Annotated in this window: 54 protein-coding genes, 1 tRNA gene and 1 pseudogene (1 of these 56 running past the window's edge); 20 read left to right on the top strand and 36 right to left on the bottom strand. The window is 42.7% G+C overall.

The window, feature by feature from the left end; all coding sequences use genetic code 11:
* The 4 genes from R7P36_RS19700 to R7P36_RS19715 all read left to right on the top strand — a co-directional run.
* Positions 1 to 150, top strand: a 150-nt coding sequence (locus R7P36_RS19700; RefSeq protein WP_318122290.1) for a YcgL domain-containing protein, incomplete at its 5' end; no start/stop codon positions are given.
* A gap of 48 nt (positions 151 to 198) precedes the next feature.
* Positions 199 to 1,170, top strand: coding sequence for a lytic transglycosylase domain-containing protein (locus tag R7P36_RS19705; protein ID WP_017634802.1), 972 nt, complete (start codon positions 199 to 201; stop codon positions 1,168 to 1,170).
* 88 nt (positions 1,171 to 1,258) lie between these two features.
* Positions 1,259 to 2,203 carry a LysR family transcriptional regulator gene (locus R7P36_RS19710; RefSeq protein WP_017634801.1) on the top strand — a complete coding sequence of 315 codons (945 nt, stop codon included), beginning with the start codon at positions 1,259 to 1,261 and terminating at the stop codon, positions 2,201 to 2,203.
* Between the two features lie 257 nt (positions 2,204 to 2,460).
* Entirely contained in the window at positions 2,461 to 3,660 is a 1,200-nt protein-coding gene (locus tag R7P36_RS19715) for a NupC/NupG family nucleoside CNT transporter (RefSeq protein ID WP_005382298.1), read from the top strand.
* 67 nt (positions 3,661 to 3,727) lie between these two features.
* Here the strand turns inward: R7P36_RS19715 and folD are convergent, their stop codons facing one another.
* Positions 3,728 to 4,588: a bifunctional methylenetetrahydrofolate dehydrogenase/methenyltetrahydrofolate cyclohydrolase FolD gene (folD, locus tag R7P36_RS19720; protein WP_005382297.1), complete on the bottom strand. Its 861-nt coding sequence runs from the start codon at positions 4,586 to 4,588 to the stop codon at positions 3,728 to 3,730.
* Between the two features lie 203 nt (positions 4,589 to 4,791).
* Here folD and R7P36_RS19725 point away from each other — a divergent pair.
* Positions 4,792 to 4,868, top strand: a tRNA-Arg gene (locus R7P36_RS19725).
* Between the two features lie 469 nt (positions 4,869 to 5,337).
* Here the strand turns inward: R7P36_RS19725 and R7P36_RS19730 are convergent.
* The 4 genes from R7P36_RS19730 to R7P36_RS19745 form a co-directional block, all read right to left on the bottom strand.
* A complete protein-coding gene (locus R7P36_RS19730; protein ID WP_017069162.1) occupies positions 5,338 to 5,529 on the bottom strand; it encodes a helix-turn-helix transcriptional regulator in 192 nt (63 codons plus the stop codon).
* 203 nt (positions 5,530 to 5,732) lie between these two features.
* Positions 5,733 to 8,048: a DEAD/DEAH box helicase family protein gene (locus R7P36_RS19735; protein ID WP_213964199.1), complete on the bottom strand. Its 2,316-nt coding sequence runs from the start codon at positions 8,046 to 8,048 to the stop codon at positions 5,733 to 5,735.
* A 1,166-nt stretch (positions 8,049 to 9,214) separates the two neighbouring features.
* A complete protein-coding gene (locus tag R7P36_RS19740; RefSeq protein ID WP_213964200.1) occupies positions 9,215 to 9,724 on the bottom strand; it encodes a hypothetical protein in 510 nt (169 codons plus the stop codon).
* The gene (locus R7P36_RS19745) at positions 9,721 to 13,569 is read right to left on the bottom strand and encodes a reverse transcriptase domain-containing protein (protein WP_262660481.1); all 3,849 of its coding nucleotides are present in this window, start codon (positions 13,567 to 13,569) and stop codon (positions 9,721 to 9,723) included. The genes R7P36_RS19740 and R7P36_RS19745 overlap by 4 nt, the downstream gene beginning before the upstream one ends.
* 438 nt (positions 13,570 to 14,007) lie before the next feature.
* Between R7P36_RS19745 and R7P36_RS19750 the strand changes: the two genes are divergently transcribed.
* The 3 genes from R7P36_RS19750 to R7P36_RS19760 all read left to right on the top strand — a co-directional run bounded on the left by R7P36_RS19750 (position 14,008) and on the right by R7P36_RS19760 (position 15,826).
* On the top strand, positions 14,008 to 14,580 hold the full coding sequence (locus tag R7P36_RS19750) for a hypothetical protein (protein WP_213964202.1): 573 nt from the start codon (positions 14,008 to 14,010) through the stop codon (positions 14,578 to 14,580).
* Positions 14,581 to 14,738: 158 nt separating this feature from the next.
* Entirely contained in the window at positions 14,739 to 15,329 is a 591-nt protein-coding gene (locus R7P36_RS19755) for a hypothetical protein (protein WP_213964203.1), read from the top strand.
* Between the two features lie 350 nt (positions 15,330 to 15,679).
* Positions 15,680 to 15,826 carry a hypothetical protein gene (locus tag R7P36_RS19760; protein WP_213964204.1) on the top strand — a complete coding sequence of 49 codons (147 nt, stop codon included), beginning with the start codon at positions 15,680 to 15,682 and terminating at the stop codon, positions 15,824 to 15,826.
* Positions 15,827 to 15,987: 161 nt separating this feature from the next.
* Here R7P36_RS19760 and R7P36_RS19765 read toward each other — a convergent pair whose 3' ends face one another.
* The 3 genes from R7P36_RS19765 to R7P36_RS19775 form a co-directional block, all read right to left on the bottom strand.
* Positions 15,988 to 16,488, bottom strand: a complete 501-nt coding sequence (locus R7P36_RS19765; protein WP_213964205.1) for a hypothetical protein — start codon at positions 16,486 to 16,488, stop codon at positions 15,988 to 15,990.
* Positions 16,489 to 17,060: 572 nt separating this feature from the next.
* On the bottom strand, positions 17,061 to 18,473 hold the full coding sequence (locus tag R7P36_RS19770) for a hypothetical protein (RefSeq protein WP_318122282.1): 1,413 nt from the start codon (positions 18,471 to 18,473) through the stop codon (positions 17,061 to 17,063).
* 160 nt (positions 18,474 to 18,633) lie between these two features.
* On the bottom strand, positions 18,634 to 18,900 hold the full coding sequence (locus R7P36_RS19775) for a hypothetical protein (RefSeq protein ID WP_318122284.1): 267 nt from the start codon (positions 18,898 to 18,900) through the stop codon (positions 18,634 to 18,636).
* A gap of 466 nt (positions 18,901 to 19,366) precedes the next feature.
* On the opposite strand from R7P36_RS19775, the gene xseA reads away from it, so the two are divergent.
* From xseA to R7P36_RS19805, 6 genes are all read left to right on the top strand, one after another.
* Complete coding sequence (xseA, locus tag R7P36_RS19780; RefSeq protein ID WP_213964207.1) at positions 19,367 to 21,112, top strand: exodeoxyribonuclease VII large subunit; 1,746 nt, start codon at positions 19,367 to 19,369, stop codon at positions 21,110 to 21,112.
* Entirely contained in the window at positions 21,096 to 21,305 is a 210-nt protein-coding gene (gene xseB / locus R7P36_RS19785) for an exodeoxyribonuclease VII small subunit (protein ID WP_213964208.1), read from the top strand. The genes xseA and xseB overlap by 17 nt, the downstream gene beginning before the upstream one ends.
* A 680-nt stretch (positions 21,306 to 21,985) precedes the next feature.
* A complete protein-coding gene (locus R7P36_RS19790) occupies positions 21,986 to 22,624 on the top strand; it encodes a hypothetical protein (RefSeq protein WP_318122285.1) in 639 nt (212 codons plus the stop codon).
* 87 nt (positions 22,625 to 22,711) lie between these two features.
* Positions 22,712 to 23,149: an AAA family ATPase gene (locus R7P36_RS19795; RefSeq protein WP_213964210.1), complete on the top strand. Its 438-nt coding sequence runs from the start codon at positions 22,712 to 22,714 to the stop codon at positions 23,147 to 23,149.
* Positions 23,150 to 23,157: 8 nt separating this feature from the next.
* A complete protein-coding gene (locus R7P36_RS19800; protein WP_213964211.1) occupies positions 23,158 to 23,427 on the top strand; it encodes a hypothetical protein in 270 nt (89 codons plus the stop codon).
* 288 nt (positions 23,428 to 23,715) lie between these two features.
* A complete protein-coding gene (locus tag R7P36_RS19805; protein WP_213964212.1) occupies positions 23,716 to 24,450 on the top strand; it encodes an NYN domain-containing protein in 735 nt (244 codons plus the stop codon).
* Between the two features lie 101 nt (positions 24,451 to 24,551).
* Here R7P36_RS19805 and R7P36_RS19810 read toward each other — a convergent pair whose 3' ends face one another.
* The 4 genes from R7P36_RS19810 to R7P36_RS19825 form a co-directional block, all read right to left on the bottom strand.
* Positions 24,552 to 25,574, bottom strand: a complete 1,023-nt coding sequence (locus tag R7P36_RS19810) for an AAA family ATPase (RefSeq protein ID WP_213964213.1) — start codon at positions 25,572 to 25,574, stop codon at positions 24,552 to 24,554.
* Entirely contained in the window at positions 25,559 to 27,124 is a 1,566-nt protein-coding gene (locus tag R7P36_RS19815; protein WP_213964214.1) for an ATP-dependent nuclease, read from the bottom strand. Before R7P36_RS19815 ends, R7P36_RS19810 begins: the two co-directional genes overlap by 16 nt.
* A gap of 232 nt (positions 27,125 to 27,356) precedes the next feature.
* Positions 27,357 to 28,613, bottom strand: coding sequence for a Y-family DNA polymerase (locus tag R7P36_RS19820; RefSeq protein WP_213964215.1), 1,257 nt, complete (start codon positions 28,611 to 28,613; stop codon positions 27,357 to 27,359).
* Positions 28,613 to 29,020, bottom strand: coding sequence for a LexA family protein (locus tag R7P36_RS19825; protein ID WP_213964216.1), 408 nt, complete (start codon positions 29,018 to 29,020; stop codon positions 28,613 to 28,615). The genes R7P36_RS19820 and R7P36_RS19825 overlap by 1 nt, the downstream gene beginning before the upstream one ends.
* Positions 29,021 to 29,207: 187 nt before the next feature.
* On the opposite strand from R7P36_RS19825, the gene R7P36_RS19830 reads away from it, so the two are divergent.
* A complete protein-coding gene (locus tag R7P36_RS19830) occupies positions 29,208 to 29,669 on the top strand; it encodes a hypothetical protein (protein ID WP_250155388.1) in 462 nt (153 codons plus the stop codon).
* A 55-nt stretch (positions 29,670 to 29,724) separates the two neighbouring features.
* On the opposite strand, the gene R7P36_RS19835 is transcribed toward R7P36_RS19830, so the two are convergent.
* Positions 29,725 to 30,852 carry a helix-turn-helix domain-containing protein gene (locus R7P36_RS19835; protein WP_167419340.1) on the bottom strand — a complete coding sequence of 376 codons (1,128 nt, stop codon included), beginning with the start codon at positions 30,850 to 30,852 and terminating at the stop codon, positions 29,725 to 29,727.
* 5 nt (positions 30,853 to 30,857) lie between these two features.
* Positions 30,858 to 31,469 (bottom strand): peroxidase, encoded by a 612-nt coding sequence (locus R7P36_RS19840; RefSeq protein ID WP_213964218.1) that lies wholly within the window; start codon positions 31,467 to 31,469, stop codon positions 30,858 to 30,860.
* A 230-nt stretch (positions 31,470 to 31,699) separates the two neighbouring features.
* Between R7P36_RS19840 and R7P36_RS19845 the strand changes: the two genes are divergently transcribed.
* The gene (locus tag R7P36_RS19845; RefSeq protein ID WP_213964219.1) at positions 31,700 to 31,912 is read left to right on the top strand and encodes a hypothetical protein; all 213 of its coding nucleotides are present in this window, start codon (positions 31,700 to 31,702) and stop codon (positions 31,910 to 31,912) included.
* 356 nt (positions 31,913 to 32,268) lie between these two features.
* Here the strand turns inward: R7P36_RS19845 and R7P36_RS19850 are convergent, their stop codons facing one another.
* Entirely contained in the window at positions 32,269 to 33,108 is an 840-nt protein-coding gene (locus R7P36_RS19850; RefSeq protein WP_213964220.1) for a hypothetical protein, read from the bottom strand.
* 311 nt (positions 33,109 to 33,419) lie between these two features.
* Here R7P36_RS19850 and R7P36_RS19855 point away from each other — a divergent pair, with 311 nt between their 5' ends.
* From R7P36_RS19855 to R7P36_RS19865, 3 genes and pseudogenes are all read left to right on the top strand, one after another.
* Positions 33,420 to 33,665: a transposase gene (locus R7P36_RS19855; RefSeq protein WP_250155391.1), complete on the top strand. Its 246-nt coding sequence runs from the start codon at positions 33,420 to 33,422 to the stop codon at positions 33,663 to 33,665.
* Positions 33,641 to 34,037 (top strand): annotated as a pseudogene (locus tag R7P36_RS19860) (DDE-type integrase/transposase/recombinase); the annotation flags it as partial. The gene R7P36_RS19855 and the pseudogene R7P36_RS19860, both read left to right, overlap by 25 nt.
* 157 nt (positions 34,038 to 34,194) lie before the next feature.
* A complete protein-coding gene (locus tag R7P36_RS19865) occupies positions 34,195 to 35,580 on the top strand; it encodes a hypothetical protein (RefSeq protein WP_213964223.1) in 1,386 nt (461 codons plus the stop codon).
* 144 nt (positions 35,581 to 35,724) lie between these two features.
* On the opposite strand, the gene R7P36_RS19870 is transcribed toward R7P36_RS19865, so the two are convergent.
* Together R7P36_RS19870 and R7P36_RS19875 are read right to left on the bottom strand one after the other, a co-directional pair.
* Positions 35,725 to 37,353: a relaxase/mobilization nuclease domain-containing protein gene (locus R7P36_RS19870; protein ID WP_213964224.1), complete on the bottom strand. Its 1,629-nt coding sequence runs from the start codon at positions 37,351 to 37,353 to the stop codon at positions 35,725 to 35,727.
* Positions 37,354 to 37,446: 93 nt separating this feature from the next.
* Positions 37,447 to 38,094 (bottom strand): hypothetical protein, encoded by a 648-nt coding sequence (locus tag R7P36_RS19875; protein ID WP_213964225.1) that lies wholly within the window; start codon positions 38,092 to 38,094, stop codon positions 37,447 to 37,449.
* Positions 38,095 to 38,746: 652 nt separating this feature from the next.
* On the opposite strand from R7P36_RS19875, the gene R7P36_RS19880 reads away from it, so the two are divergent.
* Positions 38,747 to 38,899 (top strand): hypothetical protein, encoded by a 153-nt coding sequence (locus tag R7P36_RS19880; RefSeq protein WP_213964226.1) that lies wholly within the window; start codon positions 38,747 to 38,749, stop codon positions 38,897 to 38,899.
* 50 nt (positions 38,900 to 38,949) lie between these two features.
* Here R7P36_RS19880 and R7P36_RS19885 read toward each other — a convergent pair whose 3' ends face one another.
* From R7P36_RS19885 to R7P36_RS19975, 19 genes are all read right to left on the bottom strand, one after another.
* Positions 38,950 to 40,830, bottom strand: a complete 1,881-nt coding sequence (locus R7P36_RS19885) for a hypothetical protein (RefSeq protein ID WP_213964227.1) — start codon at positions 40,828 to 40,830, stop codon at positions 38,950 to 38,952.
* A gap of 454 nt (positions 40,831 to 41,284) precedes the next feature.
* On the bottom strand, positions 41,285 to 42,565 hold the full coding sequence (locus R7P36_RS19890; protein WP_213964228.1) for a tyrosine-type recombinase/integrase: 1,281 nt from the start codon (positions 42,563 to 42,565) through the stop codon (positions 41,285 to 41,287).
* A gap of 426 nt (positions 42,566 to 42,991) precedes the next feature.
* Positions 42,992 to 44,215, bottom strand: coding sequence for a beta-ketoacyl-ACP synthase (locus tag R7P36_RS19895; protein WP_021452981.1), 1,224 nt, complete (start codon positions 44,213 to 44,215; stop codon positions 42,992 to 42,994).
* Entirely contained in the window at positions 44,212 to 44,937 is a 726-nt protein-coding gene (gene fabG, locus R7P36_RS19900) for a 3-oxoacyl-ACP reductase FabG (RefSeq protein ID WP_021453573.1), read from the bottom strand. Before fabG ends, R7P36_RS19895 begins: the two co-directional genes overlap by 4 nt.
* Positions 44,934 to 45,398: a hotdog family protein gene (locus R7P36_RS19905; RefSeq protein WP_213899486.1), complete on the bottom strand. Its 465-nt coding sequence runs from the start codon at positions 45,396 to 45,398 to the stop codon at positions 44,934 to 44,936. Before R7P36_RS19905 ends, fabG begins: the two co-directional genes overlap by 4 nt.
* Positions 45,391 to 46,578 carry a beta-ketoacyl-[acyl-carrier-protein] synthase family protein gene (locus R7P36_RS19910; protein WP_140374723.1) on the bottom strand — a complete coding sequence of 396 codons (1,188 nt, stop codon included), beginning with the start codon at positions 46,576 to 46,578 and terminating at the stop codon, positions 45,391 to 45,393. Before R7P36_RS19910 ends, R7P36_RS19905 begins: the two co-directional genes overlap by 8 nt.
* A gap of 20 nt (positions 46,579 to 46,598) precedes the next feature.
* Positions 46,599 to 47,210 (bottom strand): DUF3261 domain-containing protein, encoded by a 612-nt coding sequence (locus R7P36_RS19915; protein WP_025508279.1) that lies wholly within the window; start codon positions 47,208 to 47,210, stop codon positions 46,599 to 46,601.
* Positions 47,207 to 49,549 (bottom strand): MMPL family transporter, encoded by a 2,343-nt coding sequence (locus R7P36_RS19920; RefSeq protein WP_213899485.1) that lies wholly within the window; start codon positions 49,547 to 49,549, stop codon positions 47,207 to 47,209. The genes R7P36_RS19915 and R7P36_RS19920 overlap by 4 nt, the downstream gene beginning before the upstream one ends.
* Complete coding sequence (locus R7P36_RS19925; RefSeq protein ID WP_005382286.1) at positions 49,521 to 50,141, bottom strand: LolA family protein; 621 nt, start codon at positions 50,139 to 50,141, stop codon at positions 49,521 to 49,523. Before R7P36_RS19925 ends, R7P36_RS19920 begins: the two co-directional genes overlap by 29 nt.
* Entirely contained in the window at positions 50,141 to 50,587 is a 447-nt protein-coding gene (locus tag R7P36_RS19930) for an acyl-CoA thioesterase (protein ID WP_005388315.1), read from the bottom strand. The genes R7P36_RS19925 and R7P36_RS19930 overlap by 1 nt, the downstream gene beginning before the upstream one ends.
* Positions 50,587 to 52,140, bottom strand: coding sequence for a histidine ammonia-lyase (gene hutH, locus R7P36_RS19935; protein WP_213899484.1), 1,554 nt, complete (start codon positions 52,138 to 52,140; stop codon positions 50,587 to 50,589). The genes R7P36_RS19930 and hutH overlap by 1 nt, the downstream gene beginning before the upstream one ends.
* Positions 52,124 to 53,830 carry a glycosyltransferase family 2 protein gene (locus R7P36_RS19940; RefSeq protein ID WP_213899483.1) on the bottom strand — a complete coding sequence of 569 codons (1,707 nt, stop codon included), beginning with the start codon at positions 53,828 to 53,830 and terminating at the stop codon, positions 52,124 to 52,126. Before R7P36_RS19940 ends, hutH begins: the two co-directional genes overlap by 17 nt.
* Positions 53,823 to 54,191: a 3-hydroxyacyl-ACP dehydratase gene (locus R7P36_RS19945; RefSeq protein ID WP_005460551.1), complete on the bottom strand. Its 369-nt coding sequence runs from the start codon at positions 54,189 to 54,191 to the stop codon at positions 53,823 to 53,825. The genes R7P36_RS19940 and R7P36_RS19945 overlap by 8 nt, the downstream gene beginning before the upstream one ends.
* A 10-nt stretch (positions 54,192 to 54,201) precedes the next feature.
* Entirely contained in the window at positions 54,202 to 55,602 is a 1,401-nt protein-coding gene (locus R7P36_RS19950; RefSeq protein WP_064376291.1) for an AMP-binding protein, read from the bottom strand.
* 4 nt (positions 55,603 to 55,606) lie between these two features.
* Positions 55,607 to 56,167 carry a hypothetical protein gene (locus R7P36_RS19955; protein WP_064376290.1) on the bottom strand — a complete coding sequence of 187 codons (561 nt, stop codon included), beginning with the start codon at positions 56,165 to 56,167 and terminating at the stop codon, positions 55,607 to 55,609.
* Positions 56,167 to 56,424, bottom strand: a complete 258-nt coding sequence (locus R7P36_RS19960) for an acyl carrier protein (protein ID WP_005382279.1) — start codon at positions 56,422 to 56,424, stop codon at positions 56,167 to 56,169. Before R7P36_RS19960 ends, R7P36_RS19955 begins: the two co-directional genes overlap by 1 nt.
* A gap of 15 nt (positions 56,425 to 56,439) precedes the next feature.
* Positions 56,440 to 56,700: a phosphopantetheine-binding protein gene (locus R7P36_RS19965; protein ID WP_005382278.1), complete on the bottom strand. Its 261-nt coding sequence runs from the start codon at positions 56,698 to 56,700 to the stop codon at positions 56,440 to 56,442.
* A gap of 13 nt (positions 56,701 to 56,713) precedes the next feature.
* Entirely contained in the window at positions 56,714 to 57,481 is a 768-nt protein-coding gene (locus R7P36_RS19970; protein WP_005388305.1) for a lysophospholipid acyltransferase family protein, read from the bottom strand.
* On the bottom strand, positions 57,478 to 57,671 hold the final stretch of the coding sequence (locus R7P36_RS19975) for a beta-ketoacyl synthase chain length factor (protein WP_047102870.1). 535 nt of this gene lie beyond the right edge of the window; 194 of the gene's 729 nt are visible here — the last part of the coding sequence; its start codon lies off the right edge, out of view; the stop codon is at positions 57,478 to 57,480. Before R7P36_RS19975 ends, R7P36_RS19970 begins: the two co-directional genes overlap by 4 nt.

The raw sequence follows: 57,671 nt of genomic DNA on the forward strand, positions 1-57,671 counted from the left end.
AAACTTGATGGCCGTAAATTGGCACAAGTTGATATCGAAAAAGTGAAGGCTTCATTACAAAATGATGGCTTCTTTCTTCAGGTTCCACCGCCGCCGGAGAACCTATTAGAAAAGTACAAAGAACAAAAAGCCCAGCAGAAAGGCGAATAACGTCATCGTTTTTCATCTGGGATTTCTGCCTTGCTCAAGGAGGGCAATATGAAAAAGATACTGGCTACCATGCTTAGCGTTGGTATGTGTACCTCGGCTTTTGCAAGTAGCGAGGGTTTTGATGAATACTTGAATAAGCTGCGTGCTGAAGCTCGTGATAAAGGTATCTCAGAGCAGGTCATTAGTGCTGCTTTTGCTAATGTTGAGTACAAGCCCCGAGCAGTAAAAGCGGACCGAAACCAACCAGAAAAGAAACTGACATTGGATGAGTACATTCCTCGCGCGGTGCCTGAATGGAAGGTGAAGCAAGCCAGACAACTCTACAAAGAGCATTACACCGAGCTAAAGCGTATAGGCGATGAGTACGGTGTCCACCCGCGCTTTGTTGTGGCACTTTGGGGAGTTGAAAGTAACTTTGGTAAGTTTACCGGCAACTTTAAAGTGATTGATGCACTATCCACAATGGCATTTGAAGGCCGTCGTGAAGAGTTTTTCCGTAAAGAGACTATGTCGGCACTTCAGATCCTCGATCAAGGCCATATTGAGCTAGAGAACTTTAAAGGCTCATGGGCTGGTGCGATGGGTCAATGCCAGTTTATGCCAAGCTCTTTCCTTCGTTTTGCTGCTGACGGCAACGGTGATGGTAAAAAAGACATATGGCAATCTGAAGCGGACGTGTTTGCATCAACCGCTAACTATTTGAGCAAGTCTGGTTGGGATGATAAATATACTTGGGGTCGCCAAGTTAAGGTTCCTAAAAATATTGATCGCAGCCTAGAAGGGCGCACGGCTGAAAAAGGCAAATACCTTCAAGAGTGGAGCCAATTAGGTATCACAAAATATGACGGTAGCCCGTTGCCAAAACTGGATGAAGACATCAAAGCATGGTTGATCATGCCGGACGACGAGAATGGTCGTACGTATCTGGTTTACAATAACTACAACGTATTGATGAAGTGGAACCGCTCTTACTACTTCGCACTTGCTGTGAGTCACTTGGCTGACCGCATTAAATACTGATCTGCCATCAAACAATTTGGCATTCAGTCTTCAATACAAGGGCTCTTCGGAGCCCTTTGTTTTTTCTATAACCAAATCGAGGTAAAGCGTGTTATCTGAACGTGCCGCACAAATGGTGATTTTCTCCGCTCTTCTTAAACACAAAAGCTTCACAGCTGCTGCAAAGAGCTTAGGCGTGTCGGTGTCTCATGTGAGTAAACAGTTGAGTCAGTTAGAAGCGTCTCTTGGTATCAAGCTTGTTCAACGCACTACGCGAAGCTTTACGCCGACTGAGGCAGGGAAAACCTTTTTTCATCACTGTGAGCAAGTGGTACAAGCGGTGAGCAGCGCCACATTAGAGATGGAAACCCAGCGGGATGAAGTGGCAGGTTTGGTACGTCTTGGGTTGTCGCAATCATTTGGTACCTTACACATTATTCCAGCGATTCAAGAGTTACGCGAACTGTATCCTCAACTTCAAGTGGAAGTACATCTGTTTGACTATAAGGTCGATATGTTAGCCGAAGGGCTCGATTTATGGGTAACCAACAACGAGCATTTGCCTGAAGGTTACATTGCGCAGCGTTTGACGGATTGCCAGTTTGTTGTTGCGGCATCGCCAGATTACTTATTGAAACATGACACGCCAACAGAACCGGATGACCTATCTGCTCACAACTGCCTCATATACAGAAGCTGGGAGCGTGACTATACGGGGTGGGCGTTTACCAAAGATCAGCAAGAATTGAACGTAAAAGTCTCGGGTAACTATTCAGTAGATCTGGCAGAAGCCGTTCGGGATGCGGCTATTGCAGGTTGGGGTATTGCCTACCTTGCCACTTACTTGCTGGGTGATGAGTTCAGAACGGGTAAGTTAATACAGCTGTTACCTGATTGGAAAGCCAGCCAGTCGATGCCGTTTTATGCGGTATACCCAAGCCGCCAGCATATGCCAAAAAAAATATCCGCAGTGATTAACTTTATCAAACAGAAGATCGGCAACCCTTGTCATTGGGACCAACGTTTGGCGCCTTACATCTCTATTCCTAAATAACAGGATCAATGACGTTGTAGAACGACACATAAGGTGATTCACTTCACAAAAATTTTTCCTGAATCAGAAACATATTTTCCATATGGAAATAATTAAGATAAGCAAACGTTTATCTTCAATAAATTCAATTGGTTATTTTGTTGGTCAGTTATTGGTCTCTTAAACTTTTCACACTGTTAACATCCTCAACTTGCAGCATTTTGAGTCCGCTATACAATCCGGTGCCTTCCATATCCCCCTTCTGTCGGATTCATTTTATGAACTCAATTATTGGTATCGTAGCCATACTATTCCTAGCATGGCTACTTTCTACAAATAGAAAAAATATAAAGCTGAGAACGGTGTCGTTTGCGTTTGCTTTGCAGGTACTGTTTGCGTTGTTGGTTTTATATGTACCAGCAGGAAGAGATGCGCTGAATTCAGTGAGCAGTGTTGTGTCGAATTTGATCAACTATGGTCAAGAGGGCATTGCGTTTTTATTCGGTAATTTGGCGACAGGGGGCTTCACCTTTGCGATCAATGTTCTGGGTATCATCGTTTTCTTCTCCTCTCTTATCTCAGGTCTTTATCACATAGGTGTGATGCCAAAAATCATTAACTTTATCGGTGGTGGTATTCAAAAGCTGCTGGGTATCGGTCGTGCTGAGTCTTTGTCTGCTACGGCGAATATCTTTGTTGGCACTATTGAAGCACCATTGATGGTAAAGCCTTACCTAAAACACATGACTGACTCGCAGTTCTTTGCAGTTATGACAGGTGGTTTAGCGTCAGTTGCTGGCGGAACGTTGGTTGGTTACGCATCACTGGGTGTCGACCTCAACTATCTTATTGCTGCTGCATTTATGTCTGCACCTGCCGGCTTGTTGATGGCAAAAATTTTAATGCCAGAAGATACGGATAAAGCAGCAGATATCGACATTAGCCAAGTTGAAATTCCACGTGCAACCAACGTAGTAGAAGCATTAGCCGATGGTGCCATGGCGGGTGTACGCATTGCTGTATCGGTCGGTGGTACGTTACTGGCGTTTATTAGTGTCATTGCAATGCTAAACGGTATGTTAGGCTGGATAGGTGATCTGATTGGGACACCATTAAGTTTTGAGCTCATCCTAGGTTTTGTGTTTGCGCCAGTCGCTTGGTTGTTGGGTATACCATGGCAAGAAGCAACCACAGCAGGCTCGCTGATTGGTAACAAGATTGTGGTGAATGAGTTCGTCGCTTTCATCCAGCTTGCAGAAGTGAAGTCTCAACTTAGTGAACACTCACAAGCAATCGTGACGTTTGCTTTGTGTGGCTTTGCAAATATCTCAAGCATGGCGATGCTGATTGGTGGGTTGGGCTCTTTGGTACCAGAAAAGCGTGCATTTGTTTCTAAGCATGGTTTCCGTGCGATTATCGCTGGTGTCATGGCGAACTTAATGAGCGCTTCTATTGCGGGCGTGATTTTAAGTCTGTAATTGAAATAGATATCAACAATTAGCAAAAAGGCTCCTTGCGGAGCCTTTTTCGTATCTGAAATTTACGTTATTTGTCTGTGTGGAACTGTTCGCAAGCGAGCATCGTGTTCTCAATTAAACTTGCGACGGTCATTGGGCCAACGCCACCAGGAACAGGAGTAATAAAGCTCGCACTTTCACGTGCTTTGTCGTATTCCACGTCGCCAACTAGTTTGCCTGAATCAAGACGGTTAATACCGACATCGACCACCACTGCGCCTTTTTTAATCCACTCACCAGGGATGAAGTTAGGCTTACCAACCGCAACCACGACAACGTCAGCTTGACGCACATGACTCTCTAGGTCTTTGGTAAAACGGTGACATGTTGTTGTTGTGCAGCCCGCAAGCAGCAGCTCAAGTGTCATTGGACGACCAACAATGTTTGATGCGCCAACCACAACCGCATGTTTACCACGTAGCTCAATGTTGTAACGGTCGAGTAGGGTAATGATGCCCTTTGGCGTGCAAGAGCGAAGCTTTGGAATACGTTGCGCAAGACGGCCAACGTTATAAGGGTGGAAGCCATCCACGTCCTTCTCTGGGTGAATGCGCTCTAAAACATGTGTTGTGTCTATGCCCGCAGGAAGGGGTAATTGCACTAGAATGCCGTCAATTTCATCATCGTTGTTTAATTCATCAATCAGAGCTAGTAACTCTTCTTCTGAGCTAGACGCAGGAAGGTCAAAAGACTTAGAAACAAACCCAACTTCTTCACATGCACGGCGTTTGCTACCGACATAAACCTGAGAAGCAGGATCTTCACCAACTAGAACCACTGCTAAACCAGGAGCACGTAGCCCAGCTTCAACACGTGCTTTAACACGTGCAGCCACTTCGGATCGAACAGTTTGGGAAATGAGAGTTCCGTCTATATTTTGAGCAGTCATGACTTTCCTTATAAATTAAGAAGGCAGATTATCTGCGGCGCATTGTCGCAGAATTTCTTATCAACATCCATACGCAAACGTTTGCTTTGTGGTGTTTTTGAACATTAAGCGTTTTAATGGACTTTTTTTAGGCATTCAGATCAGAATGTTATGAAAACCCGTTGATTTACCCGTTTGAACTCGTATAATCCTGTCCCTGTAGCGCGCCCTTAGCTCAGCTGGATAGAGCACGTCCCTTCTAAGGATGTGGTCATTGGTTCGAATCCAATAGGGCGTGCCATTTATTTCGGGGGTTAGCAGGTTAGTACTTGCTAACCCCTTTTTCATTTCTGGAATTTCTAGTCAAGTTACTAGTCAAGTAAGCGTGTAGCTAAACGAAATCGGATGTAATCCTTTTTTGACAGACGGTCACTTAACTCACTGTAGTTTCTAATGCTTGTGTTTAGCCGCAACTCGTTTACGGAGTAACAACAAGTGGTGCAACTAAGAATGGGTAAGCGGGCAGTGAGTTTGATGGAACGTTTGAGAGAGGCGGGGTGGTTGGTTGCCCAGTTCATACTAGAGCTGTATTACTAGGCTTTGCAGATAATGTTGTGTAAGTGACATTTATGCCACATAACTTAGTTTATTGCATCTTGGAGGCTGTCCATGAATATGCTTTCATAGGCGAATTGAGTTGTTCGCCCCTTCCCACAGCTCTTCATGTTTGTACGTAAAGTCTGTGTTTTTATAGATCTCGGATTCAAGTGTTAGTACGGCATTGCGCCTGCACTTTCTTCGATCCAAGCTTCGATTGTTTCTCTTTTCCAACCTACGATTTTCGGGCTTATCGCGGTTGGTTTCGGTAGTTGCCCAGATTTTCTCCAGCGCCAGATTGTCACTTTACTGATACCAAGGTAGTCAGCTAGGTCATTAATTCGAATAAATTCTTTGTTTTTCATTTAGTCTCTCGTCGTTTAGTTATTGTCGTTATGGAGAGTCAGATATAGATGACTCCTTTTCGGCGGTTAGCCGAAGTTTTCTTAAGAATTCAAATGAGTTTTTGAACCCCTTGCTAGTGTTGTAATGATCCATGATTTCAATCAGTTACTCAATTCACCACAACTTATATTTGGTTGAACTTTAGCCATTTGATGTTATTTTTTTAACTTAGCTGAATCATTTCTTTGCAAGCTAGTGCCCTCGCGTCCAGTGAAATTTTCACTTTCTTAGGCTCACCTTGGAAATCACCTTCTGGCCACACATACCCTAATGACTTAATTAACGACTTGAAGAGCTTAGTAGCAGAATGCTGCGTACAATAATCTTTCCATTTGATGTCTGGTAGTAAGTGCTCATACGTCTTCTGATTCTCGTAGATTTCGATGGCGATAGACTTCACTTGAGGACGCGTTAATACGAGAGTTTCGTTTTCACCTTTGTACTTTGGATTCTGTAAAACTTGCGATTTAATGAATTTTGCTGGTTCTACGAGGTACTTGTTTAGGTTTGCGCCACTAGGATTCCAAATTTGTTTGAATAAAGCCTTGTTCCGAAAGACCTCATCAAAAAGAATATCTTCTTTAGTTATCTTCTCGAGTTGGTAGTCGCGCATAATCTCGAATTTCTTGAGCATTGCCAGTTCTTCAAACCCGACTTGGTTGCTCATGATTAGCCTGTCTGCCTCGGCTCTTGTTATGACGCGTGCGGCCAAAATAGCCTTAATTCGTGCTTTGAGATCCCTAGCCTTTAATAGGTTGAATTTAAATAGACCTTCTTCAAGTTCTTCTTTGCTCGATTGCTGTACTTGGACATTCAAACCAAGCCGCTTTAGATTCCACATCATGCTAAGGGGTTGATTTGCATTGAATAGTTTTTTCTTCTCTTCAAACTCATTACGAAGGATGTCGCGGTCGGAGTCAGTGTCACAAGGAAGAGGAGGGACATAATTGAAATGTTCATTTTGAGTCAAGTAAAACGTAATATTTTGACTTGCACGGAAACGCCTTGAGAAATTGACCAATTCATCAATCCCCAGCACTAGGTCACTGACAACGTTAACATTGTCTGTATATTCAGCTTCACATGAGTAGCCAGAAGCTAGGCACGGTGATGCCATAATCATGTTGTACTTGGTACACTCTTCTGACGGTGATGTCAGAAAACTCGATTGAGCTTCCATTTTTTTATTGCTGCCAGTGAGTACTAAAACCTTGTTCTTTAGTGCAATTTTTTCACAAGCTTGCCCACTCTTATCAGTCAACCCCATGTCTATCATTGTCATACGCATTGACTTTAGAGAGTCGAAAAGGATGACATTTTCATCTTTGAGCTTGTTAGATGTGTTGCTAAAAGCGACAAACTTATTTGCGATAGTGACGTTGATGTTGGCGTATGGGTTTTGCATCGCGCGGATGACTTGGATACCTTTGCGATGGTTGCGCAACCATCGTAAGGTCGTATCTGTAACATCCGCATCCGCGACAACAACCTTGGGGACTTTATTGATAGCTAGAGCTAGCACGTCAAATACTTCTTCACGCATTGTGTCGTTATGGCCACAGACGTTTGCCATGACTTTTTCAAATTCATCAATGATCAATACATCACAGTTGAGAATGGCTGAAGCCAGATGATCTTTATAGATACTGTTAACGACAACACCCAGTGACGTTGCGTTTTCGATCTCAAATAATGAGGAGTTTTTGTAATTTTCTGCTCCAACAGATTCACACAGCTGTTTTACGAGGGGAATGAGGTAAGAGAGATAGACAACCTTTTTGCTTTTAGTGGCTGACCTTATCATTGGCTGCAATGCAAGTTTTGTTTTCCCTGTGCCTGTTTGGCCCAGCAATACTGTTGTATCAAATTGATTGTCTTCAATGAGGTAGCTGACATTGTCGAACGACTCAACGTCAACTAATTGGTCAAATTCAGTCACTTTTGTCGCATCACTAAGCATCGACTCATAACTTGCTTTTGTTTGATTTAAGGTGTTTAGTAGTTTCTGATAACCATCTGAACCAGAATCTAGGTAGTGAGATAGGCAAGATTCCGAAGTCTCGAAATGGAGTGGAATTTTCTGAATCAGACTCCTACATATGGAGTTTGCGAGCTGAGTGCTTTCGAAAAGTCTGTAGCCTTCTAGTAGTGTTTGGACGGTGCTGAGCCTGTCAAAATGGATTCCAGTTGCCAAATCAAATATTGGCAAACGACCTTCCTCCGCGTTCTCTGCGAGTACTTTTTCTGAAAGGTCAGGGTGCTCCGTAGAATCGATTACTATTTCAACGTCACGAATATTGGCTTGTTTGTAAGACTTTGCTATCTCAAAAATATTGCTACTTCCATACATCGGAGCAACGATCCTTCGGTCAGAACTCTCATAATTGATACCATTAGAGACTAGAATGGAGACTTTATTCTTTCGGAGGTTTTTGATTCCGATGTGTTCGCTATTTGTTGATTCATTTAAAATTTTCATAGTGTAATTTCTTATTATTGTGATTTTTAGGTAAAGCTTGTCTGACGCCAGATACACGATGACTCAGTATCTGAACGCTAGATCAAGTGGATTGAATGTTTGTTGAACTAGGTCTGCTATGTAAGCAGGGCTGCGCCACTCAAGCCGTTGAACCAGTTTGAGGGCATTGCATTGAGTAGAAGCAAGTCATCTCGAAACCAGCCAAGCCAAAACTTCGTTTTGAAATAGTCGATGTCGTTGGGTAGAAGACGCTGGCAACCAGCCGCTAGCCAAGCTTTCGACTTGACGATTATTTGCTCCAGAAGAGGGGAGCATTCTCTGGTTGCGCGGGTAGGGTAGAACCTAAAATCGATTAAAAATCGGTGAGCTATCGAGACTCTGTTAAGGTTTCGCATGATTACATTTCGTTTATTTGAGTAAATCATAATCACCTGAAATATGGCCGTCAATTTATAATTACTTATAAAATCAACAAATTAGAAAATTATTTTTGGATTCAGTGTTTAATCAATCATTTATCTGATGAATTTTTTGGATTGAGGCAATCAAAGTTAGAACGATATGTTTCAGTACTTCACACGAGGAAACTAGTAGTTTGCAAAGTGCGGTTCGGGATTTAGGAACTGGTAGGAGGGAGGCTGAAAGACATTCAATCAAACTTTTTCTACACCAAAGATCTGATAGCTGCCCGTAGGTCGCTTGAGTTTGAGTGTTTTCCTAAATGAGCCACTTTCTCTATTTATATATAAATACAGAAAAGTGGCTAAACCAAAGCTGCGCTTTGAAGGAGTCGAATAGTTCATGAGCGCAGCTCATGGTGTTGCTTCTCTGAAGTTTTTACGGGATTTATGGCTTTTTAACTTGGGTAAAAAATCTGTAGGCTACGGGGGTAGCCTTCAACAAACGTTTTGGTGCGGGGAATTTCTATTTAGGTAGCACTAGGCGCATTACAAAAGATTTGTATGCCAATCGTCTAGTACATATTTGCCCCATTCCGTGCTGGCAACTAGGAAGATATCCTTCTCGATTGCTTTCCAGCGCATAAGAAATACTTAGTAATTGCGTCCTCGGCCACTGTAACAAGCCTATGCCCCAAACTGTGTTTGGGTATCGGTTTAACCTCATAAGATTTATTAGGCCAACATGCTGTTGACCTAAGATTGGAACTAATAAGCATTCGTTACAGGTTCATCTTGCACATTCGCAGACTTCTTAATCTGCCAGTTTGATATCGCTACATTTATTAAAGCTGTTAGTTCGTCACTCCACTCTTTTCGTTTTATGGTGTTTGAACCTTCTAAGTACCATGCGTGTCTTTCAAGCTGCGAGCGTATCGCTGTTTTCCATTGTTTGTCAGATTTTGATGTTTCTAGAACCTGTTCAAATGTGAAGAGCATTTGCGAAACAAACCATGGGTACTTTTCGTGAGTGACTCCATTCGAAACAATGTCGTTTCTATTCCCATAAGCAAATTTTGGATTGTCTGCGCAGTTTTTTAAATACTCTTGGTAAGTGGCATAAGCTGTTGCTCTTCGAGATTCCTGCCTACTTGACCGTAGCTGCTGTAGCGTGAGTATTAACGCAAGAATAGCAATAACTGCCATTATGATATCAGCACGTTCATTCCAAAATTCAAAGGTCAATAACTGAGCTGCGTTAGTGTCGAGGCAAATCATTTCATGTTTCCTGCTGGCGGTGTCTTTATTTTCTTGTTAGTTCTTAGGGATTGACCGCAATCTCTAAAGTCGAACATATTCATCTCAAATGTAGATATCGATACTTGATTGGAACCGTGTGTGTGCGTAATGAGCTTATGGAATCGCTCTTTGTAAGGCGCTTTGGCTACTGAACCACCAAACTGACCACTGTTAACTAGTACAACATGCTGATACATATGATAAAAAAGCGCATCAACCATGCTGTCAAAGGTCGCAATATCTTTGTTCATCGCTGAAATAATATATGCGTGTGATTTGTCTTTAAGGTCGGCACTTAGCTTAATATCTGTGGCGTCATAGCATATCGAGCCAGTCAACTTGAAGCCCTCTTTCTCTTCATGAGCAGGATGAATCATTTCTACGATTAGTTGATATGGTCTCCAAGGCATAATTTGGTTTACTTCACCAACAGTCATGTTTTTCTTCCCTTGAAGGCGCTTGATAAATCTCCTGCCATTCTTTCCTTTATTTGGGATGAACCACATAGCTGAGTTGTTGAGGTCACGCTCATTCTGAATATGGCTAAAACCAATTCCTGCAAAAACAATAGCCCCCGTTTTATCCGAAAGCCTTTCTAAGATATCTAGGTCATCGGGTGAGACAGAAAGTTCAGGCCAAATGATAAGATCGACTTTTCCTTTGAGGTTTGGAGTCTCATTCACACTATCGACGCTAGCGATGTTGTGTAAGATTAGTTCTGAAACTGAAGCCACGTGCCTTCTATGCTTAGCTCTGTATGTTGGTGTATCTAACTTTAAGCCAGCTAAATCAAAGTCTTTTGTCAAAGGCAGAAGTGATTGAACCATGACAACATTTAGGTGTTTTTTGTCTTTTGGCCATCCTAACGTAACTTTCTCTGTATAGGTTGGCATATTGGAGAGTCTACAGTATGACTTAGCTTGGTCACTAGTTCGATTGTTTATACACTTTTCTAGTTCATCTAGAGTCCAATCTTTCGGCCATGAATATAAGCTATTGTTGCTTTCAACCCCAGGCCATTGTAGTAGCTTGAACAACAATGTGGATAGCCAATCACTCATCGGCGATTTGCTATTACCAAATGCTTCAGGTGAATGCATCATTCCGATCTGCCTTTTCAGCATATTGGACTTTATACCCCGATATGCAGGTTTTTCAGACTGGAGGCTGCTGCTGCTACTCCAGTCGACAGAGCCCAGTAGACAACTTCGAATGAACATCCCAATGTAATAGAGTGGTTTGTGCTCTTCTGTTAGCCATTTAGGGGGAGTATGAAATAGTTCGGTCTCGTCATCATAAAATTCTAACTCGACTTTGAGCTCACATGATGATTTTAGGCTCAGCAAGTCATCCCAATCACTACATCGGACTTTTGTATTTGCAATATCTATAGGTGTGTCGAAGTTGTTTTTATCTATTTCAGCTAGTGACGATTGAACTAGCTTAAGTATGCCATTCTCATGCTTAAATGGGCTGTTGTCGGCTCTAATTACCGAAAGCAGGGATACTGATTTACTATTGTAGGAAGATAGATTTCCTTTGATTTTGGCATAATCATTTAGACCAAGATAGTTGGCAAACGAGTGGGCTTTCTTAGGCCACTTTAAGTCAGTTGATTTCGCTTTTAAGTATAATTGTTCGAATAGCACAGGGCTATTTAGCATGAGTCTTTCACATATATCGCTTAGATCTCCCCTATTTAGCTGTCTGGCTCTTTGTGAGGCAAAGGAGGGGGCGGTCGGGCGAGCACGCCGACTATAGATCGATTCCAATGAGCTCGATATAGACCGCAAGACTTTTCTTTTGTCCAGTGCTAGTTGGTTAGCTAGTAAAACCGCTGTAGTGAACTCAGTAGGTTTTTGCTTTAGATTTACGCTGCGGAAACCATTTAGTAGCTGAGTAATCAGATCAAATGGTTCAATATTAATAACCTCTTTAAGAGGTGAGTCATTACGGACAAGACTAAAGAACAAAATCTGTTCTTTGAATGCCTCCTCAAAGGAATCTAGCACTTCAAATTTACTGCATGCGTAATCCTCTAGGCATTCAAAGTAGCTTTCTGGATCGGAGTGTGCAGGAAACGCCCACCGATCTTTTGTATGTATTGCGGTAGCAGAGTGGCGAAGAACTTCACTTAAGCAATATTCAGCGAAAGTGGTAAGTGCGAGGTCATCATGGTCTCGGATACTCTCGAGGCTTTGTAAGATTGGGCGCAGTATTCGAGCATGAGGAAATAGTTCTAGTCCTTTTTTTAGAAGTAGCAAAAGTGAAGGATCTTTAGTCCACTTTGATATTAGTTTTCGAGCCATTCTCTCTTGTAGATAATCCCATGCTCCTGGAATAGGGGCTCCAGAAGGGGTAACTTCTTGTGCGATCATGCTTCGCTTTTGACGAAGAAGTGAGTGGATTTTGTTGGCTGTAAAACGTAGGAGAGTATCTTTACGTACATCATTGAAAGTTCTGTCAATAAAAGCTAATTCACTTATACAACCGTCTTCGAATTCGTTACTATCCCAGTCTTCAACCTCAAGGTTATCTGTTAGCTCAATTAGCCCTTCAAGGTGCCCAAGTTGTTCATCTAGTTCATGTAGTGGCATTGGGCCACTCAGCTTATTCTGTATGTGTGCAAGCTTAGATGAGATTGCTCCTTCTTTAGAACTGAATTTTTTAACTTTGGTTTTTTGAGGTTGAAGGATGAGACCTAAATTATCTTGATATGGTTTGAAATAAGCAGCTATCACTTCACGGATTTCATTCTCAGATACTTCGTTTTTGTCTGCTTTGATGATCAGTCTTAGGTCGTCCACATAGCGACAAGCATCTACTAGTAGTATATTTTCGTTTTCATCTAGATATTGGCCTATCAGCTCAGCAATGTCCTTGTCGAAATCAAGCATGTAAATGTTTGCTAAAAAACCACCCGCGACGAGCCCTTGAGGTATGCCTTTATTATCTTCTAGGGTCTGTATGTGTTCGTTTTTACACACCTCTGTGTATAGGTCTTGAGATTCTTCTGTCCATTCCCAATCTTCAAACTGATCTAGAACGTGGTTAATACATTCATCAGCTTCTTTGCCAGTTATTTCTTTGACCAGATCCTCAATTTTTTCTGCAAGTATCGTCCGATCAACAGAGTCGTAAAACTTAGAAAAGTCTAAATGAATTTCATAGATTTCTTCTTTGCTTGTTTTAACTCGTTTAGCTTCACGACCAAAGTAGATAGGTCGCTCTAGAAAGCGCTGGTAGTCGGTAAAAAACTTACTATATGTATTACTGTTACCCCAAGAATATGATGCATTGTTATCAACATACTTACAGTGAAGCCTGTTACCATAGTTTATTAAGCCTTTATCGTGTACATCAGAGAACAGAGTAGAGGTGTCACCTTGTTCAGTTTCAACATGGTTAGCTAGCAGCATCATCAATGCTGTAAAAACGGTCTGATCGTCTATCGATACATGAGCCAAAGGTCTCATTGGCAATCGAGGGTTATCAGAGTCATCTTCATCCTTATCTTTGCTTTCTGGAACCCAAGAGAGGGCCGACTCATCATCCGATTTTATAAATGTCCATGGATGAGACTTAGGTGCAGGTATTAGCTTTAGAGGAGATAACTCAAGGTCGTTTTCCTTAAGGGCTACAGATAGAGAGGAAACCCTTAAATCAAGCTCGAGAGCAGACTTGTCTAAGTCTAAACAGTCAACATACCAGTTGACCCCTCTGATATGTTGGTGAGACTTTTTCCAGGCACTTAACAGGATAACTTCATCAGATATGAAGTCTCCCGTTGGTAAGATCTTGTTATATTTCTTGTGGAGTAGCATACATGTACGTTGGTTTAAGTGACGACTTTGTATATGTTACCGCGTTTATTGCGCTTGTATGAATAAGAATTTATCTTTGTTAAGGTGTAGAGCATTATAGTGGATGATAAAACTGGCCACTCGAACAGAAGTTGCCATGCTCCTAATAATTCATTAAAAGCTAAATTAGAAAGTTCACTGACACAGAAATGCCCCAAAACAATTCAGAGCAAAAGATCTTGCTTACTTCGAACTTAGTAATTTTCCCTTATCAAAAGTTATTCGAAAGAGTTTGGGTAACAGCATTTTCTGAAATCATAAGGCATCATACAATCTAATATCTGTTAACTTTCAGTAGCCTATTGATTACACGTTGATGTGATACTAAAAAGGTTGCATTGTAGGGATATGAAAGGTGGCAAAAAGCCTCATAGAAAGCGTTAGGTAAAAGGAGAACTTGTGGATATATCAGCTTTATCTTCTATCCCTACTGATAGTTTGTATAAATTCATGTCAATTTCAGGATTGTTTGTACTACTTACCTCTATTGTGATCCCGTTTAAGGTACGTAAAAGTTATCAAATACAGGTAATTGAGTTTAGGAAAATTCATGCACTGACATCCTTGAAGATTGATTGGATGCTAAGAGACTACATGATTTCTGTAAAACACGTTGAAGGCATTATTGGAGAGTTTGGTAAGGCAAATGCACATTTGAAACCAGGTGATTTTATTGTGGAATTTAAAGATTGGCTTCATCAAAATCGTACTGAAATACCGCAATCACAGCTTGAGGATCTAATTACGTCAGTACCAAAAGATATAGATTCATTTTCGTTAGAAATTGCAAAGGAGCAGATAGAAAATGAGTGTGAACATAAGAAAATTGAGTTAGTGCAAGGATATTTGACGCAACTTTCATTTTTACAAGTTGTTGGGGTATGTGTCGGTATGGTTTTAACAGTTTTTGGCTTTTACATGTGGTACGAAAGAGTTCAAGTCTTCATTGATGCAACAATAGCTACGTCATAACTTTTACCTAACAAACGCTTTAAGACGGATTCGCAACGCTTGGTGGTTTTGGTTTGATTTGGCTTATGCGTTTACGGTGTAATAATTGAGTGTAGTGGTAGCGTTGCTCACCACTTAAGCGGGCGTTAGGTACTACATTATCAGTATAAGGAAATATTTTGTTTAGGAAGCTATTTGAAGAAGCGCTAGAAAAAGAAGCGCAAAGAAGAGATGTTTTCATAAATGAATTTCAAGTCAATTCAGATAGTCACGAAGAGCTTTTTAGTTCCTATGGTATACCTTATGACGAAATAATGAGTTTTTCTGCTTCATCAGATGTCGGTGGTGAAAACCTTGAAATGCCTGCATTTACTAACTTTTTCTTAAATGATGGTGATGCTCAAGCGGCGATTTTTATCAAGGACACATTGTTTGAAGAAGATGATGAATACAATCATCTATGGAAGTACATAATGCTGATCCATGAAATTGGCCATGTAAATGACTTTAGGAAATCCAAGTATCTTAACTGGAGGAAACGAGAATGTAATATTGTCATGGCTGAATCTTTCGCGGAGATATATTCAATCAAATATTTTTCACGTCGAGATGACCAGTATCATCGCTCATGTAGGGCGCATTTAGCTCAGCGGATATTAGGCTTTGAAAATTATGGTGATGTCCATAAGACAATATTCCAACAAATTCTGAAAACTTACTCTAGGAAAAAATTAATTCAGTGGTCTAGTAGTATCCATACAAGCGTTTGAGGTATCCAAGATACAAGATACTTTTGCTAATCTGAGATAAGCGGCTTACCAGATTTCGCGTAACTCGCTTCTGTCCAAAAGCGAGTTCATTTTTGGGTAGGCTATCGCTGTGCTCGAATAGTCTTTTGATATACGGCTTAAACTTTGATACTGCTGAGATGAATTGATACTCTGAAAACTCAGATATCTTGCTTAAGGTCATAGCGGTGCGATATTGCAAAACTGCCATAGTCATTAATCAGCAAATGAATACTAGAGAAGTACTAGATCAATTTGCCCGAATAAAATTCAAATCAACTTGCGCTGTTCAATGTGAGTGGAATCAAGCCCAATTCGTGGTGGACAATGGTATGAATAACATTCGTGCTGTTGTTGATGCAGAGAAGGGGCTCATTATGCTGTGTTGCCGTTATTCTCAACACCTCGATATCGGAGATGAGTTACTTAAACAGTTTGCTGACGAGCAAGGTTTTTCAACTAAAAGCGTTGAGTGCTAGTTGAACCAAAGTGCTTCGCTATTACTCTTTCATATCGTCTTCTATCGTCAAAGCTGTCTGGGACTTCTGTTATCAGTCTTGGCCCTCGATGTTAGATATATCCTCATAGTTTGAGCCAGCCAATAACTGACTGACTCTTGTTTGTGAATGCAAAGTACCAATCAAATTAAGTAGTTAGCACCAAGCCGATTGATTACTTCGACATGTCCACCAAATTTCCTAATGCTCAGTGCGTCGACTGCGATTCCGCTGGCTACCTGGAGTAGGTCTAGGTTCTTACCCTGCCTACTATAATCATCCAACAATTGCTTCTTTAGACTTAAATCGAACTCAAATCGATCCCTAGGATCGCCATAACAATCTTCATCAAGAATAACAAGATATTGGGAATAACAGCTAAATTGAGACGAGTAAAGCTCGAGCAGCTCGTGAACGCTATCAGCGTCTTCGGGTAGAAATATATATTTATTGTTTTTGACATCAAAGTCAGTGATTGCTAGTGCATTCAACAACTTAATTAACAGTATGTAACAGACGACTTTAGGAGCCTTGATATAGGCTTGTCCATAGGCAGGTAACCTATCGGTGATGTAAACGTTAGATTTTGAGTTAATGGTTAAATAAGCAATTTTTGTTACTTCACTGATGTCAAATTTGATCATATTTATCATACTCCTGTAGTGGCGGTCATAGGATGATTTCTAGATTTGAACTTCTTTCAGACACGACAAAGCCACCGCTCTTAAGCAGTGCAGAAATTGTTGTCTGAGTGTGAGTTTTGAGTTGTTCATCATGTCTCCAATTTGCCAATAAAAATACAGTTCGCACTTACTCGACGAATCGAGCATAGGGTTATTAGTATTTTTATTAACAGTCGGATACACGAATCAATAGAAAGGTATATCTGAACACCAAAGCGTCAGCTTTGGATGGGATTAATTTAGTGAGTTAAATTGCATCGACAAGGCCGAATGAGCAAAAAAATCTAAAATGTGATCTGAGTCGATAAATTGTTAGTGGTCGCTTTAAAGCTGTTCAAGCCATTTTGGCCACTTGATAAAGAGGAGCCACTTTTTCCATTTATATATAAATATCCAAAAGTGGCTAAACCAAAGCTGCGCTTTGAAGAGAGTCGACTTCTTCATGAGTACAGCTCATGGGAGCTTAGAGACATAGTTGGCAGGGAAAATAGTGTCAGCAAATGACAGGCTAAGGTGCTAGCCTGTCATCCATATTAGATTGACTTTGATATGAGTTCAGCTTTCAGTAAACCACCCTTGGTAAGTAACTTTGGTGAGAAGTTTGGATTTCTGCGCTGTTTGTATGCCGTGAGTATTTTTTGCAGACCGCTGGCTTCCAGAAGAGATATATTTACCTCGGTATCCATGTCTGCCGCATCGATAAAGTCTTTAGAGAACTCTGGTGCAACGATCAGTACCTGAGCAACTCGGTGGCCATTTTGTTCGCAGCGCTTTGCGTAAGCTTTTACTTGTCTTGAAGTTGTAGAGTACTTGGCATATTGACCATTTTTAAATGACTTAGCCTCGCCAATGATGACGTCATCGTTATCTAGAGATATGATGATGTCTGCTTTATCCTTGGCGGTATTTATGTCCTTTCGTAAGTCTTCGTCAACATTCATTCCAAGCTGCTCTAGAATTGAACGAGTAATCTCTTCGAATTTCACACCAATATCAGACTCTTTTATATCTATGCCTGCTCCATGTAAACCTTTCAGGTCGCGTGTCGCGAGCAGGTTGTAGTTTTCAATTAATCGGTCATTGGCACTGGCGAAAGATTCTATGATCTGACTGCGAGGGTTCCCTCTCCTAGACAGCCCCATATCATTTCTGATGGTCTTAATTTCATCGTTTGTATAGAGATACAAAATATCGAGTGGGGTAATACTTAGTGCTTTCAGCCTTTCTGGATCGAGAGTTTCTTTGTTTTCTATTTCAAAGTCTGTTCGAATTCGTTCTTCAACATTAAGATCTGAGCTTGATAGTGATTCCAGAAGTTCTTTAAAGCCACTGACACTTAGGGCATTAAACTCATCCTCTTCAGAACTTTTAAGATGTTCGATCAAAACATCTATGCGGTCATGAAGTCGAGTGCCAATTCTGGGTATGTCGAGATCCATTTCATCAATCAGTTGCTTGATTCGTTCTTTTCTCAGATTTTGTGTTGCGTTGTCTGAATGAATGTCATTGAGCAGAATATTTCTGATTGAAAGTCCTGAGTGAGCAATGGTGGTGATTTTTTCTTTTCGGTCAACACCTCTAGTTTTGCAGCCATGATTTTTTAAGATGCTAGAGAGTTCCGCATCAGATAAAGAGCGAAGAATTCTAAGTATATATTTGTCGTGAATTTCTTTACCGAGCACCTCATGGAGAATATCTACGACCTCGTCAGCAACCATAACCTCTGAGCGTCGGCGATTGATCATGATAATGCCATTTTCCCTTAAATATTCTAGGGCGTCATCTATGCCAAGTTGTGGGATTGGATCAATAGAGTGCTCAATGGCATTGACCTCTTCTCTAGACAGGCCTAGTCGTTGTGCAAGCACATTAAGTATGCTTCTTTCATCTTCAGAAATTTTGGCTGCTCTATTTGATTTAAGATCGTTCTCGAATGCCGTTTTCATACAGTTCTTATAGATATCGAGTCGGTTTAGTCTATCAAAATCACCGACCTCACAGGCGCTTAGCTCTGCTAGAAGTTCCTGGCTCAATGTATCTATCTCTGCATATTCTTTGGCATAAAGACTTTCAATCCACGGTATGGTAGAGATACAGTTTCCATCCCTAGCTAAGATATTTATCAGTAGTGATGCCTGTGGGCCACCCGTCGCTACTTGTTCTACTACGTGATTTTTTGAAGTGCTTTCTGACTAGATTGAATAGCTCTTTGATCTCATTGCCAGAGGCCGCTTTAAGTTGACCATCTATTTTATCCAATTGCTTGACCAACTCGGTGTCATCCTTGTTGTCTTGGCATAGCTTGTCTATGCAGTTGATGAACTTTGAGCGTTCAAATTGATTTGTATGATTTAAAACTTGGGTTAGTTTCATAGCGCGTCCTGCATTTAAACAAAATAGATTGCTTTGAATGTTAACGGTATATACGACTGAGATGTGATTTTTGAGGTAAGAGTGACGATTATGTCACTGGTTTTATATTGGTTGTATTTGGAAGTTTGAAGTCAGTCTTACTGAATAGGCCACTTTCGCCATTTATATATAAATATCGAAAAGTGGCTAATCCAAAGCTGCGCTTTGAAGAGAGTCGATCGGTTCATGAACGCAGTTCATGGGGTACTTCTTAGTAATTCTTAGCGAGTTTAAGAATTCTTAATACCAGTAAGAAACACGATACGATATGGTGATTATGATCACAGATTTTTAAGCAGACAGAAAAAATCTGTACAAATCACTACTCAAATTGAAATTTATTTCTATGTTTCAATATCGCCAAGACCGCGGTGTTATTGGGAGATTGACGGTCTTATCTTAGCTCTTCTTTTTTGAGGATATAATCATGTTGATAAGCCAGGATCAACAAATAGGTTTGCGAAGCCTCAGTAAGTTACTTGATCATGTCGCTGACGTCATTCGTCGAGGTGTTCCTGGTCGGCATTGGGTGACCGCTGACTTAACCAGCGTGAATCGAAATCGCTCTGGTAATGTGTATTTGCAGTTATCAGATAACGGTGATGGAGGGTCGGAATCGCAAGCGCGTGCGGTTGTTTGGTCAAATAGAACCTCTATCATCGATGCGTTTGAAAAGAGTACTCAAATGACATTTGCAGAAGGTTTGAGCATTCTTTGTTTAGTAGAAGTTCAGTTTCATACTAAGTATGGACTCAACTTAACCATCGTAGATATTAATCCCAGTTATACGATTGGGGCATTTGAGTTAAAACTACAGATGATCCGCAATTGGCTGGTCGAAAAGAGCGAAGCAGAGTTAAATCAACGCTTGAGAACACCGACTGAGTTTACAAGGGTTGCCGTGATTGCTCCGCAAAATGCCGCTGGCTTAAGTGACTTTCGAAGTGTCGCACACTTGCTTGAACAGCACGACTTATGTCGGTTCGACTATTTCTACGCATCATTCCAAGGTGACGCGAGGATACGTGCTATTGAGATGGCGTTTACTGAACTGGTTCAAAATGAACATGCCTATGATGCCGTGTGCGTGATTCGAGGGGGAGGTGACAAAGCAGGTCTTAACGAACTTAGTGAAGCAAAGCTTGCTCGGTTGGTTTGCCGTTGTCCATACCCTGTTTTCACAGGTATCGGGCACAGCACGGACTCGGTCATCCTTGATGAACTTGCTAATCAATCCTTTGCGACGCCAACTAAGGTCATTGAGCACATCAAACTCACCATAATTCAAAATGTGCAGTCTGTTAGCGCGAATTACTCTAAGCTGCATAACTCAGCGCAATCGCTATGTAATCATCAGCGACAGTCTATTGCGCAGCAAAGTGAACGTATAGAGAAAGGAAAAAGTAACGCTTTAGCCTGTTGGCGTAATCACGTTGAACAGTTCGGTCATCGTTTGTTCGAGCGAGCCCAAAACCGAGTAAGAGAAAATGGAGGCTTGGTTAATCGACAGTTCCAATACTTTAGTTCCAACGCAAACCAGAAATTTAATTCATCACGTATTGCGCTTAATCGCCTTCATGAGCAAGTGTTTCATCAGGCAAACAAGGCACTGATTAGTGCCAAGTCTGCCGCCTTTGCGGAGCAGCAGATTATGAAACAATCGAGTGCTGCGATAGTGATGTTGGCGAAGCAGAATGTCTTAAGGGACTACAGCGACTTAAAGCAGTTATCCAAACATCAGGTTCACAACCATAAACAAGAAACTCGTCAACTTTGGCTCAGTCTGAGCCAGTCTTCCAAAGCGGTGATACATATTGCCAGCAATCAGACGTTTGCTGCCTCAAGTACTTTAGTTATGTATGCACGTATGCATGTACAAAGCCAACAGAATCAAATCAATCAAGACAGAAATAACCTCTTTGCGAACGCTAAGAGGGCTTTGGATACTCAGCAAGACTTAGTACGAAATGACAAGCGATTAATTGAGGCTTATGACTCTCAGAGAGTCTTAGAGAGAGGCTACGCCCTGATGTGTGATGATGAAGGTCGCGTAATTAAAAGCACTCAACAACTTATCAATAATCAACAGTATACAGTCCAATTGCATGATGGCAGTGCGACGGTAACCAACGATTCTTTCCAGAAGGATGTGCAACATGAACCAACAAACTAGCAGTTACATGGATAATTACTCAAAGCTTAAAGCAGCAGCAGAGGAGCTTTCTCAGCAAAACGTTCCTGATGTTGATCGCATTATTCCACTGGTAAAACAAGGAACACAAGCGTACCAGCACTGTATGAGCCGTATTCAAGAAGTCGAAAAAATGCTGCAAGAGATAGAGCAGCAGGCAAACTCTAGCCAGTAAAACTTACAGAGGTAAAGGCTACTAAAGTCTTTACCTCTACTCAAAAATGGGCAGTGCCATTGGGTTCTGATTCACGCAATCCTACAACTTTTTTAAAAGCTTCCAGTATCTAAATCCCAAGCACATATTTGCACGACCATTCCCAATTTCACATCAATTGTATATTGAGAAGCTCATTACTAAATAACTGAATTTGATCTATATCAATTAAATGTAATTTAATTTTCGTGCTTCCTTTCGATCTTATCTTCACAAATATGGACTCATCTAGATCGTAACTATTTGAATAATAATAATTTTTGTCGCTCGTTTACTATTATAAATAATAATCTGCAATAAAATTATTATTTATAATATTTCTAATAAAATCAATGAGTTGAAGCGTTGATTTCTTTTGGGGTACGATTCCTGTTGAAGGCAAAAAAAATAATAAGAATACAACGATCACAACAAAATAAAGGCTTTTTGCAATGACAAAAAAATCTAGCACAGAGATCCACAACCTAGAGAAGTATAAGGATCATATTGCTTACAAAATCACTCGTGACACACAAAGGATAGTCTGTCCTGACATACAGGATTAACTAGCAAAGCTCTAGTGGTAGGGGAATCCGCTAGAGCTTCAACACAAAAATTAAGGGGAATGCAATACTATGATTAATAAATAAAAAGGAACAATAATGATTCTCAATATAATAAAAAGAAACCGCAAATATTTCGCAGCAGAAACAGACAGCAAACGCAAATGTAAGCTGCTTATTGATTCAAATTCTGAAAACTTAGAGCTTGGTGAGCACTGCTTAGCAGTAGAAGATATCTCTGTACGCTCTAAGTACGGAACGGACTTAATTTACAAACTTAGCGCCAGTTCGGAGGCTCAAGCAGAGCAGGGCATAGTGTCGCTCAAGGCCGATTACAACTCTCAGTTAGTTAAAGAGTGCCGCAAGCTCGGTGGCTCGTGGGATAAAGAGCAGGGCGCATGGATATTTCCTGGCTTTGTTGCTGATGAGGTCGAAGAGCTGGATGAAATATACAATAGCGGCCCCGTCACGGTAGAGATTGCCGCAATCGAAGAAATTCGCGAATATGGTAAAGGCATGGAGTTCCTAGGTCGCCCACTTTGTAGAGCTTTTGGGCGTGATTCAGGATCTCGTATTGACAGCGATATCGCGCTCATCTCTGGTTACGCGACTTCTGGTGGCTCGCAAAAGAATTGGGCGACTATCCTCGACGAAGAATCTGTACTTCGTCTACAAATACCTTCAAAGATCCTTGAGATACATCAAGACGATCGGTTTGACGTCAAGATAATCAAATAGTCATAAAAATTACTGGAAGCTGGCTGCATGAAAGCAGTGCGGCTGGCTTTCTTACACCACTAAAAATTTAAAATAAAGGTAAATAAAATGAATAGACAGAAAGTTACGCTAATACGTGGTATCCCAGGCTCTGGGAAAACAACGATGGCTATCGACATGGATGCGACCCTAGTTGAAACTGACCAGTTTTTTGTCGATAAAGATGGAGAGTACCGCCATGATCGCCGTTTTATCAAGGACGCACACGCGTGGTGCCAAATGGAGATGAAGCGTTTGTTACTTGCTGGGAATGACGTTGTAGTTGCAAATACGTTCATCAAAAAGTGGGAAATTGTAGGCTACTTGAAGGTTGTCCAATCTCTAGGGTTGGAACTAGACATAGAAGTGCTTGAAGCGAAAGGTGAATATCCAAACGTACATGGTGTTCCTGAAGACATTGTTTGTCGAATGAAAGAGCAATACGAACAATTTGCTCTTAAAACACCAAAGTGTTCACAGCGCTCAAATGTTTCACTAGTGCAATAAGGAGCCACATGAAAACTATTGACCATTTTTACAACAAGCACATCCGCGCTGCTAGAAAGGCATCAAGAGGGCTTACGGGGTTAGAACGAGCTAAAGCCATTTATCGCTATTTTGAGGACGAGACAATTCATCCTCACGCTTGGTATACTTACCAACAGGAAATGTTAAACCGTTCTTCTGACCATCAGTTTCCAATTGATTTAATGAAGGACATGGTGATGTTAACGGCTGAAAATGATTTGCTAGACCTAGATAACCAGACTAATAAGGCAGACTAAAAGCTAACTGTGAAATCACTTCTACCAAGCCGATTAGATTAGAGATGGAGAGCTCGGAGTTAGCGAATCTCCTTAATCGAACCTATTAAAAGTTTGAGCCACTTGTTCCATTTCTATATAGATAAGTAAAAGTGGCTTTTTCTTTAGCCAAAGCTTCCGCTTTGAATAAGTCGACAGATTCATGGGCGCTAGCTCATGGGATTCTAGCTCTTTCAATTTAATGTGCATGCAGTGGCATTTGAGTAAAGACTTGGATAGTATGCCCTTGTATTGAAGAGGAAACTGTACATGGGAAGTCGTAAAATTGCTGTTCTCATTGATTCTGAGAACACGCCACATTCTAAATTGAGCTCCATTATCGAAGAGCTATCAAGCTACGGGCAAATCATCGTCAAGCGTGCATATGGCGACTTTTCGACTGAGCAACTCAAAAACTGGAAACAACCCCTCAATGAGCTTGCTATTCAAGCGAAGCAGCAATTTGCATACACCACAGGCAAGAACTCCACTGACGCACTCATGATTATTGATGCAATGGATCTCCTTTACAGCCAACGGTTCGATGCTTTTGCGCTCATCTCAAGTGATAGTGATTTCACTAGCCTGGCAACAAGGCTGAGAGAGTCTGAAATGTTTGTTATAGGGGTTGGTAAGGCAATGACACCCGCATCGTTTAAAAATGCTTGTGATGACTTTGTCGCCATTGAAAACCTTAACGGGGATAAGCAACAGGAAGAGTCCCCGCAAGCTCCTCAGCAGTCCACTCAAATAAACGGTGTTGAGAAAGAAATTTGGCAACTGATGCACCGAGCATGGCAAAACTATCGTGATGAATCAGGCTGGGCCAAGCTGGGTGAAGTAGGGCAGTACCTCAAACGTTTGAAGCCCGATTTTGATCCACGTAATTATGGCCTGAAGAAGCTGTCTGACTTTTTCGACAAGTTCCCTAATCGCTACTCTACACGTCAATCCAAGCAATCTGGTTTGGAATTTAGACTCGTGACTAAAGGCAGTAAGCAGTGAGTGCGATCTGGTTGTTCGCTCGGGATGTAGCTTGGAAATGGACAAAACTAAGTTAGGTACAAAGCGCTAACTCGGCCTTTAGGTCAAAAGACAGCGCTGGTTTAACATTTGTACTCGTCTAACAAACGTTGTGAGACAAAATACACACTACCTTTAGCTCTTGTACAAGCTACGTATAGCTTATTTAACGTCGATGGTGCCAAAGTAGCCAATCGCCCTTTTGTATAGGCTGTAAATGTGGTCGGGTTTAGAACTATGCAGATGTCAGCGAAGTCATCCAAGCCTTTTGTATTTCCCCAATTGTCAGTCCTTCCAACGTACTTGTAGCTTTCTTTAAAAAACAATTTAACGATGGAATCGTCGGAGAATAACCTCTCAATTTGTTCAGTATCGTCAATTAGAGCAATATTGACCTCATCTTGTCGATGGGAGCTTATTGTGATGCCAATTTGCTCGGTAACAAATCTGCAAACTGTTGGGCTACATCTATGACTGTGGGAAAGTGTATCTAAGTCGATTGTGTATCCTGCATCTTTGAGCTTGGTAAGATACGCTTCATAGTTGTTATGTAGATTTTTTTGAATATTACCATCTCGGCTAGTATCAAAAGTATGTTGGAAAAAGTCACCAACGAATAATACCTCCACATCCATTTTCGACAACTGACAAAGCAAGTTGAAGTCATTAGCTGCGAAATCTTGAACTTCATCTACGCAGAAGAAATCAAAGTACTTTTCAATACGCCTAGTAATGTCAGACACACCATCACAATCAATCATCATCTTCGCAATACGGTTGTGGTAAAGTCGGTCTCCTTGACTAGCGTAATGCTCATGAGTGTTGCGTTTCGCAAATCTAGGTGGTTCACTATAGCTAACCCCCTTTATCTTCATGTCGTTACCAACTATTGGTCGCACGCAAAACGATAAGAGAAATGAGAAATAGGTATAAACACGTACACCTTTAGGCATGACCCCAAACTTGTTTAAAATTCGTTTCTTAAGATTAGTAGTATTATTAACTGTGTAAGTAACAATCAGCGCACGACTATTTATGTCCAATTTATCAATTATATGTTGTGTTTTGCCCGATCCTGCGACTGCTAGTACTACTCGCTTATCCATTCAATCGCCTCTCTAATGTAAGGAGGCACCGTGATTTCATTCGCCTTCTCGTCAAGTAACCTAAATGCTGCGGTAGTTTTGTTCTTCAGCATATACTCTTGCGGTTTTAATTGAATCTTTCCTCCTGAGAACAAGTCGTCGCAGATTTCTTTATTATCTTGATACATGCATATTTCAAAAGTTGATCTTGTGTTATCTGTGTCAGCGCATACAGCTATGCAGTCTGCCTGATAATCATGGTAATTATCTATACAGTTTTTCTGATAGTCACTGTCATTATCACGGATCACCGCTGTCCTAATGCTCAGCAGCTTAGAAACTTCCATATATCGTTTAAAGCTAGTACCACCGACTGAGATGATGTGGACGCCATCCTCGCTTGGTGGATGACCTTTAGTACGCTCGTATAAGCACTCCATTAGAATATATTCCGCATCACCCTCAACAAGAATGACTTTTTCAGAAAGGACATGCTCTAGGATGTTATGATTAGGGGCTTTAGCAAAAAACTTAGCAGTGTCCCTAGTGAGGTCTGTCAGGGTAGCAGGTTTGGTTGCTGCACTATTCAGTAAGATCGACTTTCTTAAGTCTAACCTTGAGCTGATTAGGCTGCTATGGGTAGCAATTATGACCTGATTATCATGAGCCTTCTCTACCTGACCAATTAGCTTATACATGCTGGTGTGGCTAAGGTGGTTCTCAGGTTCTTCTAGTAATAAGACATCTATTGTCTTGCCTTCATCACGCTCTCTCAATGCGAATGCGGTCTTAATAAAGCATTGTTTTCCCTTACCACGGTTTTCAATGGGTATCCCTTCTTCTGTGAGGGTGAGGTCAGTTTCCAAATTAAACTTTGAGCCAGAGCGGATAGCAAAATCGTACCCTTCTAAATCATCATTAATCACATTTAGTTGAGTATCCCTGAAGGCATTTTTTTGCTGTCTATATTCATTCATTAGACTGTAACGGACAGGTTGATCCACGGTCGCTTCATACATGGCTTTTACATACTGACTGTTTGCGTACTCGTTGTTTATTTGAGTGCTGTCAATAGACAAAAAGCGCAAAAACTTCCGATAACTGGAATATGCGTCCCCACTGAACGTAATAAACTTGGCGACGTAAAATTCGAATGGAAAGTTATCACCTTCAGCATCCAAAACTTGCCGTATCTCCGTGCTTAACTCTTCGTTCGGCTCACAGATCAATTGAAGCCCGTCAGCATAAGTTCCATCACTGTTGTTTCTGCCGTTGAGGTCTGGGTTATCTGCGTCGTTTAGAAATAATTCAATATGAAGACTTGGAAGGTGGTTTATATTTTTCTCACCCGCTAGAAATTCTGAAACAGCACTGGCATTAAGCAAAGCTTCAATCCCCAAGCTTTCTATCTTGCTTCTACTGCCACTCAATACAAGCTCAATAGCCGTTAATATAGTGCTCTTTCCTGCTTCATTATCCCCAACCAGAATGTTTCTTTTTGGATCAAAATAGATCTCATACTCTCGGAATTTCTTAAAGTTTTTGATTTTTGCCTTCAAAATATGCGTCATTATAGTGCTCGCCTAACGATGGAAATTACTAGCTAGAATATTGTATAGACTTCATAGTGATAAGAATGCAGTTGCAATCACGAGTTACAACTTTGAAAGGGACAAAGATGGGTCAACAGGTAAGGATTTCTTACCTGTTGCTAACACGTTTTGGGTCAGCTCCGAGCTAGCCACGATAGATAGTGAGTATGCGCAAAGTCTTCATAACCCCATAGGATTAACTATGACTTTATCAGCACTTGATAACTGGCAAGTCTTTCCACTTAGTTGTGTAGTGGGGAGTTAGCATTTCGCGTCGCATGTCCCATTTCTGGGCGATTCCTTGTGCTCCTAAGAATAAGGTTTCTGAACCGTAACGTTGGTTCAGCGAATCATACACGGTCATGAGTTTTGGGTCGTTGGGCATGGCGTTAAATAGATCTGACTGCTCGTGCTTTCCATCAGTTAAATCCAGCAATCCTACGCCAATTTTGTAGAAGCGAACGCCTTCACAAAATAGCTCTTGTGCGAGTGAAGTGGCTGCTTTGGTGACCTGTGTTACATCTGAAGTAGGGTAGGCAAACCTATGCACCGCTCTACGCGTTACAGCCTTCTCATCGAAGGGGGAGCTATTGGCGAAGCACAACATCACTTTACACAAGCTATTTTGCTGACGAGCCTTCGACGACGAGATATTAGCATGCTTTGCCAAAGCTTGGCGCAATGAATCTAAGTCGGTAATTCGCTGACCTGCGCTTCTCGTAGAGTAAATTTGCTTTTTGTCTGCTCTTGATTGATCCCAAGCTTTACATGGTTGGCCGTTGAGTTCTCGGATAGTGCGTTCGACTTCGACGTTGAATTCTTTTCGAGCTAACGCTGGTGGGTAGTCAGCGAGTTCTAGTGCTGTGTTGATGCCCATGAACTTCAAACGAGCTTGTATTTTCTTACCCACGCCCCAGACGTCACCAGTACTGACTTGTGACAATACGGATTTACGCTCTTGCTCGTTATCGAGTACACAAACTCCGCCATACCGTAGTGTTTTCTTGGCGGCATGGTTAGCCAATTTAGCCAGTGTAAGAGTAGAGCCGAAGCCGACACAAACGGGTAAGCGGCATTCACGCCACACCGCTCGTCTCAACTTCATTCCATGTGTTTTCAAGCATGGAATGGCAGGGTAACAACGCTCAAATGATAGGAAAGATTCATCGATACTGTAGATGTGTTGTTCTGGAGCGAATCGACCAATTACTTGCATCATTTTGGATGAGAGGTCGGCGTACAACTCGTAATTGGATGATAAGGCAATGACTCCTTTCTGTTCACAAAGCGCTTTAACTTGAAAGAATGGTTTGAACTTCTCTATACCTACCTCTTTTGCTTGCCGATTTGCTGCTACCACACACCCGTCGTTGTTGGAAAGAACGACGACAGGCTTACCGCGCCAGTCGGGACGGAAAACTTGTTCAGCGCTACAATAAAATGAGTTCGCATCGACTAAGGCATACATTACTTTGTTCTCAGCAGGTGACTTGGTCTATGACAACGTATGGATCTGATGACCACACCTTCTAACGAGAAGGAATCACAGTCGGTGATCAGGGTTGGTTGATACTTATCGTTTGCTGAGAGAAGTAGCTTGCGATGGATGTCAATCTGCTTACATATAAACTCACCATTAAGGTTCGCGACGATAACGTCGTTCTGTTTGACATCCACATGTCGATCAACGATGAGCAAATCTTGATCAAATATGCCAAGCCCTTGCATGGAGTCACCACATGCCTGACCAATGAAGGTTGCACTGGGGTGCTCAACTAGAAGCTCATCAAGATCGAGAGATAGTTGAGTGTACTCGGTCGCAGGCGATTCAAATCCTGTGATGCCAGCATGTGCGCTAATAGGGATAACTTTCATAAATAATACTGTATAAATAAACAGTATTATTGTGATGTGGAAAAGTCATTTTGGCAAGTAAGTGTGAACTATCTGCACAAGGTTTAAGCAAATTTAATTTGGCGATTTGAAGGTTTGTTTCTATGTTTCTGAAAGTAGAAACTTTATGAGGACGAACGTTGTGGTGAACTTAGATCAAAGGCGACTTATGGTGATTAAGAACCTGCTTAATGAGCTTGAGTTTTATACTGATGAGGTGGTTGAGGAGGGGAGTCGAAGTGGGCTACGTGTAGAAATAAACGGTTGGCACCTTTATCCCGTGTTTCAGTTCGATGAAAACATGCAATTACACGAGCAGCTCAAGAGACGCCTTGATGATTTGAGAACAGGCCGAGATGATGTTGATGTACTTTATTGGTTGTTTGCTGAGAAAACCGTTCTGATGACCAAGGCGGTTGCGCCTTACTATTTGGTAGAGAAAGCTTTGGGCAGTGGTGATCTAAAAGCTTATGATGCACTAGTTTCGGCAGAAGCTAGTCAGAGTGAGCACTTGGCAGCTCGTCCAGTTGATCTGCTTGGTAGAGACGAATTCGACGTATTTGTTGACGATTGGAAGCTTGGAGACTATCGAGTGATCCCTAAGAAAGAGGTTAAGCATACCTTGGGTTGATAAAGCTGGAACCTAAAGAATGAAAGCCCATCATTGAAGATGGGCTTCAAACAACCTAAAAGTTAAAAGGGATAACGACGTCATTTGAGTCATCAATCACGTTTTCAGAGTATGATACGCCTGTAATTTCTGACAATAACTCAGGGCTAACGCCTAATTTATCCGACAGCCTTTTAAAGGAAATTCCAAGGTGCTCGCTTAGAACTTGCAGACCTTCCTCTAACACATGAGGGGTCTCTAGAGGTATCTTATCATCGAACTTCTCTTTTCGCGTTTGCCTAGTCTGGCTAAACCACACGTTCGCCGTCCGATACTGCTGTGCGTTAATAAAACCAAGAAAGTGAGCCCTGTAAATAATTGCCCTAGCACTCATTTTCCATCTGAGTTTTAGGTTATATACTTCCTTCCAGTTGATGCTGCCATTAGCCGCTAGGCACGCTGGAAACTCGCGAGCGAATGACTTTCGAGGGAAAAGAAAAGCAGAGGCAAAAGCATCAGCTTCTCGCTCTGTTTGCTTACAGCCAGTTTCGACACCGTCATGCATGACCAGATGCCCGCATTCGTGTGCAATGTCGAATCTCAGACGACAAACACTTTCTTTTGCAGTGTTTCTAATAATGATCGGAAACTTTCGGTTAACTGAGAGGGCGTCAACTTTGTCAGATACCCCATCAAAACAAGTAACAATAGCCCCCTGATTTTCAACAACATTAATCATGTTATCTATTGGCGCATCCGAAGTTAACCCCCATCTAACACGTGCACCTTCTGCAATCTTCTCAATCACTGGCGGTGTTAACTCTGGAAGTTTATCGTTATCAACCAAGTTGAACTTGTTCTCTGGTAAATCCAAATGCTCATGCAGTTCAGATACCAATTGTTCAAGTATTGTGCTGTATGCTTGGACGCGATTTTTAACTCCTGCGGGAGTTGTTTGACGCTTCCGAAAATGACACTGTTCAGGCTTAACATCACCAGAAAGCGGCATGCTAAAAAACTCAGGTGACACTTTCAAAAACTCAGCCAATGCGTTTGCTACGTCATCAGCAGGAGCTCTAACATCACTCTCGTATTGGTGGATACTTTGACGTGTAACAGCCACAGCATCCCCCAGTTCTTGTAACGTACAACCCTTAAGCAAGCGGGCTAATCGCAACCGCTCGCCATAAAATGTTACAGACATAATTACTAACCATTACTGGCTCCATCTTTGGGAGCCTTATTCTCTTTTGCTTTAATGGAAACAGAAGCTTTCTGGGTTACAACAGGCTCGGGCAACTCAACATCAACAGAGCTTAAAGCAGAAACTTTTTCATCCAATGGAATTTCCCAACACGACACCTGAACTCCATCTAAAAAACCAGTAAAGGTTACTCGTTCTACATAACGGAGTTCATCAACTTCAATTGCAAAAAACCAAAGAATCGATGCAGCCTTACCTACTTCTGCATCAAGCAAACTCATTTGGCTTAGAGCTTCGATACAAGGGATCAATCTCCGCTCTTCAGGACAACTTGGCTTACCACGGTACAAGCGCACAGGAACAGATTCAATAGAAAAGGTGAATCGACCATCATCCTTAACTACTCCCAACCAAGCCCAATCGTGCTGGTCTTTAGATGCTTTGATAATCTGATTTCTACAGCACTCGTATGCTCGAAGACCTGTTGACCTTGCCGAGTCCCCTAAAACATCATCATGTAAATCAATTACCGAGTCTCGTACTTCCCTCATTAGAGAAGCAAGCTGTTTAATGCGGTCTTGCGATAGTGCTGGATTGTGTTCCCACGGTTGCTTCATTGTAAAACTGTTCCTTATGAAGATTTGTGTAGCCCCTTGATGGGTGTTTGGTGAAATACACGCCAATTATCTTGCGTTTTTTTAAATTTGTCAATCAATGAAGGTTAAGTAAACGGGAGGTGATAAAGTAAAATTAAACCTAAAAAGTTAAGTGAAAGCGTTTTGTTAACAGTCGAGTACTGTTATTATAGACAGGCTTTACATCATCAACTAAACCCAGAGGTGACATTATGGGAAGAAAACGTGTAACCACCACTCAAGAGTCGAGCAGTGGAAGAAATACCAAGTTTCGTGATAACTATTCTGGCGAAAATATGACTAGAAGTCAGTTTGTTAAGAAGATTGAGAGTGGTAAATACTCCAAGTACCATATAAGAAAAATCAACGGCGTAAAAACACCAGTATCAAACCCAGACCCAAGTAAAGATAATAACTTGGACTAATACACATCACCATCTCAGGGAATGGAATCCTTGACATTACCTCATGGTATTTTTAAACACCGCACTGTACTAACTCGGCAATCTAGCTTTTCAGCAATATTACAGACTTTTTTCCTGCAACATTTATTAGTAAGCTAATCAAATAGAAGATTATTGATCTGACAGAAAAAATACTTTTACCAAATTGTCGGAAATCAACTTGAGATAAGAAATGATCTGGATCGCGATCAGTGTTTAGCATGGATATGCTCATGCACAATATCTTCACATTTCTTATGAGCGTTGATGTTATTGAGTTTATAAGACGACTTGAGCTCCATATTCAATAGGGGCCTCCAAAGGCCCCATGAATTGTACTACTTGGGCCTTTTGACTACTTTTACGTTTCTTCCCCTTAAAGCCTCAAAGGTTGCTCTAACGCGAGATGTGGTGTTGGATGTAGCGTTCTCTGAAAGCGGCGTCAATAAATTTTCATCGCAGTTAGTGAAACGGGCTAAGCAGTCTTGTTCGAACTTAGATTGCTTCTCAAGCTTATCTAGGCCTCCAATCATTCGCCCCATGTCGTATTTGTTATCCATGAACTTGGCGATCTCGTCATTTTGGTACTTTTCCACATTAAAGCTTTTGCAGCCGTACCCCATATTCGACAATATTGATTCTAGACGAGCCAAAGCTTGCTGAATGTCCTCGGCTTCATCCGCTTTTAGCTCTAATCCTCTTGATTCAATAGTGCGACTGCCATCAACACGCTCGATCTGACCAATTGTTTCGCACAAATGATGAATTGGGGATGCAAATTGATGGACGTTATCGCCATTTTCGAGAGTAACAGTCCCTCGCTCAATGTTTGCCACGCGTTCGAGGTTTTCTTTAACTGCAAGATTGAAATACACCTGAATTTTCTCGAAGTAGCTGTCCTTTAGAGACATGATGCTTGGTTGAAAGTGCTCTGTGGCGTATCTGCGCTCTATGTCGTACTTTGAGCGTGGTATCTTGGTAGCTGTATCTAGTGGGATTTGGAAGATTACCTCAGATGAGGCTACTGAATCGTTATCAATAACAGTTCCTCTTACTGATATAGACTTGCCATTATCATTTGGAAGACGAAGTTGATACCAGACCTTAGTGTTTTCCGTGTTCGCGTTCTTTTCTCTCATGTCGGAAATGATTTTATTAGCTTCAATTACACTGAGCATAAGTTATCCTTTTTATTATATTTATTAGTAAGGGTAATAAAATAGTAAATGCTTATTTTTCTATGTGCAATAAAAAGTTATTTGACATAATTTATATGTTTGGCATGGATTTATGTTTATTTTTTTTATTAGATTACTAAGTTAATGATTAATCTATTTTAGCGTTTCTAGTAATCAATTAACTTATATTGAAAAAAGAAATTTAGTCAATTTATTATTCGGGTTAAAATCCATGGTAAGTTGTTCACAGATAACCAAGTTGGAAACTGTGATAACTGAGTTGGAAGCCGATAACTAAATTGGAAACTGACTTGACCAAAAAAGCGACATATTCACCTTATAGCGTTATTACTGTACTTTACGACGAATTTAAAATCCAAGCCGTTAAGCAAGTCACCGAACAAGGCTACACTGTAGCAAGTGTGTCAAAGCGCCTGTGGGTCTTCACTAATAGCCTCTATAACTGGATGAAGAAGTACGGTTCAGACAGTAAGCATTATCAGCAAATGAATGAGCAGGAAGCTCGGAGAAGAGAGCCGTGGTCGGTCGGTCAATAAGTTCAAGGGTGGAAGAGCTGGTAACACAAGCACTTCTTGTAGCGGTATGGCGTCGAAAGCCAAAAAGTATAGTGCTAATCCATTCTGATCAGGGAAGTCAATTCACGGGCTATGAATGGCAGGCGTTTCTTAAAGAGCGTAACCTGATACCGAGCGATTCGCAGGCGAAACGGTCATGAGAATGCTGTAGCGGAAATCTTCTTCCAGCTTCTAAAACGTGAACGGATTAAGCAAAAGATCTACCAAACGAGAGAAAGAGCATGTTCAGATATCTTCGATTACATCGAGATGTTTTATAACTCTAAACGTAAGCACAGCAACGCTGAGAATATGCCTCCACTGGTGTATGAAAAGCTTGGAATTTACAACTAGACGCTGGTCTACAGGAGGCTGAGCGATTCATGGTGCATTTACGATATGAGTTGATCGTTTTGTCTTCGCAAGGCCATTTAACAAGTAACTTTTCTGAACTATTATTTTTCGATATTATTAAGTGCATGTATTTTATGGGGTTATTTTGGTTAAGAAAATGAATTTAAGTAGTAAAAAAGCCAATCCATATGAAAATAAATATAAGGATAGACTTAAGCAAGAGCGCCCTGGTGTTAAGCTTATCGGTGAGTATGTGAACTCAAAGACCAAAACACTTCACGTATGCCATTGTGGTAATGATGAGTGGATGGTTACTCCAGAGAAAGTATTCAAGCAACAGGGGTGTAGACGGTGTTCTCAAAGGCAGTCGCCAGAGGTCTACGCACAATACCTGCGGGATAATCGACCAGAGCTGACTAACTTAGAGGATTACGTAACAAATAGCACCAAGATACTGCATCGATGTAACAAAGCTGATTGTAAGAATGAATGGTATGCTACTCCTAATTCGATTAAAGATAGTGGAACAGGTTGCCCAAAATGCGGAATTGTGAAGTACAGTTCAAAAAGGTTACATAGCCAAGAAGACTATGAAAAGATTGTTTGCAAGATCAATCCAAAGGTGAAGGTCGTTGGTACTTATGTATCCAATCACATCGAAATCGATCATCAGTGTTTGGTGGAGAGCTGTCGCCATAAATGGCTTGCTCGTCCTTCGAATATAAAATCAGGTAAGGGCTGTCCTGAATGTGAAAAAGTGGCTAAGCGACAACGAAACAAGGCGAGTCGTATCCCTCATGAGCAATTTTTAGCTCAAGTAAAGGAAATTAACCCTAACATTGAAATTTTAGGGATATATACGACAGCTAAGGCAAAAGTTGAATGTAAGTGCCTTATAGCAGAATGTGGTCGAAAGTGGGACGCTATAGCAACAGGTCTTAAAGCGGGTAAGGGCTGTCCTGAATGTGGTGTTAAAAAAGCTATTGCCGCTGCGACTAGTAATAAAATGTCTCATGATGAATATGTCGCATATGTCGAGTCAAGACGCCAAGATCTTACAGTAATTGGTGAATATGAAAATACGGAAACAAAGGTGCTTCACCGTTGTACCAATGATGAATGTTTGTATGAATGGCTCATCTTACCTCGCGATGTCAAAAGATTTTCCGCGCCCTGTCCTAAGTGCTCCAATCGCTCGAGCGATACTGTTTATACATGGCAAGATGATAGTGGCAATTGGAAAATTGGCGTTACATTAGAGAGGCGTTGTCAGAAAAGAGTTAAAGAGGTATCTCAAGCACACGAAACAAATGTAAATGGCTTGCGAGTAGCGATCGTCGGTGCGGGTAATGCAATACGGATAGAGAGGTTATTACATGGACTGTTTCAAGAAAAGCCTTATGATTCAGGTGATGGTTACACCGAATTTCGCACTCTTTCTGATGAGGAAGCAACCTGGCTGAATATAATTTTTGATGACTTAATCGAGTATGGTAGAGATCAAGAAAAATTTAATAAGATTATAGATAACTTGTTGCCATAAACTGTAGTGACAATCAGTTTATGGTAATCCATTTGATTGTACTGTTTCCATCTTAGTTATAGGCTGTACCAGGATGTCTGTTCCTTTTGATACCCTTAGTTTCCAACTCAGTTAGTTGTGATCATGAGTTGACTAAAAAGTAAGCTAGAATGTTCTTTCTAAGGTTAAATCTAGCTCTTGCTCCTCGCGTATCTCTAAGTAGCGCCTGATATGTCGGCTTGCGTTTGCATCTTGTATGGCACTGAGAAGCTGGGGGATGGTGTGGACGTTGTTTAGTCCGTCGTTGCTCTTTAACTGGAAGCCTGGTTGCTCTTTGTAATCTCCAAGATGGCTTTCTACATCAATATGTGGGGAGCCAAACCCCAACATGCGGAGTAATGTTTCTATGAACTCAATTAACAGCTCTGCCAGACGTTGATTGACTAGTGCGGTGTATTCATCTCGAGTCATTTGGGGGGAGTTGAACCAAGGCTGGCTGTAGCTTTCTTTGTGCCACATTTTGTTAATTCTGACTCTGAAGACAAAACCATGAAGCTTGGAATCATACTCCCTTGAACCTCCCTCATTGTATAGTTGAAGGTAAGTTTGGAGGCGAGAATACTTGACCGCTTTATTGATTTTTGTGAAGTCTTTATCTCTGAAGCTAAGCACCACATTGCAGTAGCGATCATCGTTACTCAGAAGATGACCTTGCTCAGTATCAATCGTCTGGATTGGGTCTTTGACAATGGCATAAACACGTTTAGATTCTCGCATGTTTAACTGTTTAAGGCTTTGACTGTTACATTCGCTCATTGTGAATCGACCGTTATTCAGGAGATTATTTAGGGAATATGCATTACAGTGTCCCATCTTTGAAGAAGGGAAGTACAGGGTTGGCCTGCTAGTCTTGTTTTGTGTTTTGTTGGGCTTACTCAGGCGATAAGACATACCGTTGGGGAGCTTGTCAGCTTGAGATTTGTAGCTAAGCCTAACTTGCACACCAACAGCTTCTAGCTGCTCAAGAAAAACTGGAAGGGTGGGGGTGACATCAAGAAGCCTATTTTGCTCAAGTACAAAGTCTAACTTGCGTCGTATCTGGGCTTTATCACCTCCTTTAGTTTTCTTGTTTGGTGTGATGTGAATGGGCTTTAGTTTAGTGTTCTCAACACTGTGGTTAAACTTATCGCCTGGGTTAGCGACGCTGCCGAGTCCAAATTCATTTTCAATTTCACGCATAACTTTCGTGGCTTCAGGGTGGTTTTGCCATTCATTGACGACTTTTTTTGTTTTTACGTCTACGGTGCCGCAGTTGATGTGGATGTGGCTATGTGCAGTGTCGTGATGAATGAACACTATATATTTTGTGTTATGAAGCCCCATCCTGCGCATGTACTTTTTAACGAGTTTTCGCCATTGTTTACGGCTAAGCTGCTCGCCTATTTGAAGGGATATCATTCGGTGGCTGGTGGGTTTCTGCATGCCAGTTTTACTTTTATAGCTCGCTATCTCGCGTCCGATTTCAGACCAATCCATCTCATGGGTTTTAAGGTGGGGTGTTTTTAAGGTTGGAAATGGTGAGGAGATATTGTGAGCCATCAGAAATTCTGTTTTTTCACTGATGATGTCGTTTTCTTCGTGGGGTTTGATCTTGCCAGAAGCGTATTCGACGCACACGCATTGCTCTAGATCTTTGGTTGTGCCCGCCGCGTAGTTGGTAGTTGCAGCAGACTGGTCTTCAATAGATTGTTTTTTGCTTGGCGTTTTAGTTTTGAATATCTTGTGAATAGCCATAAGTACACCTTTTAATAATTGTTATGTGGTGATGTAGAATCGATAAGTTCGACCCGACGAGGTCGGAAGGGAGCGACATAGTCGCCCACAGGTTTACATGTAAGTTGCTTCTTCACGCAGCTCTTTAAAGTCAGCGAGTTTTTGAAGCTGCTCTTGGGTCAAGTGCCTATTAGCGAGCATCAAAGCGAAATCTGAGTTGTATTCACCCAGCTCTTGTTGTTCACGCTCAGCAAGTTTTTGTTGAATTAGTGATAGGTATTCGATGATGAGGTTTACTGTTTCTTTATCTAACACATTTTCTTGCAAGGCATGCATCAGTTGAACGCTTGAGAACTGGATGTCTTCATATATTGATTCCAGAAATTCTTCATCAAATTCGGGCCTTTCAATCGAACTAACTTGCAGATCTGGCATAAGGTTAAGAGTGATATCGCGCATGTAGGTGGAAAGGTGTTTGTATCCTAGCCTCGTTTGGCGGAATTCGAGTTCAGTTTTTTCTTGCGGGGTTATATTTATTTTGACTTGTTCACTGCATTTGGATTCTGCTGGTTTTCGTGGCCTACCACGGTTAGGTTTATTGAGGTAGTGTTCAATAAACTCTAAGGCTTGAAGCTTTTCTTCAGAGTCTCGCAGATGGCGATACACGCCCCGTGCTTCGAACACAAGCTGACGTTGTTCAATAAGTTCAGCTTTGCTCATTTTTTCTAGTCTTTCTCTGATACTTAGATCAAAAATACTCATACTGGTTACCTTTATTATTTTTATTAGTGGTACTAGGAGCGGAGCGACGAGCGCAGAACCGTAAGGTTCGAGCACCGCAGCGCTAGCGAGGAAGCTCCGCAGGACAAGCTGCTAATTAATTTCGAGGAACGAGAAATAATTAGTACTGGCTTGTTTCCGTGTTTTTTAATTTAGTGGAACCATGGTGATTATTCTCATGCTTGCACTCAAGGAGTGCAGTGTCAAAGTTTATTGGTGGGAATAAACAGAGAGTTCCTGTTCTATATTTTAATTCGTTATATGATATTTGTTCAACTGATATGAAAATTAATATTGAGTATAATTTGACTTTTTAGGGAATAATTTAATTTGTGTTGTATAAAGTAAATTATGTATCGTTGGATTGTTCAATAATAAATTGCTTATAATGGGAATATGTTGGAATAACTTACTTTTCGTATAATATAAAATTAGAGTTAGTCAACTTATTACATTTTAAAAGGTATGGTGTAGTGGTTTCTTGTCTTGGATTGATTAAGTAAATAATTAACGAATCGAACCAAATTGATTGAGTCGGAGAGGAAATACCATTATGCTTAAGGTTGATTATGTAAGTATGTTGGCCGACTTCGTCGAACTTGTCGAGTTGAAGTAGCGGTTATGTGGGAGAGGTATGGCAGATAAAGTAAAACAGCGCAAAGGTAGTAAGGTTTATACACCTGAGTTAGCTGAATCCTTTGCACAAGCTGTCAATGCGGCAGCAAGGCAGGTTCGCAAAGAGAAACCTGCTGATTCCATAGATAGTATAGTGAAAGCCAAAAATTAGTACGTTGAACTTTGAAAGTTGGGTGACACAGAATTATGTCACCCTCGTTGCTATAGAATGCCTTTTAGGCTAGACAAGAACTTACTCCAACGTTTATCTGAAGCCTTTTTCAATTTGGTTTCAAATACACCATAATGTTGGTTGTTAAACCAGTCAGAGATGATGTTTATAACGCGCCCTTTATAACCACTACCTTTTCCCCACTGTGAGGCTGCATTGCTCCACATGCTAGTCGCACCACGAAGGTGTTCATTGTAGTGATCACTCGCCAGCTCACCCACATAGGCCAGTTCATAGTCACGTGTACGATTGGCAATTTGTGACATTTGTTTGACGACATTGTGCACAGGTTTAAGCTCAGGGTTAGCCATACAGCTTTTAATCAATGCATCAAAATCTTTATATAGTTTCTTTTTATTTCTGTTTATTTCAGCTTTTGCGTGATGGTTAAGGATCTCATACATGTTTAAGTTGTAGTATCGACCATCTCTATTAACACTTGCGCGAATGTATTGAACAGACTTAGCACTATTTATTTCAGTTTTTAGGTAAGGGAAAATTGGGCTTACCGATGAAGTAAAATTTTCAGCATCTTTAAACCATGCCTTAAAGATGTTTAGTAGTTGTTCTTTGGCTTCATCAAAAGATTTTGAGTTGAGCTCTTCAACTAAGTCAGATACCCCGTTTTGGATTTGTTGTATCCTGTCACTATACTTGGCATCTAGTGATTCAAGCTTTCTTTTAATAGCATCGTGAAGCGCTTCTGGATTGTCTGTATAAGAGTCATAAAAGACTACAGAGATTCTATCAGCATCTAAGCCGTACTTTTGTTCAAGGTCGTTTAATATGTGGTCATGTCTTATGTCACGACCTTCGATTTTGCAGTCTACTGGCTCACCGTCTTCATCAAGAACGTTCTCTGCTTCTGTTGCTTGATCTAAAACAAGGAGAATGGTTTCGTCGTAAATTTTGTCTGACTGCCCAGTCTCAATCATAGCTTCGATAATGGAACGCATGGACTGATTAGGCGCATCGTTGAAGCTTGAACAAATAATGCTCAATGTGGCATGGTTCTCAATACATCTACTAATGTCAGCACGTTTAACTGTGCCGTCAAGACCTTTGGTATCTACAACGTTGTAGTTTAGGCTTAACCCTTTACTAATGTAGACAGTGATCTTCTTAGGAAGACCTACAGAGTCAATTTTACCAACATTCAGGTTCTTGAAAGTGGATTGAACCCATTCAAATTCGTCATCGCTACTACTTGGTAGTAGTTGGACTTGGGTTCTTTCCTGTAGCATGATTCTTTCTATAAATTCATTGTAAAGGTCGACTTCGCGAGAAAAATCTTTGGCAAAGACAACATCTTTTTGAATTCGTCTACCACTTTCATTTTTTATGGCACCAGTGAGCTTGAGCATGTTTTTCAGTGCTCTTTCTATTTCTACACTGAGAGAGAAACTGGAGTTTATGCTTTGCACGACGGCTTCTTCATCGCCTTTGGGCTTAGCCTTTTCGAATAGGGACTTTGAGTAGTCAGAGAGTAGTTCTAGCACCTCAGTGTCGTCGTGAGCTTCAATTTCAATTGCTGTATGTTTTTGGTCAAATACTATTTCGACCTCACAGATCGTAGTTCGACCAGATGAGCTGCTCAGCAGTAGGTCAGGTTTTGCTGTTTCTGAATCTCGGTACAAGCCAAATGATTTACAGATCGCAGTTGTTTTTCCTTTGCCGATGTCACCAATGAAAGCTACTCGCTTAGGTTGGTTAAAGTAGCTAATAGCGTGAGAAAAGTCTTCTTTGTATTCGTCTAATCGGTGGTGTTGAGTTAAACACTCTGAAGGTAGTTCCTCTTTGATTAAGAAGATTTTTTCTAAAAACTGATTTTGTTCTTCGGTCTGAAGTTGGCGAGGTTCAACTGAGTTCATAAATACTGATACCAAGGGTAAAGCGATAGCTGAAAATTGTATAGAAAGCAATATACTACAGCTTATCGGGTTTGACATTACGATAGATGAGGGTTTTGGCTGTTTTCTATACATGAACCACGGTTTTGATGTGGTGATTGACAGTATTTCGAATACTAGTTTATGTCACTGATAAGAAGAGAGCTGGCAGCAAATGTTCAAGCTTATCAAAGACTTATTTTCGAGCCTTCAAAGCAACACCTCAGGCCAATACTAATGAAAAACACTGAGGCATTTTTGACCTCAATGTATCGGAATATCGAGTGAGATACTCGGAGTGGCGCAGAGATTCGATAGATCAATCTGTCATAACTGATTAAATTAAATCGTAGTGTTACAACTGACAGATTGAGTTCAGGCTAATCCAGTTTAGGAGGTGATCTAGCCTATGGGGTGGTCGCCAGCTCTATTTTGGTTATTGCGTAAACTTGCCTAGGCGCTCATTAAGTTCTGCTTCCCAAACTTCCAAACCTTCTCTTTTCTCGTCGAGGTATTCGTACATATCATAGTGCTTAGACGAGACGTCAGAAAAAGCGTGACCTTGTATGCGATCTCGAATTTCTTTGGACAACTTTATTGTGGCACCAAGAGTTTTTACGGTTCTACGGAAGTCTCTGCCAATGAATGGCCTAATTTCCTTTGTTCGGGACTTATAAGTTAGCAACGCTTGAGCAATCGAATTAGTAGGCATGTGCTCACGGGGAGCTGTCTTCTTGTAGAAAACGTAAGGACTATCTTGTTTTGCGTTATTCTTTAACTCATGAAGGATTTCAATCGTTGTTCTGGTTAAAGGAATTACGTGAGGAATGTTCGTTTTGAAGTTTTCTGGTTGCACGGTGAGATACTTATCCTTGAAATTTATGTCACTCCATTCAAGTGTTACGACTTCGTATGGTCGTTGACCACCTAGATGAAAGCATAGTTTGATGGCTTGGCGGGTTTGAAAAGCTAAATCAAGATCTTCATATCGATGATCCATATCCCAGAGTAGTTTTTCGACTTCCTCCCAGCTTAAGAAATGTGTACCAGCTTTTTCTGCCCATGTCTGTTTCGGTATGTCTGCAATCGGATTCCCTGAAATTCCAAACTTTGTGTTACGGTTTTTGTATGCAGGATCATTGTCATAGAAACGACCAAAATTGAAAGCAGCGTGAAGGATTGAGCGTATCTTGTTGCTTTTAGCTGCATGCCCTGATTCGATAGGAATGGAAAGGATATGGATAAAGTCTTCGGCTTTAAAATCCTTAGCCTTTCGCTTGATATCCAGATAAGGAAATACGTTATCAACAATCTTTTTCATTTCATCTTGGTAAGTTCGCTTTCCCTCTGTTTTCTTGTGTTCTGCATGTAGCGTGATTAATTGCTCAAAGCTGCCAATTTCATTCGCTTCACGCTCTTTTTGAGACTTTTCTCTAGCACGCTTTTCAAGCTCATCTTTTGGATCTATACCCTGGGACAATAGGTCGCCGTACTCTTTACAAAGGTCACGAGCTAAAGCGAGGCTCATTCCTGGCATCTTACCTAATTGTATGAATATGGGCTTGGAATCTTTGAAGTAGCGAAATTTGAAGTTGACTGATCCTGAAGGCATAACTTGTACACCAAGGCGACCTTTCCCTCTTTCCCCAGATTTGTCCCATGTGTAGTAAGGAGTTTTTTTAGGTTTTAATCCCTTTATTTCTTTGACCGTAAGCATATGTTTACCGAAATCTCGAAGTAGTAGTTACTTGACTAACAGTAAAGTTAGTCTAGTAACTAGTCAAGTAAGGAAGTAGGTTAGTGTAGTTTTATGTAACCTAAAGTAATCGTAAATTAGCTGATTTTTCTTTAAGTTGTTGTAATAAAAGGGTTGTTTAATCTTTTGTAATCAAGGGTAATTGTTAGAGAATATCACTTCTAAGGATGTGGTCATTGGTTCGAATCCAATAGGGCGTGCCATTTATTCAAAAGCCCCGATAACTCTTTGAGTTATCGGGGCTTTGTCGTTTTTAGGTTTTTGGCTGTAATTGCCACTCTATCTACAACTTTTGAATGGCATTCTAGCCATTGCAATTTCTAGCAATCTGGATATCCACCAACAAAAAAGCGCTGGTTAACCAGCGCTTTGCATTTACTAAGGGAATTACATCTTTTTAAAGATGATGGAGGTGTTGATGCCGCCAAAGGCGAAGTTGTTACTCATCAAATATTTCACGTCCAGCTCTCGGCCTTGTCCGGCGATGTAGTCTAAATCGCCACATTGCTCGTCGAGGTTTTCTAGGTTGAGCGTTGGGTTGAACCAACCTGTGTGCATCATTTCTAAACCTAGCCACGCTTCAATCGCGCCACAGGCGCCTAGTGTGTGGCCAAAGTAGCTCTTGAGTGAACTGATTGGCACTTTGCCCAGAGCATTCGCTGTTGCGTTGCTTTCCGCAATATCGCCGCGGTCGGTGGCTGTGCCGTGAGCAGATACATAATCGATCTTCTCAGCAGGAATGCCCGCGTTTTGCAAAGCCATTTCCATACAGATTTGCATGGTTTCCATCTGTGGTTGAGTGACGTGTGCGGCATCACAGTTGCTGGCAAAACCGATGATTTCTGCATAGATTTTCGCGCCACGAGCGACGGCGTGTTCGTACTCTTCCAGAACCAGCGTTCCCGCACCTTCACCAATCACCAAACCATCGCGATCGGAGTCATAAGGTCTTGGTGTACTTTTCGGGTCTTCATTCTTCAGACTGGTGGCAAAAAGGGTATCGAAGACAGCGGATTCCGTTGGGCACAGTTCTTCAGCGCCACCAGCAACCATTACCGTTTGGTAGCCATGTTTGATCGCTTCGTAGGCGTAGCCGATTGCTTGGCTGCCCGAGGTACATGCACTGCTGGTTGGGATCACTCGGCCTTTCAAACCGAAAAATAGACCAACGTTCACTGCTGTGGTATGCGGCATCATCTGCACGTAAGTCGTTGCGGTGATCGCTTTCGTGGTTTTTTCATTCAGCATGACACCAAATGCGCCGATTGCGTCAGTACTGCCTGTTGATGAGCCGTATGCGATACCCGTTTGGCCATTGGTGAGTACGTCGTTACCAATCAAACCTGCTTGGCTCAGTGCGTTTTCTGTTGCGACGGTCGCCAATTTAGAAACACGCCCCATGCCGCGTACTTGCTTGCGCTTGTAGTGCTTTGGCAGTTCAAAATCTAAAATTGGTGCCGCGAGCTTGGTGTTCAAACCATCATACTGTTCGTAAGAAGGCATGTATTGCGTCGCGTTCTGGCAGTCACGCAGTTTTGGCTCGACAGATTGCCAATCGTTACCAAACGCAGTCACGCCCGACATTCCGGTTACAACGACTCGACGGTTCATACTAGGCCTCCGTTTACCGAAATGACTTGGCGAGTTACATAGCCTGCGATGTCGGACATAAGGTAACTGACTAAACCAGCGACTTCTTCTGGTTCTCCCATGCGGCGTAAAGGAATTTGCGGCATCGCGTGTTCTTTTACGTGTTCGTCTACCATGCCTGTGTCGATAAGCCCCGGTGCAACGCAGTTAACGGTGATTTTGCGTTTTGCCAGTTCAAGTGCGAGTGATTTTGTTGCACCAATTACGCCCGCTTTTGCTGCGCTGTAGTTGGTTTGACCACGGTTACCCATCAGGCCAGATACTGATGCAAGGGTAACAATTCGACCACCTTTACGCTTTTGCACCATTGGCATAACACAAGGGTGAAGAACGTTGTAGAAGCTATCTAGGTTGGTATGAATCACGCCATCCCATTCTTCTTCGGTCATCGCAGGGAAAGCGGTATCTTTTGTGATGCCAGCGTTGTTCACGACGCCATAGTAAGCGCCGTGTGCGGCGATATCGGCTTCTAGTTTCTCACGGCAATCTGCACGGTCACTGATGTCGAATTGGATAAGACGACCGCTCCCCCCATGTTGTTCGATGGTGTCTAGGGTATCTTGCGCGCCTTGTTGATCGCCCATGTAATGGACGATGATTTGGAAACCATCTTTGGCTAACTGAACGGCAATGGCTTTACCGATGCCTTTGCTGGCACCTGTAACGAGGACTTGTCGGGTCATTGTTGACTCCTGATTTTCATTTCTTGTAATTTTTCTTCTGATGGAACGTAAACGTTCAATTGGCAAGTCGCTACAACAGTTCCTTGTAGCTCAATACGGGCAGAAAATACCGCCATACCGTTATCTTCCATGACTTTTTCGGCATACACATCGAGCATTTGTCCGCGAGAAAACGCATCGCATTCAGAAGTGTATCGACGGCTACCAAGTAAAAAGCCAATCGGTGGCGCTTGTTCTCTCATTAATGCGTGGTAACCAGACCACGCCGCGACAGATTGCGCCATAAACTCAATGCCAACGTAAGCAGGCACGGTTTGAGAGGCCGAGTCGAAGAACGGGTTGTGTTCTGCGATATCAACCTGACAATGAATCGTATCTTGTTGAACATCTATAGCACGATCAACCAAGATCATTGGTTTGTCGTGTGGCAAAAGTTGTTCGATGGGAGGAAGTTTAGTCATGAGCGTAACCAAAAATAAGACTAATATTGTTGCCACCAAAAGCAAAAGAGTTGCTGAGAATCGCTTTGTTGCCAAGTTTGGTTGGCGTCTCAACTAACGATATATGGATATCGTCTGCCTTGGTTTCGCAGTGTTGCATTGGCAAGTCAAGGTTGTACTTGAGAATATGCCAAGCGATAGCGGCTTCCGTTGCACTTGCAGCGCCTAATGTGTGTCCGGTAAGTGGCTTTGTAGAGCTCACAGGAACGGAGTCACCAAAGCAGCGGTGGATGGCTTTGCTTTCCATCGCATCATTTAACGGTGTTGCTGTGCCATGCGCGTTGATGTAACCAATGTCTTGTGCTGTTAGTCCTGCATTGGCCAACGCTTTTTTCATCGCTTCTTCTGCGCCTAACCCTTCTGGGTGTGGTGCGGAAATGTGGTGTGCGTCTGAGCTATCGCCAACTCCGAGAAGGGCAACAGGCGCGGGTGTTTTGCTTAGCAACATTAATGCTGCGGCTTCGCCGATATTGATGCCGTTGCGATGTTGGTCAAACGGTTTGCAAAGAGTATCGGATAGGGCTTCTAAACCGTTAAAGCCGTTTAGCGTTAGGCGACAAATGGTATCCACGCCACCCACAATGACCGCATCAACAATGCCAGAGCGAATCAGGCGTTGCGCGGTTAAAAAGACACGACCACTAGAAGAACAGGCGGTTGAAACTGAGTAATGTGGGCCGCTCAAATCAAAGTAAGCGGCAATAAAATCGCTGCAGTTGCCAAGCTCTTGTTTGGTGTAATGGTAGTCGGCAGGAAACTCGCCGTTTGCCTGCTTTTCTCCAAACGCGATTTCGCCATCTGAAATGCCAGATGTACTGGTGCCGATCACGACCGCGATACGGTCACGACCATATTCAGCAATGGCGTTATGCACGTCGCTTTCGATTTGCTGCAAAGCCGAAAGTGCGAGGCGGTTATTTCTAGTCTCAAACCGGCTGAAAGCTGATGGTAATTGCGGTAACGGCTGTGCAATTCGACCGATTACTGTTTGTCGGCCTGAATTCAAAATGTCTTGGTCAACCACCATGTTGGATGGTTTCGCTCCCGATAAACACTGGTGGATGATGGCGTCATCTTGTCCCATTGCGGAGTGGAAACCACAGGCCTGAATATACAAAGGTTGAGGAGAGCGATTAGGCATATTGTTGTTCTAAATTGTTCTTAGTTAATCTGATGTTGCAGTGTCTGAATAGAAATTGAAAACTGATGCTTGAGGTGGTGAAAATCAATCTTACCCTCTAATTTGTTAGAAGAACTGTATTGAATCTCAATGATCTTTTCACCGTCGCTATCAAAGATGGCGCGAGAATTATTTTTATCAATCATTTGCCACCTTACCTCATTTAACGATCCTTCCCAAGCGGAACTCGGCCAGAGCGTGATCATCAGGTTAAATAATACCTGTTCTGGCTGCGGTAGCGTACCTTGCAAACCGTTGAGTACTTCGGTTTGGATTTGTTCTCCATCGTAAGACAACGAGAGCACTCGCGTCCCCCAAGATGAGAAGCCTGCCAGTACCACTTCGTTGCTAGTCACTTGCAGTTGCACCGGAAGTTGCTCAGATGTGGGTTTGCCATCAATTACCCAAGAGGCCGTAATCAATTGGCTGGCAGCCAGCTGGTAACCTAAGCTAGCTGGTGTCGGTAAGTTAACTTGGGTGTTCTCAGCAATATCGACTTGAGGCGTAGATTGATGAGGTACCAAGCTGCATGCACTTAAAAACAGACTCAGTACGATTAACGTCGCGCAGCGAAAAGCATGGTTAAAAATCATGACGTCGTTTCCTCTGTTTTAATCGCAATCGGAGAGAGCAGCCAAGCAACAAAAATACCACTTAACACCGTAATGCCGAAACTGTGAATCGCGTGAGTTTGGCTTAGTGACAGCAACCCAAATGACAGCACAGTGGTTATTGCCGAAAGGGTGATCGCCAATAGTGTGCTCACGCTGCGGGCTTTCTCGGCAAAGAACAGAGTGTAATCGATTCCGATACCAAGAATGAGCACCAAGCCAAGCAAGTTGAACAGGTTTAATGTTGTTCCCATCGCGACAGCAGTTGCCAGACCGCACGCGCAAGCAATCAATGATGGCAGTAAAACGAGCCAACTGTGTTGCAGACCGTACCGCTTGATTAACACCAGAAAGATCACAGTACTGGCGGCTGCCAACAGCTCCATGATTTTGATTCGGTATTCACCAAATAGGGCGGAAATTTCTTCTGCTTTGTTTAGGTAGACAACGTCAGGCTGCGATTTGGCAAAAGACTTAACAACGGCGGAGTCTTGCAATTGGTTTAACACCACTACCGTTGCCGATTTTCCTTTAATTTTACCCAAATGGAGAAAACGCACAGGCGCTGATACTGGGTTTTGCAAGTACTGATCAACCGTGACAGGGATAAAGTCGGCGTCCATTTTCGGCTTTTTATTTAAGCCCAGTCCGGATGCAAGTGGGCTGGATTGTGTTGCGTAAAGATCGCGAATCAATTGATAGTCTTGTTGCTGACGTTCCACTGAGCTCAAGTAGCGGCTCAGACTCTGGTAGCTTTCGATGGTGCTGTCCGCTTTCCACGCTTCTAATGTTGGCGTCAAAGACTCCAGTTTTTTCATTAGGTTTTCGTCATCGTCGGCGGTAACGACCAACATTTGCTGCGAAGATTGCATGCCACTGAGCGTCGTAATCAAGGTTTCTTGCTGCTTGAGATCTTTCGGCATCGTTTGCAGCAGACGAATGTCGTCATCGTAGTTCAATTGCAGCAAGAAAATGCCACTCGCAACCACACATAACATCGGTAATCCGACTTTAATTCGAGGTTGATTCCAAAGCGTTAACCATTTCGCCAACAATGATTGTCCCGGTAAAGTCGAAATGGTGCGCGATGGGTTACGAGCCAGTATCGGATACCAAGCCACCACGGTGATGTAAGCGGCAATCAGACCAATGGATGAAAACAGCGCAAGCTGCTGCAAACCTGGAAACGGCGCCACTAACATGCCCAAATAGCCGATCAAACTGGTGATTAAGCCAAGTGTGATCGCTATGAAAATATGCTTTAATCCTTGCTCGCTATCCCATTCATTTCCCGCCGCAAGGCGTTCGGTTAGGTAGTGGAATGCGTAGTCGATAGACACGCCGATTAAACTTGCGCCAAACACTAAGCTGAACAGATGGACTTTTCCAAAAATCCACGTCGTAACGGACAACGCAACGAGCAAACCAATGGTGATGGAAAGCAGTGCGAGAGACAGTGGCATCACACTACGAAAGACCAACACGAACAATGCAATGATACCGAGCAGAGAGAACACACCGATGGTACTGATCTCCGATTTGGCACTTTGCGTACCAAAGTCGGCGTAAAATAGAACGCCTGTATGTGAGACTTCAGCGCCATATTTCTGCGCGACGCTTTGTTCTAGCGCTTGAATATCAGGGACTGCAAGCTGCCCAGTTAGGCTATAAGGCGAGTCTTTTAGTTCGGCAGTAATAAGCAAGTATTGAGCATCGTCTTTTTCGACGGACAGATAGCCGTTATCCAATCGGAAAGAGGACGATTGCTGGGTAACTTGGCTTAAATAATCACGAAATAGCAAGAAAGGATCATTTTGCAACTCTTGCCCAGTCACCCCAGAAAACGGGTTGTACAGAGACTGAATCACATGCTGCACTTGCTGTTCTGGATTTTGGCTTAAACGCTCTCGTTGTTCAGGCGTCAGCAATTGGAAGCGGTGCTTAAAGTAGTAACTCGCCCAAGCTTGCTGTTCTTGAGGTGAGATTTTTCCTACCACATCGCGAAAATGATTACTTTGGCGTAACCCCTTATCAAATTCAGCGGCCGCTGCAAAAAGGGCATTTTTGTCCGGCGCTGTGATCACGAAAATGACTTTGTCGCTCATACTTGCCGAGACCGACTCAAAGGCTTGCTCAGCCACCGGGTTTTGTTGGTTCTTCGGCAGCAGTTTTAAAATGTTGGTCTCAATCGGAGATTCTGCACTCCAAACCCATTGTTTGAGTAGCAACGCGCCCGCTAAAACAACGAGATTGAGCCAAACCAGAGCAAAGGTGTGAGTGCCGAGACTGAGTTTAGAAACGGAATTGAGCGTCTTCGGCATCCGTGAGTTCCTGAGGTAGAGAGGTCTGGTTCGTAAACGTGATTTCGGTCTTATCGCCACGCAGCTCTTGTAGGGTTAGGCGATCAATGTGCGTTTTACCGGAAAGGGTGATGGCTTTAAACACCGCATTTAATGGCGACTGTTTTGGCACTAAAACGAGCTGCCACTGATTGTTCTCAACTGAAAAATCGAGTGTGAATTGTTCTTGCAGTGCAGAAGTATCCCCGTGGAACACGGATAAAAACACATGGCTAAAGTAGAACGCCATTGGGTTTTCTTCAGCAGAGATCGTTTTCGGGTCTTGGTTGGCAAAAGTCTGACGAAGTTTGTTTTCCGTCAATACCAAATTGACTGCGAAAGGTTCTGTTTGTTGCCACAACAAGCCATGTGTTTTGCTCAGCGTGAACTGACCTTTAGAGGTTAAAGGTTGACTAAACATTTCCAGATGACGCTGCTGCGTAAAATCTCCGCGTACGATTTCATGCTGAGACAACTGCTGTTGAAGCGATGCCAAATCCGTTACATTTGCTGTAGGTGTGGCCAGTGCTGGAACAGAAAATATCAGCAAAAAAGAGAGTAACCACTTTTGCATTAGTTCAGGCTCCCATGGTTGTGCCATTGCTCTACTTTATCTAAAAAGACTGCTGGAGACACAAAGCACATCTCTTGCTTTTCAATGGATACGGCGACTTGCGTTGTATGCGCTTTGCACATACGTTGATTCGTTTCGGCGTCGTAAATCACGTAATCCACACGTAAGCGGTTTTCCCACTCAGTGAGTTGCGCGGTAATACGAATGGTGTGATTAAACGGAATCGCCTTCACATATTTAACGCGCGTGTCGATGATCGGCCACATGTACCCAGAGTCTTGCATATCGCGATAGCTGTATTGGATCTTCTCCATCAGCACACGACGCGCTTCTTCAAAATATCGAAAGAAGTTGCCGTGATAAATCACGCCCATCGGGTCAGCATCTTGGAATGAGGTGACCATAGTCACCTCCGCTTCTAATGGGTAGAGAACCTGCTCTTGCATTATACCTCCGCGTAGAGTGGCCAATGACGTTGCTGAATGCGTTCAATGAAATGACGCAAATCTTGTTCCAATGGGCGATCTTCAATCACAAATTCAAACTCGCTCAGTACGGCGTCACGAATTACTCGCAAACTCTGACTCATGTGGTGTTCGTCCAATTCGTTATGACGGCGACGAATCTCAACCGCTTGAACGCTTGCTAGGAGTGAAGCCGCAGCAACTTGCTCTGTTAACTCAAGTACGCGTAAGCAATCACGAGCCGCAATGGTGCCCATGCTCACTTTGTCTTGGTTGTGGCACTCGGTTGAGCGAGAAAAAACGCTCGCTGGCATGGTGTTTTTCAACGCTTCTGCCGTCCAAGCTGAGATACCAATCTGAACCGCTTTAAAGCCGTGGTTGATCGGTTTACGCTCGCCTTCTGCACCGGTTAAGTTAAACGGCAGGCCGTTATTGAACTTGTAATCCATCAGTTGCGCCATCTGACGGTCCAGCAAATCAGCTAAGTTGGCAATGTTCACTTTCAACGTATCCATCGCCATTGCGATATGACCACCGTAGAAGTGACCGCCGTGCAGAACGCGCTCGTTGTCGCCATCGATGATTGGATTGTCGTTGGCACTATTTAGTTCATTCTCAATCAATTGACGTAGCCAAGGCAGTGAGTCTTGCACCATGCCAATTACGTGTGGCGCGCAACGCAGCGAGTAGCGATCTTGCAGTCGGTCGCTATTGCGTGGCGGACGTTCAGCATTGAGATCATCACGCAACCAAGCCGCAACTTGCTGTTGACCAGGGTGAGGTTTTACCGCAAACAACGCTTCATCAAAGTGGAAATCGTTACCTTGCATACCCACAGAGACCATTGCGGTAATCTTGGTGCAAAGCTGCGCTAGGTATTCTGCTCGTTTGTAGGCAAGACAGGCGAGGGCAGTCATCACGGATGTACCGTTCATTAACGCCAAACCTTCTTTTGGTTTTAGGCGAATTGGCTCTATGCCCAGCTCTGCAAACACTTCTTGTGTTGGTCGCACATCACCTTTGTAAAGCACTTCACGCTCGCCAATTAAGGTCGCCGCTAGGTAAGACAGAGGCGTTAAATCGCCGCTTGCGCCCACCGAGCCTTCTTGTGGAATACGCGGCGCAATGTCGTGATTGATAAGCGTAACGATTTGGTTCAACAGATCGTGAGACACGCCAGATACGCCTTGCGACAATGAACACAAACGGGTTGCCAGCACCGCGCGAGCTTGCTCATGAGAAAGGATTTGACCTAAGCCACAGCCATGGAAGCGCGTAAGATGCAACGGAAGTTCATCTACAAGAGCAGGTGGAATCGCCACAGTACATGAATCTCCGTAACCCGTAGTCACGCCGTAAATAACGCCTTCTTCTTTCAGTAATCGTTCCAGAAACGCCATGCCACGATCAATTTTCGCGGTAAATTCTGTCGAGGTGTTCATGTTTGCCTTTGCACCTTGAGCAATGGCAACGACATCTTCGATGGTTAAAGATTGGGCACCAAAAGTGATGTTGTGATTATTGTTGTTTGTCATGTGGCTGATTACTTAAAGTCCAGAAGTTAAAAAAGTTGTACCACTGTAACGGCGCTTGCAGTGTGTGGTGTTCTAATCTTTGTGCGTACTGTTGAACAACGTGTTCTAGTGCCTGCTGACGCTCCTTGCGTGGTAGCGTGATTTGGTCACTAAAGTGTTCAAAGTACACATTAAAATGCGGAGTGTTCGCTTCATCGTCGCGTAGGCCGAAGAGTAAGTAAACCGGCGCTTTTAATACCGAGGCTAGCATGAATGGGCCTTGCGGGAATGGTGCAGGTTTACCAAGAAAATCTGCCCAAACGACACGATTTTCTTTGCTGGTGGAAGTGCGATCGCCAACGATCACCACCCATTCGCCTTGCTCGATTTTTTGTTGAAGCAGAATCGCGGTGTCTGGTCCCATTGAGCTGACTTGAATCAGATTCAGTTCCGAATTTGGGTTTACCGCCTTCATTACCGCATTAAATTGTTCAGCGTGTTGGGTAAATACCAAGGCATTGATTTTGACATGAGAGTGTCGACGACCAAGCGCACGGCAGAGTTCGATATTGCCAAGGTGCGAGCCTAAAATGAGCACGCCTTGTTTTTTCTGCGCCATCTCTTCGAAATGATGCTGGCCGTGAATGGTTAGGTTATCGACGTTAAAGTCACCTTGCCATGCTGCCAGTTTGTCGAGCATGGTTCGCCCAAAAGAAAGCAGATGATGATAGCTGTCCAACTGTTTTGGTAGTGCGATGCTCTGCTGCGTTGCGTAGTACTGCAAGTTTTGCAGGTAAATCTCAGACGCTTCACGGGCAGATTTACCCGTGAAGTGGTAGTAGCGCATGACTAATTTTAAAATCAGGTCAAACGCTTTTCTGCCGAACAAGCGGTAAACCGCGAGTAAGGTTTTGATGCCTAAAATCGTGCCTTGTTCTTTTCGTTTCGACCAGTGGGCATTACTGTCATCTGTGTTTTGGCGCTTTCTGGCGAGTAGCGAAGGAATGCGCGGCAACATGCCAAAAAATAGGCGAGTGTGCATCCAGCTTATCTTGACGTTATCCCACAATGCGTCGAAGTGGGAAATGCCACCTTCAGGGTAGATCACGCGCGTTGGAACAAAATCAATGTCGACGCCTTCCCAGTACATTCGCACTAGAATTTCGATATCAAAATCCATGCGTTTGCCGATGTTGTACTTGTTCAACACGGCGACCGTTTTCGCCACTGGGTAGGCGCGAAAACCGCACATGCTGTCTTTGATAGACCGTGACAAGGTTTCTATCCACACCCAAACGTGTGTAGCGTAGCGACCATACAAACGGGATTTAGGTACGCTCTCGTCGTATATCGGTTGGCCCGAAATCAGGTTATCTGGTTTTGTTTCGCTGGCGCTGAGCAATTTCGGCAATGCTTCTAGGTCGTGCTGACCATCTGCGTCGATTTGAATGGCGTGCGTAAAACCAAGTTGGTGAGCTTGATGTAGGCCTGCCATCACAGCGCCACCTTTGCCTTGGTTTTCTCTCAAACTAATCAGTTTTATCAGCCCTTGCTTGCTCAAAGCAGAAAGCGCTTGTTTGGTGTCTTCATTGCTGCCGTCGTCAACGGCCAGCACTGGCAAAGCGAAAGAGGATAACGACGCAACCACGTCTGCAATTGTGCTGCCGTGGTTGTAGCAAGGAATTAAAAAGCAGGGACGATAATCACTCACGTGACTCACCCAGTTTCATTTTTCCTGACGAGTGAGTCACCAAGGTTTCACCGTTTTTCGATGTGTACTTAAAGGTCAATTTCTCACGCTCATTGTCCCAAGAGAGTGAGAGGCAAACGTCGGCGTTTGGCAGAATCGGCTCTTGAAATTTGATGACTTCCATTCCTTTAAATACCTTGGGAGTATTCAAATATTGAACGGCGTAGAACAACGCCCAGTCAATTTGAGTGACGCCGGGTAAAAGAGGAAAGTGACTGAAATGACCTTGGAAATCTAAGATGTCAGCATCCACTCGCAGCGACAGCTCCGCGGTATGGTCACTCACTTCAATATTCTGAATAGTTGGTTTTCTTTTTTCCATGTTACTAGCTTTATTGGAATAGTTTTTCAATTTCAGCAACTTGGCGTTTGCCTTGGCTGTTCAATGGAATTTCGTCGACCACTCGGAATTTTCTCGGGATAGCGATCGGTTCTAACCAATTGCGCAGTGCCTTGCGAAGTTCAAGCCAAAACTTGCCTTTACCAAGTTCATCAAGCACATCACCGCCTTTATCGTTAAGTACGATGATTGAGACTAACGTGAGGCGACCAGATTCTTCCATTGGGATCACCACGCTTTCTTGAACCCACGGCAATTGCTCTAAACGTTTTTCCACTTCGACAAGGGAAATACGCTTTTCTTCGACTTTGACGATTCGGTCAGTGCGTCCACGCAATTCAAAAGAAATACTATCATGGAAATAGCATTCATCCGCAGTTTGGTACCAAGTGTTTTCATCAATGTGTGGCGAGCGGAGCTTTAAACAATTTTCATGGTTAAGCTCGGCTTCAACACCAGGGAATAACGTCCAAGGAGTGCTGGCTATGTGCTGCTGACGGTAAGCGATGCCGCCGGTTTCTGTGCTGCCAAAAACTTCAATAGGAAGTGACCCAAACAACAGCTGGCTGTGTTGCGCGGCTTGGTTTGGCAGGGGGCCACCAGATGAAAATACGCACCGAATCGCAACCGGGTTATGCTCTTCATTGAGTCGTTTTAGTAACGCAGGGCTGCTTACTAGCGTGGTGTCAGCATCGGCGTGATGGACAATTTGCTCAGGGAATTCGAGGTTGCGTGCTGAAAATGGACGTGCAGAGCACAAAGGCCACAATACGCGGAACAGCAAGCCGTAAATGTGTTGATGAGAAACGGTGCTTTCAATGCGTGTGCTGGCAACCGTGTCGCCCCACAGGTTATCTAGAATAGCAACTTCGATATCGAGCTGTTTCAGCGTTTTTGCAATGGCTTTTGGTGTGCCGCTTGAACCCGAAGTGAATAGCGTTACCGGTATTTCCGCTAGGTTTAATTCACGCCAAAAATAAGGTTGTTTGGCCTCTGGCTCGTTAATCACGGTGGTTTCTAGCAATGATTGAGCTTCGATCAAAAGCGAGCTCACCAGTTCTGGAACCGAGACATCGGCATCATGCAGCAACAAATCGTAGTGCTCACTGAGCTCTTTGAGTGCTTCTGGTTGGTAATTACCAGGTAATACAATGGATTTTCCTGCATAACAACAAGCAAAAAAGCCAACGGCAAACAGGTAGCTGTTGCCAAAACACAACGCAATGTTTTGCGTTGGTTGGGTTTCTAACTGCTGAGCAAGTGTTGCGACGTGCTGCTGGAAATCACCCCACGTGATAACCGTGTCGCGCTCGTAAGAGACTGGGGATTGCTCAGACCTCTCTGCGATGAACAAGGTCGCTAGGGAGGTAAAGCTCGAATACGTTGTATTCATACGATTAGTGTTCCTTTCGAACAAATTGACGCACGATCCATTCTCCAGCGAACAAGCCACCAGCAAGTAAGTAGCTGATGAGGCCGTTATAAAGCGTCCATATTTTTACTGGTAGGAAACAGGTATAGAGTGCAACGGCAGCGTTGAGCGTAAAAAAGGCGCACCAAACCATCGTCACTTTGCGAGTGTAAGCCACGCCACTAGCCGGAAGGTCGGGTTCTTGCAAGCGAGCAAGCCTCTCTATGATCGATTGCGGCTGTTTTAAGCTCAGTCCAAATACACACAGCATACATAAATTGACAACGACAGGGTAAAACTGAAGCCACCCGTGTTGTTTAAACACCATGCCAAGTGTAATTAGAACAATGCCAACAGCGCCCGTAGCGAGCGCCAAGAATTTAAACTCTTTTAGTGGGGTCTTATTTGCGACGAAAACACGCAAAAGTAACGCAGCAATTAACAAGCCCCCAACTAAGTTCAAGCCATATTTATCTATACCGAAATAGACGGCGAAGGGGTAGGCAAGCAGTACAATTGCAGACAGACCAGTCAGCAATTGGTGCATTAACTTTCCTTCAATAACTCAGTAACAGCGTTAACCACATCGTCAACGGTTCTTACTGCACTAAACTCTGCTGGCTTGATTTTTTTGCCAGTGACATTCTGTAGGTGTACGACCAAATCAACGGCGTCAATGCTATCAAGATCGAGATCTTGGTATAAGTGCGCATCTGATTGAATGTCGGCTGCGTCAATTTCGAACAGCTCAACAAGCGCATCTTTAACTTGTTCAAATACTTGATCTTTATTTACATCAGTCATGAATATACCTACAACTTATTCATTAGTTTGAGAAGAAACGTATTTCGCTAGATTTGCTACAGACGCAAAGTGTTCGCGCGTATTTGAGTCGTCGGCATCAATAACGATGTTGTATTGTTTTTTTATTGCGAGTCCAAGCTCAAGCGCGTCGATAGAATCTAAGCCAAGTCCATCACCAAAAAGTGGTGCATCCGTTTCAATATCATCTACGGTTAAATCTTCAAGGTTTAAAGCATCAATAATAAGTTGCTTAATGTCGTTGTGTAACTGTTCCACTGGGACCTGCTTATTAATAAAAGTTTTCTGGAAAAATGTTTTCAGCTAGGTGCTGTTGTAAGCGTCGCGCCGCTATTGTCGGCGACGTAGTTTGCTTTATAAAGGGGGTAATCTCAACTTTATCCTTAACTTCAACCCTGAAAAAGGGCTTTGTTGCCGGTACTTGATACCATTTTTTCTCTTTTGTGAGGAAACTTGGCGTTACCGTAATATGGACAACTCTTAAATCTCGTTCTGTTCTTACCGCAATTTGTGCTGCACCGCGTTGTAATTTCGGCTCTACACCTGGTGTTGTTCTTGTTCCTTCAGGAAATATAAGCAACACGTTGCCTTTGTTAAATCGTTCATCACAAAGTGCTAATAAATCATCCGGTGCTTCATTGGGAATATATCCGGCTGCTTTTACGATGTGCTTCATAAAAGGATTCGACCATATTGCCGATTTTACTAAACAGTCGCAGCGATTTAATTGTGAAGCAATGAGAACGTAATCGATTAAACTAGGGTGGTTGGCAACAATTAAACAATTACGATCTTGTTGAAGAATATCGGCACCAATAATTTGATAATCGATTGCGCCACTCAACTTCATCAATTTACAAAATGTGTTGAATGAATATCGAATCGCACCTTGAACTTTATATTCGCGTTCCGTTTGGTCTGAAACAAAAATACGAATGGTCGGAATAACAATGAAGCTCAGTACTAAACCACCTAACCCAAATACTGAAAAACAAAAGCCTGTTGCTAGCACACGCCAATACTGATTTAAGCGAGTCATTGCTTGTGCCATTCCCAAATTTGTTTCGGAGCGTGAATAGTCCACTGATTTTCATCTAACAAGTAGTGTTGCAAAAACGCTAGGCCTTGTGGCAACGGATGGTTTGAGCATTTTGCACTGATGCCGCTTTGCACCGTGAAGCTATCTCCATGAGAAAGTATTAAGCCAAGTCCAAACCCTTGGTATTGTT

The sequence above is a fragment of the Vibrio sp. 397 genome (genome assembly GCF_033339395.1).
Classification (GTDB): Bacteria; Pseudomonadota; Gammaproteobacteria; order Enterobacterales; family Vibrionaceae; genus Vibrio; species Vibrio alginolyticus.

What these genes read in the sequence shown, in the direction of transcription:
- R7P36_RS19705 (WP_017634802.1), top strand. Translation starts at nt 199, where the DNA reads ATGAAAAAGATACTGGCTACCATGCTTAGCGTTGGTATGTGTACCTCG.
- R7P36_RS19715 (WP_005382298.1), top strand. Translation starts at nt 2,461, where the DNA reads ATGAACTCAATTATTGGTATCGTAGCCATACTATTCCTAGCATGGCTA.
- folD (WP_005382297.1), bottom strand. Translation starts at nt 4,588, where the DNA reads ATGACTGCTCAAAATATAGACGGAACTCTCATTTCCCAAACTGTTCGA.
- R7P36_RS19730 (WP_017069162.1), bottom strand. Translation starts at nt 5,529, where the DNA reads ATGAAAAACAAAGAATTTATTCGAATTAATGACCTAGCTGACTACCTT.
- R7P36_RS19735 (WP_213964199.1), bottom strand. Translation starts at nt 8,048, where the DNA reads ATGAAAATTTTAAATGAATCAACAAATAGCGAACACATCGGAATCAAA.
- R7P36_RS19740 (WP_213964200.1), bottom strand. Translation starts at nt 9,724, where the DNA reads ATGATTTGCCTCGACACTAACGCAGCTCAGTTATTGACCTTTGAATTT.
- R7P36_RS19745 (WP_262660481.1), bottom strand. Translation starts at nt 13,569, where the DNA reads ATGCTACTCCACAAGAAATATAACAAGATCTTACCAACGGGAGACTTC.
- R7P36_RS19760 (WP_213964204.1), top strand. Translation starts at nt 15,680, where the DNA reads ATGAATAACATTCGTGCTGTTGTTGATGCAGAGAAGGGGCTCATTATG.
- R7P36_RS19765 (WP_213964205.1), bottom strand. Translation starts at nt 16,488, where the DNA reads ATGATCAAATTTGACATCAGTGAAGTAACAAAAATTGCTTATTTAACC.
- R7P36_RS19770 (WP_318122282.1), bottom strand. Translation starts at nt 18,473, where the DNA reads ATGAAAACGGCATTCGAGAACGATCTTAAATCAAATAGAGCAGCCAAA.
- R7P36_RS19775 (WP_318122284.1), bottom strand. Translation starts at nt 18,900, where the DNA reads ATGAAACTAACCCAAGTTTTAAATCATACAAATCAATTTGAACGCTCA.
- xseA (WP_213964207.1), top strand. Translation starts at nt 19,367, where the DNA reads ATGTTGATAAGCCAGGATCAACAAATAGGTTTGCGAAGCCTCAGTAAG.
- xseB (WP_213964208.1), top strand. Translation starts at nt 21,096, where the DNA reads ATGAACCAACAAACTAGCAGTTACATGGATAATTACTCAAAGCTTAAA.
- R7P36_RS19790 (WP_318122285.1), top strand. Translation starts at nt 21,986, where the DNA reads ATGATTCTCAATATAATAAAAAGAAACCGCAAATATTTCGCAGCAGAA.
- R7P36_RS19795 (WP_213964210.1), top strand. Translation starts at nt 22,712, where the DNA reads ATGAATAGACAGAAAGTTACGCTAATACGTGGTATCCCAGGCTCTGGG.
- R7P36_RS19800 (WP_213964211.1), top strand. Translation starts at nt 23,158, where the DNA reads ATGAAAACTATTGACCATTTTTACAACAAGCACATCCGCGCTGCTAGA.
- R7P36_RS19805 (WP_213964212.1), top strand. Translation starts at nt 23,716, where the DNA reads ATGGGAAGTCGTAAAATTGCTGTTCTCATTGATTCTGAGAACACGCCA.
- R7P36_RS19810 (WP_213964213.1), bottom strand. Translation starts at nt 25,574, where the DNA reads ATGGATAAGCGAGTAGTACTAGCAGTCGCAGGATCGGGCAAAACACAA.
- R7P36_RS19815 (WP_213964214.1), bottom strand. Translation starts at nt 27,124, where the DNA reads ATGACGCATATTTTGAAGGCAAAAATCAAAAACTTTAAGAAATTCCGA.
- R7P36_RS19820 (WP_213964215.1), bottom strand. Translation starts at nt 28,613, where the DNA reads ATGTATGCCTTAGTCGATGCGAACTCATTTTATTGTAGCGCTGAACAA.
- R7P36_RS19825 (WP_213964216.1), bottom strand. Translation starts at nt 29,020, where the DNA reads ATGAAAGTTATCCCTATTAGCGCACATGCTGGCATCACAGGATTTGAA.
- R7P36_RS19830 (WP_250155388.1), top strand. Translation starts at nt 29,208, where the DNA reads ATGGTGATTAAGAACCTGCTTAATGAGCTTGAGTTTTATACTGATGAG.
- R7P36_RS19835 (WP_167419340.1), bottom strand. Translation starts at nt 30,852, where the DNA reads ATGTCTGTAACATTTTATGGCGAGCGGTTGCGATTAGCCCGCTTGCTT.
- R7P36_RS19840 (WP_213964218.1), bottom strand. Translation starts at nt 31,469, where the DNA reads ATGAAGCAACCGTGGGAACACAATCCAGCACTATCGCAAGACCGCATT.
- R7P36_RS19845 (WP_213964219.1), top strand. Translation starts at nt 31,700, where the DNA reads ATGGGAAGAAAACGTGTAACCACCACTCAAGAGTCGAGCAGTGGAAGA.
- R7P36_RS19850 (WP_213964220.1), bottom strand. Translation starts at nt 33,108, where the DNA reads ATGCTCAGTGTAATTGAAGCTAATAAAATCATTTCCGACATGAGAGAA.
- R7P36_RS19865 (WP_213964223.1), top strand. Translation starts at nt 34,195, where the DNA reads ATGAATTTAAGTAGTAAAAAAGCCAATCCATATGAAAATAAATATAAG.
- R7P36_RS19870 (WP_213964224.1), bottom strand. Translation starts at nt 37,353, where the DNA reads ATGGCTATTCACAAGATATTCAAAACTAAAACGCCAAGCAAAAAACAA.
- R7P36_RS19875 (WP_213964225.1), bottom strand. Translation starts at nt 38,094, where the DNA reads ATGAGTATTTTTGATCTAAGTATCAGAGAAAGACTAGAAAAAATGAGC.
- R7P36_RS19880 (WP_213964226.1), top strand. Translation starts at nt 38,747, where the DNA reads ATGGCAGATAAAGTAAAACAGCGCAAAGGTAGTAAGGTTTATACACCT.
- R7P36_RS19885 (WP_213964227.1), bottom strand. Translation starts at nt 40,830, where the DNA reads ATGAACTCAGTTGAACCTCGCCAACTTCAGACCGAAGAACAAAATCAG.
- R7P36_RS19890 (WP_213964228.1), bottom strand. Translation starts at nt 42,565, where the DNA reads ATGCTTACGGTCAAAGAAATAAAGGGATTAAAACCTAAAAAAACTCCT.
- R7P36_RS19895 (WP_021452981.1), bottom strand. Translation starts at nt 44,215, where the DNA reads ATGAACCGTCGAGTCGTTGTAACCGGAATGTCGGGCGTGACTGCGTTT.
- fabG (WP_021453573.1), bottom strand. Translation starts at nt 44,937, where the DNA reads ATGACCCGACAAGTCCTCGTTACAGGTGCCAGCAAAGGCATCGGTAAA.
- R7P36_RS19905 (WP_213899486.1), bottom strand. Translation starts at nt 45,398, where the DNA reads ATGACTAAACTTCCTCCCATCGAACAACTTTTGCCACACGACAAACCA.
- R7P36_RS19910 (WP_140374723.1), bottom strand. Translation starts at nt 46,578, where the DNA reads ATGCCTAATCGCTCTCCTCAACCTTTGTATATTCAGGCCTGTGGTTTC.
- R7P36_RS19915 (WP_025508279.1), bottom strand. Translation starts at nt 47,210, where the DNA reads ATGATTTTTAACCATGCTTTTCGCTGCGCGACGTTAATCGTACTGAGT.
- R7P36_RS19920 (WP_213899485.1), bottom strand. Translation starts at nt 49,549, where the DNA reads ATGCCGAAGACGCTCAATTCCGTTTCTAAACTCAGTCTCGGCACTCAC.
- R7P36_RS19925 (WP_005382286.1), bottom strand. Translation starts at nt 50,141, where the DNA reads ATGCAAAAGTGGTTACTCTCTTTTTTGCTGATATTTTCTGTTCCAGCA.
- R7P36_RS19930 (WP_005388315.1), bottom strand. Translation starts at nt 50,587, where the DNA reads ATGCAAGAGCAGGTTCTCTACCCATTAGAAGCGGAGGTGACTATGGTC.
- hutH (WP_213899484.1), bottom strand. Translation starts at nt 52,140, where the DNA reads ATGACAAACAACAATAATCACAACATCACTTTTGGTGCCCAATCTTTA.
- R7P36_RS19945 (WP_005460551.1), bottom strand. Translation starts at nt 54,191, where the DNA reads ATGGAAAAAAGAAAACCAACTATTCAGAATATTGAAGTGAGTGACCAT.
- R7P36_RS19950 (WP_064376291.1), bottom strand. Translation starts at nt 55,602, where the DNA reads ATGAATACAACGTATTCGAGCTTTACCTCCCTAGCGACCTTGTTCATC.
- R7P36_RS19955 (WP_064376290.1), bottom strand. Translation starts at nt 56,167, where the DNA reads ATGCACCAATTGCTGACTGGTCTGTCTGCAATTGTACTGCTTGCCTAC.
- R7P36_RS19960 (WP_005382279.1), bottom strand. Translation starts at nt 56,424, where the DNA reads ATGACTGATGTAAATAAAGATCAAGTATTTGAACAAGTTAAAGATGCG.
- R7P36_RS19970 (WP_005388305.1), bottom strand. Translation starts at nt 57,481, where the DNA reads ATGACTCGCTTAAATCAGTATTGGCGTGTGCTAGCAACAGGCTTTTGT.